50 protein-coding genes and 3 pseudogenes (1 of these 53 cut by a window edge) are annotated in these 57,250 nt (G+C 63.1%); 33 read left to right on the forward strand and 20 right to left on the reverse strand.

Features of this window, described 5'->3' with window-relative positions; translation table 11 throughout:
• The first annotated feature begins 132 nt into the window (after positions 1–132).
• The 7 genes and pseudogenes from ASD15_RS32295 (at position 133) to ASD15_RS13020 (ending at position 6,483) form a co-directional block, all read left to right on the forward strand.
• Complete coding sequence (locus ASD15_RS32295) at positions 133–609, forward strand: hypothetical protein (RefSeq protein ID WP_157200928.1); 477 nt, start codon at positions 133–135, stop codon at positions 607–609.
• Entirely contained in the window at positions 525–1,220 is a 696-nt protein-coding gene (locus ASD15_RS31710) for a DNA/RNA non-specific endonuclease (protein ID WP_162249896.1), read from the forward strand. Before ASD15_RS32295 ends, ASD15_RS31710 begins: the two co-directional genes overlap by 85 nt.
• An 11-nt stretch (positions 1,221–1,231) precedes the next feature.
• The gene (locus ASD15_RS13000; protein WP_057155416.1) at positions 1,232–1,648 is read left to right on the forward strand and encodes a hypothetical protein; all 417 of its coding nucleotides are present in this window, start codon (positions 1,232–1,234) and stop codon (positions 1,646–1,648) included.
• A gap of 310 nt (positions 1,649–1,958) precedes the next feature.
• Positions 1,959–2,219: pseudogene (locus ASD15_RS33810) on the forward strand (phage baseplate assembly protein V); the annotation flags it as partial.
• A 100-nt stretch (positions 2,220–2,319) separates the two neighbouring features.
• A pseudogene (locus ASD15_RS33815) lies at positions 2,320–2,940 on the forward strand (type VI secretion system Vgr family protein); the annotation flags it as partial.
• Positions 2,941–3,161: 221 nt separating this feature from the next.
• A pseudogene (locus tag ASD15_RS33820) lies at positions 3,162–3,329 on the forward strand (DUF2345 domain-containing protein); the annotation flags it as partial.
• A 124-nt stretch (positions 3,330–3,453) separates the two neighbouring features.
• The gene (locus tag ASD15_RS13020) at positions 3,454–6,483 is read left to right on the forward strand and encodes a sensor histidine kinase (protein WP_082551817.1); all 3,030 of its coding nucleotides are present in this window, start codon (positions 3,454–3,456) and stop codon (positions 6,481–6,483) included.
• Here the strand turns inward: ASD15_RS13020 and ASD15_RS13025 are convergent.
• On the reverse strand, positions 6,480–7,361 hold the full coding sequence (locus ASD15_RS13025; RefSeq protein ID WP_057155421.1) for a LysR family transcriptional regulator: 882 nt from the start codon (positions 7,359–7,361) through the stop codon (positions 6,480–6,482). The genes ASD15_RS13020 and ASD15_RS13025 overlap by 4 nt on opposite strands.
• 135 nt (positions 7,362–7,496) lie before the next feature.
• Between ASD15_RS13025 and ASD15_RS13030 the strand changes: the two genes are divergently transcribed.
• A complete protein-coding gene (locus ASD15_RS13030; RefSeq protein WP_057155422.1) occupies positions 7,497–8,195 on the forward strand; it encodes a dienelactone hydrolase family protein in 699 nt (232 codons plus the stop codon).
• A 50-nt stretch (positions 8,196–8,245) separates the two neighbouring features.
• Positions 8,246–9,238 carry an alpha/beta fold hydrolase gene (locus ASD15_RS13035; protein WP_057155423.1) on the forward strand — a complete coding sequence of 331 codons (993 nt, stop codon included), beginning with the start codon at positions 8,246–8,248 and terminating at the stop codon, positions 9,236–9,238.
• 10 nt (positions 9,239–9,248) lie between these two features.
• Here ASD15_RS13035 and ASD15_RS13040 read toward each other — a convergent pair whose 3' ends face one another.
• Positions 9,249–10,001, reverse strand: a complete 753-nt coding sequence (locus tag ASD15_RS13040; RefSeq protein WP_200953965.1) for an SDR family NAD(P)-dependent oxidoreductase — start codon at positions 9,999–10,001, stop codon at positions 9,249–9,251.
• 147 nt (positions 10,002–10,148) lie between these two features.
• On the opposite strand from ASD15_RS13040, the gene ASD15_RS13045 reads away from it, so the two are divergent.
• The 7 genes from ASD15_RS13045 to ASD15_RS13070 all read left to right on the forward strand — a co-directional run bounded on the left by ASD15_RS13045 (position 10,149) and on the right by ASD15_RS13070 (position 18,440).
• On the forward strand, positions 10,149–10,847 hold the full coding sequence (locus ASD15_RS13045) for a FadR/GntR family transcriptional regulator (RefSeq protein ID WP_057155424.1): 699 nt from the start codon (positions 10,149–10,151) through the stop codon (positions 10,845–10,847).
• A gap of 221 nt (positions 10,848–11,068) precedes the next feature.
• Entirely contained in the window at positions 11,069–12,475 is a 1,407-nt protein-coding gene (locus ASD15_RS13050; protein WP_057155425.1) for a glycoside hydrolase family 105 protein, read from the forward strand.
• Between the two features lie 9 nt (positions 12,476–12,484).
• Positions 12,485–13,708 (forward strand): DUF4861 family protein, encoded by a 1,224-nt coding sequence (locus tag ASD15_RS13055; protein ID WP_057155426.1) that lies wholly within the window; start codon positions 12,485–12,487, stop codon positions 13,706–13,708.
• An 81-nt stretch (positions 13,709–13,789) separates the two neighbouring features.
• Positions 13,790–16,762 carry a TonB-dependent receptor gene (locus ASD15_RS13060; RefSeq protein ID WP_057155427.1) on the forward strand — a complete coding sequence of 991 codons (2,973 nt, stop codon included), beginning with the start codon at positions 13,790–13,792 and terminating at the stop codon, positions 16,760–16,762.
• A 123-nt stretch (positions 16,763–16,885) separates the two neighbouring features.
• On the forward strand, positions 16,886–17,140 hold the full coding sequence (locus ASD15_RS13065) for a hypothetical protein (protein WP_057155428.1): 255 nt from the start codon (positions 16,886–16,888) through the stop codon (positions 17,138–17,140).
• Positions 17,140–17,514 (forward strand): type II toxin-antitoxin system PemK/MazF family toxin, encoded by a 375-nt coding sequence (locus tag ASD15_RS31720; protein ID WP_082551818.1) that lies wholly within the window; start codon positions 17,140–17,142, stop codon positions 17,512–17,514. Before ASD15_RS13065 ends, ASD15_RS31720 begins: the two co-directional genes overlap by 1 nt.
• Entirely contained in the window at positions 17,511–18,440 is a 930-nt protein-coding gene (locus ASD15_RS13070) for an N-acetylmuramoyl-L-alanine amidase-like domain-containing protein (protein ID WP_229418173.1), read from the forward strand. Before ASD15_RS31720 ends, ASD15_RS13070 begins: the two co-directional genes overlap by 4 nt.
• A gap of 21 nt (positions 18,441–18,461) precedes the next feature.
• Here the strand turns inward: ASD15_RS13070 and ASD15_RS13075 are convergent, their stop codons facing one another.
• On the reverse strand, positions 18,462–19,100 hold the full coding sequence (locus ASD15_RS13075) for an NAD(P)H-dependent oxidoreductase (RefSeq protein WP_057155429.1): 639 nt from the start codon (positions 19,098–19,100) through the stop codon (positions 18,462–18,464).
• 154 nt (positions 19,101–19,254) lie between these two features.
• Between ASD15_RS13075 and ASD15_RS13080 the strand changes: the two genes are divergently transcribed.
• From ASD15_RS13080 to ASD15_RS32315, 4 genes are all read left to right on the forward strand, one after another.
• Positions 19,255–19,446: a hypothetical protein gene (locus ASD15_RS13080; protein ID WP_057155430.1), complete on the forward strand. Its 192-nt coding sequence runs from the start codon at positions 19,255–19,257 to the stop codon at positions 19,444–19,446.
• A 169-nt stretch (positions 19,447–19,615) separates the two neighbouring features.
• Entirely contained in the window at positions 19,616–21,868 is a 2,253-nt protein-coding gene (locus tag ASD15_RS13085; protein ID WP_057155431.1) for a protein kinase, read from the forward strand.
• On the forward strand, positions 21,865–22,395 hold the full coding sequence (locus ASD15_RS13090; RefSeq protein WP_057155432.1) for a hypothetical protein: 531 nt from the start codon (positions 21,865–21,867) through the stop codon (positions 22,393–22,395). The genes ASD15_RS13085 and ASD15_RS13090 overlap by 4 nt, the downstream gene beginning before the upstream one ends.
• 94 nt (positions 22,396–22,489) lie before the next feature.
• Positions 22,490–22,756, forward strand: coding sequence for a hypothetical protein (locus ASD15_RS32315; protein ID WP_157200931.1), 267 nt, complete (start codon positions 22,490–22,492; stop codon positions 22,754–22,756).
• A 4-nt stretch (positions 22,757–22,760) separates the two neighbouring features.
• Here ASD15_RS32315 and ASD15_RS13095 read toward each other — a convergent pair whose 3' ends face one another.
• Positions 22,761–24,374: a sigma-54 dependent transcriptional regulator gene (locus ASD15_RS13095; RefSeq protein WP_057155433.1), complete on the reverse strand. Its 1,614-nt coding sequence runs from the start codon at positions 24,372–24,374 to the stop codon at positions 22,761–22,763.
• A gap of 176 nt (positions 24,375–24,550) precedes the next feature.
• Between ASD15_RS13095 and ASD15_RS13100 the strand changes: the two genes are divergently transcribed.
• Positions 24,551–26,275, forward strand: a complete 1,725-nt coding sequence (locus ASD15_RS13100; RefSeq protein WP_057155434.1) for an FAD-dependent oxidoreductase — start codon at positions 24,551–24,553, stop codon at positions 26,273–26,275.
• 9 nt (positions 26,276–26,284) lie between these two features.
• Positions 26,285–26,836, forward strand: a complete 552-nt coding sequence (locus ASD15_RS13105) for a hypothetical protein (protein WP_057155435.1) — start codon at positions 26,285–26,287, stop codon at positions 26,834–26,836.
• A 3-nt stretch (positions 26,837–26,839) separates the two neighbouring features.
• On the opposite strand, the gene ASD15_RS13110 is transcribed toward ASD15_RS13105, so the two are convergent.
• Entirely contained in the window at positions 26,840–27,088 is a 249-nt protein-coding gene (locus ASD15_RS13110) for a DUF3297 family protein (protein WP_028833860.1), read from the reverse strand.
• Positions 27,089–27,232: 144 nt separating this feature from the next.
• On the opposite strand from ASD15_RS13110, the gene ASD15_RS13115 reads away from it, so the two are divergent.
• Positions 27,233–28,666 (forward strand): MBL fold metallo-hydrolase, encoded by a 1,434-nt coding sequence (locus ASD15_RS13115; protein WP_082551820.1) that lies wholly within the window; start codon positions 27,233–27,235, stop codon positions 28,664–28,666.
• Between the two features lie 51 nt (positions 28,667–28,717).
• On the opposite strand, the gene ASD15_RS13120 is transcribed toward ASD15_RS13115, so the two are convergent.
• Together ASD15_RS13120 and ASD15_RS13125 are read right to left on the reverse strand one after the other, a co-directional pair.
• The gene (locus ASD15_RS13120; protein WP_057155436.1) at positions 28,718–29,617 is read right to left on the reverse strand and encodes a ribose-phosphate diphosphokinase; all 900 of its coding nucleotides are present in this window, start codon (positions 29,615–29,617) and stop codon (positions 28,718–28,720) included.
• Complete coding sequence (locus tag ASD15_RS13125) at positions 29,614–31,146, reverse strand: thymidine phosphorylase family protein (RefSeq protein WP_057155437.1); 1,533 nt, start codon at positions 31,144–31,146, stop codon at positions 29,614–29,616. Before ASD15_RS13125 ends, ASD15_RS13120 begins: the two co-directional genes overlap by 4 nt.
• Positions 31,147–31,409: 263 nt before the next feature.
• Here ASD15_RS13125 and ASD15_RS13130 point away from each other — a divergent pair, with 263 nt between their 5' ends.
• The 3 genes from ASD15_RS13130 (at position 31,410) to msrA (ending at position 36,677) form a co-directional block, all read left to right on the forward strand.
• Positions 31,410–32,165: a CAP domain-containing protein gene (locus tag ASD15_RS13130; RefSeq protein ID WP_229418174.1), complete on the forward strand. Its 756-nt coding sequence runs from the start codon at positions 31,410–31,412 to the stop codon at positions 32,163–32,165.
• Positions 32,166–32,418: 253 nt separating this feature from the next.
• Positions 32,419–36,075 (forward strand): TonB-dependent receptor, encoded by a 3,657-nt coding sequence (locus tag ASD15_RS13135; protein WP_229418175.1) that lies wholly within the window; start codon positions 32,419–32,421, stop codon positions 36,073–36,075.
• A 95-nt stretch (positions 36,076–36,170) separates the two neighbouring features.
• Entirely contained in the window at positions 36,171–36,677 is a 507-nt protein-coding gene (gene msrA, locus ASD15_RS13140) for a peptide-methionine (S)-S-oxide reductase MsrA (RefSeq protein ID WP_057155439.1), read from the forward strand.
• Positions 36,678–36,701: 24 nt separating this feature from the next.
• Here msrA and ASD15_RS13145 read toward each other — a convergent pair whose 3' ends face one another.
• Entirely contained in the window at positions 36,702–36,917 is a 216-nt protein-coding gene (locus ASD15_RS13145) for a hypothetical protein (RefSeq protein WP_057155440.1), read from the reverse strand.
• A gap of 171 nt (positions 36,918–37,088) precedes the next feature.
• Between ASD15_RS13145 and ASD15_RS13150 the strand changes: the two genes are divergently transcribed.
• On the forward strand, positions 37,089–37,655 hold the full coding sequence (locus tag ASD15_RS13150) for an SRPBCC family protein (RefSeq protein ID WP_057155441.1): 567 nt from the start codon (positions 37,089–37,091) through the stop codon (positions 37,653–37,655).
• 5 nt (positions 37,656–37,660) lie between these two features.
• Here the strand turns inward: ASD15_RS13150 and ASD15_RS13155 are convergent, their stop codons facing one another.
• The 4 genes from ASD15_RS13155 to oxc form a co-directional block, all read right to left on the reverse strand.
• Positions 37,661–39,145 carry a fibronectin type III domain-containing protein gene (locus ASD15_RS13155; protein WP_373888176.1) on the reverse strand — a complete coding sequence of 495 codons (1,485 nt, stop codon included), beginning with the start codon at positions 39,143–39,145 and terminating at the stop codon, positions 37,661–37,663.
• A gap of 109 nt (positions 39,146–39,254) precedes the next feature.
• Positions 39,255–39,716: a PAS domain S-box protein gene (locus tag ASD15_RS13160; RefSeq protein WP_057155442.1), complete on the reverse strand. Its 462-nt coding sequence runs from the start codon at positions 39,714–39,716 to the stop codon at positions 39,255–39,257.
• Between the two features lie 62 nt (positions 39,717–39,778).
• Positions 39,779–41,032 carry a formyl-CoA transferase gene (frc, locus tag ASD15_RS13165; RefSeq protein ID WP_057155443.1) on the reverse strand — a complete coding sequence of 418 codons (1,254 nt, stop codon included), beginning with the start codon at positions 41,030–41,032 and terminating at the stop codon, positions 39,779–39,781.
• A gap of 38 nt (positions 41,033–41,070) precedes the next feature.
• Positions 41,071–42,783, reverse strand: coding sequence for an oxalyl-CoA decarboxylase (gene oxc, locus ASD15_RS13170; RefSeq protein WP_057155444.1), 1,713 nt, complete (start codon positions 42,781–42,783; stop codon positions 41,071–41,073).
• A 146-nt stretch (positions 42,784–42,929) separates the two neighbouring features.
• Between oxc and ASD15_RS13175 the strand changes: the two genes are divergently transcribed.
• Together ASD15_RS13175 and ASD15_RS32320 are read left to right on the forward strand one after the other, a co-directional pair.
• On the forward strand, positions 42,930–43,538 hold the full coding sequence (locus ASD15_RS13175; protein WP_057155445.1) for a Crp/Fnr family transcriptional regulator: 609 nt from the start codon (positions 42,930–42,932) through the stop codon (positions 43,536–43,538).
• A 223-nt stretch (positions 43,539–43,761) separates the two neighbouring features.
• The gene (locus ASD15_RS32320; RefSeq protein ID WP_157200932.1) at positions 43,762–43,923 is read left to right on the forward strand and encodes a hypothetical protein; all 162 of its coding nucleotides are present in this window, start codon (positions 43,762–43,764) and stop codon (positions 43,921–43,923) included.
• Positions 43,924–43,979: 56 nt separating this feature from the next.
• On the opposite strand, the gene ASD15_RS13180 is transcribed toward ASD15_RS32320, so the two are convergent.
• The 4 genes from ASD15_RS13180 to ASD15_RS13195 all read right to left on the reverse strand — a co-directional run bounded on the left by ASD15_RS13180 (position 43,980) and on the right by ASD15_RS13195 (position 47,701).
• Positions 43,980–44,993, reverse strand: coding sequence for a 2-dehydropantoate 2-reductase (locus ASD15_RS13180; protein ID WP_057155446.1), 1,014 nt, complete (start codon positions 44,991–44,993; stop codon positions 43,980–43,982).
• 17 nt (positions 44,994–45,010) lie between these two features.
• Positions 45,011–45,778 (reverse strand): fumarylacetoacetate hydrolase family protein, encoded by a 768-nt coding sequence (locus ASD15_RS13185; RefSeq protein ID WP_057155447.1) that lies wholly within the window; start codon positions 45,776–45,778, stop codon positions 45,011–45,013.
• A 66-nt stretch (positions 45,779–45,844) separates the two neighbouring features.
• Entirely contained in the window at positions 45,845–47,176 is a 1,332-nt protein-coding gene (gene oxlT / locus ASD15_RS13190) for an oxalate/formate MFS antiporter (protein WP_057155448.1), read from the reverse strand.
• A gap of 159 nt (positions 47,177–47,335) precedes the next feature.
• The gene (locus ASD15_RS13195) at positions 47,336–47,701 is read right to left on the reverse strand and encodes a hypothetical protein (protein WP_157200933.1); all 366 of its coding nucleotides are present in this window, start codon (positions 47,699–47,701) and stop codon (positions 47,336–47,338) included.
• Positions 47,702–47,819: 118 nt separating this feature from the next.
• Here ASD15_RS13195 and ASD15_RS13200 point away from each other — a divergent pair, with 118 nt between their 5' ends.
• The 4 genes from ASD15_RS13200 (at position 47,820) to ASD15_RS31725 (ending at position 52,861) form a co-directional block, all read left to right on the forward strand.
• Positions 47,820–48,746, forward strand: coding sequence for a LysR family transcriptional regulator (locus ASD15_RS13200; protein WP_057155450.1), 927 nt, complete (start codon positions 47,820–47,822; stop codon positions 48,744–48,746).
• Positions 48,747–48,988: 242 nt separating this feature from the next.
• Positions 48,989–49,927: a DUF1837 domain-containing protein gene (locus ASD15_RS13205; protein WP_057155451.1), complete on the forward strand. Its 939-nt coding sequence runs from the start codon at positions 48,989–48,991 to the stop codon at positions 49,925–49,927.
• A gap of 3 nt (positions 49,928–49,930) precedes the next feature.
• Positions 49,931–52,543 (forward strand): DEAD/DEAH box helicase, encoded by a 2,613-nt coding sequence (locus tag ASD15_RS13210; RefSeq protein WP_057155452.1) that lies wholly within the window; start codon positions 49,931–49,933, stop codon positions 52,541–52,543.
• A 21-nt stretch (positions 52,544–52,564) separates the two neighbouring features.
• On the forward strand, positions 52,565–52,861 hold the full coding sequence (locus ASD15_RS31725) for a DCL family protein (RefSeq protein ID WP_082551821.1): 297 nt from the start codon (positions 52,565–52,567) through the stop codon (positions 52,859–52,861).
• Between the two features lie 783 nt (positions 52,862–53,644).
• On the opposite strand, the gene ASD15_RS32325 is transcribed toward ASD15_RS31725, so the two are convergent.
• The 4 genes from ASD15_RS32325 to frc (ASD15_RS13230) form a co-directional block, all read right to left on the reverse strand.
• Positions 53,645–54,394, reverse strand: coding sequence for a hypothetical protein (locus tag ASD15_RS32325; RefSeq protein WP_157200934.1), 750 nt, complete (start codon positions 54,392–54,394; stop codon positions 53,645–53,647).
• Between the two features lie 264 nt (positions 54,395–54,658).
• Complete coding sequence (locus ASD15_RS13220) at positions 54,659–55,603, reverse strand: histone deacetylase family protein (RefSeq protein WP_057155454.1); 945 nt, start codon at positions 55,601–55,603, stop codon at positions 54,659–54,661.
• Between the two features lie 12 nt (positions 55,604–55,615).
• A complete protein-coding gene (locus tag ASD15_RS13225) occupies positions 55,616–56,278 on the reverse strand; it encodes a TIM barrel protein (protein ID WP_057155455.1) in 663 nt (220 codons plus the stop codon).
• Between the two features lie 23 nt (positions 56,279–56,301).
• Positions 56,302–57,250: the 3' portion of a formyl-CoA transferase gene (frc, locus tag ASD15_RS13230; RefSeq protein WP_057155456.1), read on the reverse strand. The gene runs 299 nt beyond the window's last position; only the last 949 of its 1,248 coding nucleotides appear in the window; the start codon falls outside the window, past its right edge; its stop codon occupies positions 56,302–56,304.

A 57,250-nucleotide genomic window follows, 5' to 3' on the forward strand; every position in this document is an offset into this window, starting at 1 on the left:
CGCCTGAGCCGGATGATTGCGCCTGAGCCGGATGATTGCGCAACTGCCGGAACAGGCCTGGGAGCAAATCGTCAAGGCCAAGCGCTACGACGCCCTGTTTGAACTGGCGCCTGGCCAAACGGGTGCGCAGCCATGATGAACCTGCAAGACATCACCAAAAAACTCTCGGACGCGACAACGGCACTGGCCAAGGCCGACAACGACCTGAAGCTGGAAATCGCCGGCGCCGCTGCCGATGCGGCGGGGCTGGTCGATCCCACGCCGGCTTCCGACATCGTCGGCGCCGGCATCTCGATCGCGCGCGGCGACTACTGGGGCGCAGCGCTCAGCACCGTCAGCATGGTGCCCTATTTGGGCGACGCGCTGGCCAAGCCCGCCAAAGCCGTCCGCGCCACCAAGGCCATCATGGGCCTGGAGAAAAAAGTCGCCGCGCTGACGCAAACCGTATCGTCGGCGCCGGCATCTCGATCGCGCGCGGCGACTACTGGGGCGCAGCGCTCAGCACCGTCAGCATGGTGCCCTATTTGGGCGACGCGCTGGCCAAACCCGCCAAAGCCGTGCGCGCCACCAAGGCCATCATGGGCCTGGAGAAAAAAGTCGCCGCACTGACGCAAACCGTCGCCGACCTGACGAAAGCAAAAAAACAAGCCGAAGCAGCCGAAGTGGCGGCCAAGGAAGCTAAAATTGCGAAAGAGGCTGAGGCGGCGAAGGATGCCGCCGCAAAGCAAGAAAAGTCGGCAGCAAAGAAAGATCCAGACTGTGAAAATTGCAAAGAGCCATCATCAAGCAAGCCAGCAACTAAGGTTGAGATAAGAAACGGTTACGAGTATACGCTGGATGAGGCAGGACGCGTTGGTAGAATAAAGGGTAAGCTGAAGAGTAACCCGGCGCAATCTCGTAATACCCAAGCGCAATTAAAAGCGGGGGGGGGAACTGATAGGCTCAAAACCGATGAGGGCGGCCACTTTATCGGAAGACGCTTCGATGGCCCGACGGATGAACTAAATCACTTCGCTCAGGACATGAACTTGAATCGGAGTGCTTACAAGGTCATGGAAAACGAATGGGACCGAGCTTTAAAAGCTGGAAAAGAAGTAATTGTAGACATAAAACCAAAGTATGTCGGCGACTCGCTCAGACCCTCGACACTTAGAATTAACTACTCAATCGATGGCGTTCCCAGTCAAGCCAACTTCAGGAACGTACGCGGTGGAAAATAGAAAGATTGAAAATGAATCAGACAATGTCAGAAGAATTTTATCAAAAAATAGGGTCCGAAGCCCTGAGTTGGGTTGAAGACTATGGCGGAAAAATGTTGGTATACGCTGAGCTGGACGATGGATTCATTGCGGCATCAATGGTCTATGAAAGCAAAACGCCTGGAGAGGCGACGTTCAAGTTCTGTCCATCAGAGCTGCAGGATGTCATAACCTCCTTCTGGGAAAACTGGAATAAAACAGCAGGGAACAAGACGTGGAAAGTGTTAATCTATTTGATTAACTCTGACGATTTTTCGATAGATTTAATTTATCCCGATCAGATCGACCCAAATGAAACTGCGACAGATCGGCGTACTAGAATATTCAAGAGCCATTTCCCGTCGTCGCGCATAGATTACTCGGATCCCGAGCTAGATGATGACAATTAAATAGCAGCCCTCGAAATCGCCCAGTTCACGATTCAGAGAGCCATTATTCGCCGTTTTTGAATAGTTAATCGTCGTTTTAATAGGGGCCAAGGCTCAGCGTAGGCATACCGCAACGCGTACAGCACGCCGGAACTCAACGGCCACCGCGGTCGGCCTGACCGACGCCGTCTCCACCACCACGCGCGACCGCCAAGTGCGCGTGCAATTCGCCTGGCAGCGCGGCGAAGGCGCCAACGCCGGCGGCATCGCCCACAACACCGACGCCAAGGGCAGCGCCCCCGGCGACGAGCGCGCCGGCACTTGGGTGCGCGTGGCCGAAGCGCTGGCGGGCCCCAACTGGGGCACCCAGTTCACGCCGCGCATCGGCACCGAAGTGCTGGTCGACTTCATCGAAGGCGACATGGACCGCCCGGTGGTGGTGGCCCAGCTCTACACCGGCAGCGACGCCCCGCCCTTCGCGGCGGGCGTGGACGCGGGCGTGAACCACGCCGGCACCATCTCCGGCATCCACAGCCAGAACTTCGACCGCAGCGGCTACGGCCAATGGCAGCTCGACGACACCCCCGGCCAGGTGCGCACGCGCCTGGCCAGCAGCAGCGCCGCCACCCAGCTCAACCTGGTTCGACCGCAGCGGCTACGGCCAATGGCAGCTCGACGACACCCCCGGCCAGGTGCGCACGCGCCTGGCCAGCAGCAGCGCCGCCACCCAGCTCAACCTCGGCTACCTGATCCAGCAGGCGCCCGGCTCCGCCCAGCGCGGCAGCTACCGCGGCGCAGGCTTCGAACTGCGCACCGACGCCTGGGCCGTGGTGCGCGGCGCCGAAGGCGTGCTGCTCACCACCAGCGCGCGCAACGCGCAAGGCAGCGGCATCGCCTCCACCCAGATGGACAGCGCCGAATCCCTGGCGCAGCTGAAGGCCGCCGAGGAACTGGCCAAACAGCTGGGCGACGCCGCCACCGCGCAACAGGCGCTGACCAGCAAGGACGCCGCCGCCGCGCACAAGGACTTCATCACCCAGGTCGATCCCCAGCAAAGCGGCAAGCACGCCGGCGCCGTCAACGGCCAGCAGGCGGTCAAGGCGCAAGCCGGATCGCGCGAGGCCGACAGCGCCAAGCCGGTGGAAAAGTTCGGCACCCCGCTGGTGCTGATGGACGCCCCGGCCAGCATCAACTGGGCCACGCCCGCCTCCACCGTGCTGTTCGCCAAGCCGGTGGAAAAGTTCGGCACCCCGCTGGTGCTGATGGACGCCCCGGCCAGCATCAACTGGGCCACGCCCGCCTCCACCGTGCTGTTCGCCGGCAAGCAGCTGCAATGGACCACGCAGGGAGATTTGCACCTGGCGGCCGCGCACACCGTGTCCTCCGTGGCCGGCAACGCGGCCGGCTTCTTCAGCCACGCCGGCGGCATCCAGGCCTTCGCCGGCAACGGCCCCGTGTCGCTGCAGGCGCATACCGGCGAGCTGGAGATCCTGGCGCCACCGTGTCCTCCGTGGCCGGCAACGCGGCCGGCTTCTTCAGCCACGCCGGCGGCATCCAGGCCTTCGCCGGCAACGGCCCCGTGTCGCTGCAGGCGCACACCGGCGAGCTGGAGATCCTGGCGGACAAAGAGATCACTGTCATCTCCGTCAACGACAGCATCGAGATCAAGGCCAGCAAGAAGATCGTGCTGCAGGCAGGCCAGGTTAGCACCAAGGCCCGGCTCTAGCCGGGCCCGTGCGGCGCGTCACCTTTGCGGGCCTCTACCAAAAGGCATAGCCCAAAATTTTTGCTTGCCCCCGCAGCGCTGGGCTGGCTAAATTGCGGCCATGGAAATACACATTACTCGACTTGTCCTGCGCGCCGTGCTGTCGTTCATGATGCTGGCCGCAGCACCGGCGGCACTGGCGCTTGACCCCGCCGTCCCCATCGCCGCCTACCACCACGACATCTGGACCAGCCGCGAAGGCGCGCCGCGCGAGGTGGACACCATGGCGCAGACCGCCGACGGCTGGCTATGGCTGGGCACGGTCACCGGCTTGCACCGCTTCGACGGCGTGCATTTCGAGGCCTTCAAGCCCGCCGCCGGCGAGGGCCTGCTGGGCAAGCGCATCACCTCGCTCACCGCGCAGCCCAACGGCGACCTGTGGATAGGCTACACGTTCGGTGGCCTGAGCCGCCTGCGCAACGGCCGCCTTCAGCATTTCGCCTCCGGTCCCGGCAACCCCATCGGCGCCACCTACAACCTGGTGGTGGAGTCGGACGACAGCATCTGGGTCGCCTCCACCACCGGCCTGATGCGCTACAGTGGCGGCCGCTGGGAGAAGATAGGCACGGACTGGGACTATCCGGCCACGCGCGCGGAATTCGTCCACCTGGACCAGCACGGCCGGCTGTGGGCGGCCGACAACAAGGCGCTGTATCTGCTGGACCGCGCCACGCGCAAGTTCCGTCCCACCGGCCACACGGTCACGAGCCCGCTGATCACCGAGTCGCCCGACGGCCGCACATGGCTGATCGGGAAGGAAAGCATGACGCCGCTGCCGCTGCCGCCCGGCCAGCTCGTGCCGCGCTCGCCATGGTTCAACCGCTCGGCCGCCCATTCCGGCATGTTTGACCGGCATGGCAATTTCTGGACCGGCAATTGCCCCAACGGCCTGTGCCGCATGCTGCCTGCCACTTGGCAGCAACGGGCGCAACAACCGGGCGGCACCTTCGCCCGCGGCGCCATCGACGACAAGCTGGACCAGCCTTGGCAGATGGCCAGCCTGAACGTCCATTCCATGCTGGAAGACCGCGAGGGCAATATCTGGGTGGGTACGCCGGCTGGCCTGGAGCGGCTGCGCCAGAACAAGCTCTCGACAGTGCAGTTCCCGCCCGCTGCCGGGCGCCTGTCGCTTGCGCAAGAGGCGGACGGCGCCACTTGGGCCGCCTCCTCCGACGTGGCCACGCTGTGGCGCATTGACGCCAACGGCCAGGCAGTGCAGCAGGAACCCGGTCAGGCCGTGTACGCGGTAGGCAAGGGCCGCGACGGTTCCGTGCTGATCGGCGGCGCCGAGCACATCGAACGGCGCAAGAACGGTGTAGTCGAGTCCTGGCCGCTGCCGCCGCTGCGGGAGGGCGAAAATCCCAAGAACTTCGTGCTCCTGCTGGCGGACGACGCCACCGGCACCTGGGTCGGCATCGGCGGCCGGGGGCTGTACCGCCGGGAAGGCGGGCAATGGCTGCCGCCCGACCAGCACAAAGGCTTGCGCGCGCCACTCTTTGCCGCCGTGGACGGCAAGGGCAACACCTGGTTCGGCTTCCGCAACAACAAGCTGCTGTACCACGACCACGGCAAGCTCACCGAATACGGGCCGGCGCAGGGCATCGATTTGGGCGCCGTCACCTTCGTGGACGTCCAAAAGGAGCTGGTGATCGCGGGCGACAACGGTATGGCCGTCCTGCACGAAGGGAAGTTCGTGCGCCTGGCCACGGCCGACCCGGAACTGCTGTCCAATGTGTCCGGCATGGTGGTCACGCCGGATGGCGACCGCTGGATCAACACCAGCAAGGGCCTGCTGCACGCCACCGCCACCGACTGGCAACGCAGCGCCGGCGATCCGGACACGCCGCTGCGCCACGAGCTGTGGGACAGTTCAGACGGTTATCCCGGCGCGGCGGACATCATCGTGCGCCTGCCGTCGGCGCTTGCGGGCAGCGGCGGCAGGTTGTGGTTCGTGGGGACCGGCGGCATCGCCTGGTTTGACCCGTCCCGCCTGCAGCGCAACACCAGCACGCCGGCCGTGCAAATTACCGGCATGCATAGCGACGGCGTACACCACCCGCTCGCTGCCGGCGTGCGGCTGGCGCCCGGCACCGCCAAGCTGCAAATCGACTACACCGCCCTCGCCTACACCATGCCCGAACGCGTGCGCTTCCGCTATCGCCTTGACGGCGTGGACCAGGACTGGCAGGACGCCGGCACGCGCCGCACCGCCTACTACACCAATCTCGGGCCGGGACGCTACCGCTTCACTGTGGAGGCGGTGAACGAAGACGGCGCGTCCAGCGGGCCGCACAGCGGCGAGCCGTTCGAGATTGCGCCGCGCTTCACGCAGACCATCTGGTTCGCAGGCCTGTGCGTGCTGGCCGCAGCGGCACTGGCGTACGCCCTGTACCAGATGCGGCTGCGCCAGCTCACGCGCCAGTTCCGCGAGCGCCTGCACGAACGGCTGGTGGAACGCGAGCGCATCGCGCGCGCGCTGCATGACACTTTCCTGCAAAGCCTGCACGGGCTGATCCTGCATTTCCAGGCGGTGGCGAACCGCCTGCCGCCCGGCAGCGACACGCGGCTGCTGATGGATAAGACGCTTACCCAGGCCGACCAAGTCCTCATCGAAGGGCGCGACCAGGTAATGGATCTGCGCGTCACGCCCGGCGGCAGCCTGGCCCAGGCGCTCAAGGACGCGGGCGCGGCCATGGCGGCCAACGGCGGCTGCCTGGACGGCGGCGACGGCGACTTCGCGCTGGCCGTCAACGTGGAGGGCAAGGAATGCACGCTGGCGCCGGAGATGCACGACGAGGTATACGCCATCGCGCGCGAAGCCATGAGCAACGCCTGCCGCCACGCCGGCGCCAGCCTGCTGCAGGTGGAACTGGGCTATGGGCCGCGTGAATTCAGGCTGGCCGTGCGCGACAACGGCAAAGGGCTGGACGACGCCACCAAGACGAACGGCAGGCCGGGCCATTGGGGCTTGACCGGCATGCGCGAGCGCGCCGAGCGCATCGGCGCGCGCATCGACATCAGCGATTGCGCCGGCGGCGGCGTGCAGGTGCTGGTGACGGTGGCAGCGTCGCAGGCTTACGCGCGGCGCTAGCCGCACATCATGTCGCGGCTGTCGGCATACAGCTTGGCCAGCCACGCCGACACCGCCTTGAAGCGCGCGATGGAGCCGGCGTCGCGGTGGCTCAGCAGCCACAGCTCGCGCTGTACTTCCGGCTGCCCGCCCAGCCTGCGCAGGCCGGGCGGATGGCCGATCAGGCAAGGCAGCAGCGCCAGCCCCAGCCCCTCCTCGCAAGCGCGCAGCATGGTGGTCAGGCTGTTCACGCGCACCGGGCCGCGCACCTCCGGCCCCAGGCTGCGTATCCAATTCATCTCAGGCAAATGGGAGAGCTGGTCCCCGTACATAATCCAGGGCTGCTGCCCCCATTGCTCGCGCGGCACGGGCTCGGATCTGGCGCTGCCGTAGACGGTCCAGCCGATGTCGCCCAACTTGCGCATCACCAGCGCCGCGTCCTCGCCCGGCTGCGCCAGGCGCAGCGCGAAATCGGCCTCGCGGCGCGTGAAAGACAGGTTGTCGTTGTCCGCCAGCAGGTGCAGCTCCAGTTGCGGATACTGCGCGTTCAGCGACGGCAACTGCGGCAGCAGCCAGTGGTCGAACAGGAAGTCGATCGCCGTGATGCGCACCGCGCCGGTAATGGCTTCGGCCTCGCGCGAGGATGCCAGCAGCATGCTTTGCACATTGCCGTACACCGCCTCGCCATACTCCACGAAAACCCTGCCCGCCTCCGTCAGCTGGTAGCGCGTGTTATCGCGGATGAACAGCCGCAGTTGCAGCGACTTCTCGGCGGCCGCGATGCGGCGGCTGATGGTGGACGCGTCCACGCCCAGCACGCGGCCGCTCGCGCTCATGCTGCCGGTGCGCGCCAGCGACAAGATCAGCGGTATGTCATTCCAGTCGAAGTCATTAGCCATTCGTGTTTTGTTTTCCTATCCCTATAGTCAGATCCGCATTTTTACAAAGCGGCATTGCAGGTTTGTCCGTTCCCTTGCCGCGTTTTCACACCTAAGATGCATCCATCGAAACGCAAGCACAACAAGGAGTCGCATATGAAACCAGGCATCACCATCCAGGCAGAAGACGGCAGCTTCAACTGCTACGTGGCCCGTCCGGCCGGCGCTGCACCGGCGCCCGTGGTCGTCGTGCTGCAGGAAATCTTCGGCGTCAACGCCGGCATCCGCAGCATCGCCGACAACTACGCCGCACAAGGCTACATCGCCGTCGCCCCGGACCTGTTCTGGCGCGCCGAAGCGGGCCTGGACATGTCCGAGGCGAGTGAAGGCGACTGGGCCAAGGGCTTCGCCCTGTACAGCGCCTACGACTTCGACAAGGGCGTGCGCGACATCGCCGCCACCGTGACTGCGGCTCGCAGCATGCAAGGCGCCAGCGGCAAGGTCGCCGTCACCGGATACTGCCTGGGCGGCCTGCTCACCTACCTGAGCGCAGCGCGCGGCCGCGCCGACGCCTTCGTGGCCTACTACGGCGGCGGCACCGAGAAGTTCGTGTCCGAAGCGGTCAAGGTGCAGGACCCGCTGCTGTACCACCTGGCAGGCGAGGACGAGTACATCGGCAAGGAAGCGCAGGCTGCCATCAACGCGGCGCTGGGCGCCAACCGCAACATCGAACTGCACACCTACCCCGGCTGCAACCACGCTTTCGCGCGTCCGGGCGGCAACCATTACGACGCCGCCGCCGCCGAACTGGCCAACGGGCGCACGGCAGCCTTCTTCAAGCAACACCTTGCTTAATGTAGCACAGCGATTTTTACCTAACTATTTACTAAAAGGAAGAACCCATCATGTCCACCAAGACCCAAGACCAAGCCGTCAATGAAGTCAATGTCTCGCGCCGCGGCGCCCTGACCGGCGGCGCCAGCCTGGCCGCGATCGCCGCAGCCGCCATGCTGCCGTTGGCAGCTACCGGCGAAGCACAAGCCGCGCCAGCCGCCAGGCCGATGCGCAAAACCGCCAGCACCATCACCACCAAGGACGGCGTGGACATCTACTACAAGGATTGGGGTTCGGGCCAGCCCATCGTGTTCAGCCACGGCTGGCCGCTGAATTCGGACAGCTGGGAATCGCAGATGTTCCACCTGGCGAACAACGGCTTCCGCGTCATTGCGCACGACCGCCGTGGCCACGGCCGCTCCAGCCAGCCTTGGGACGGCAACGACATGGACCACTACGCGGACGACCTGGCCGCCGTGATCGAGGCGCTGGACCTGAAAAACGCCATCCTGGTGGGCTTCTCCACCGGTGGCGGCGAAGTGGCGCGCTACGTGGGCCGCCATGGCACCAAGCGCGTGGCCAAGCTGGTGCTGGTGTCGGCGGTGCCGCCGCTGATGCTGAAAACGGCCGACAATCCGGGCGGCCTGCCGATCGACGTGTTCGACGGCATCCGCGCCGGTTCGGTGAAGGACCGTTCGCAGCTGTACCTGGACATTGCCAGCGGCCCGTTCTACGGCTACAACCGTCCGGGCGCCAAGCCTTCGCAAGGCATCATCAACGCCTGGTGGATGCAGGGCATGATGGGCGGCCACAAGAACACCTATGACTCGATCAAGGCGTTCTCGGAAACCGACTTCCGCAACGACTTGAAGAAATTCGACAAGCCGACCCTGGTGATCCACGGCGACGACGACCAGATCGTGCCGATCGACGCAGCCGGCCGCGCCTCGGCGGCGCTGGTCAAAGGCGCCAAGCTGATCGTCTACCCCGGCGCCCCGCACGGCCTGACCGACACCCACAAGGACAAGGTCAACGCCGACCTGCTGGCCTTCGCCAAGGCCTGAGGCGCCGCCATCACTTGCCGCCGCCGACAGTCAGCGTGGTGGCGGTAATATACGACGCGGCCGGCGACAAGAGCCACACCGCCGGCTCCGCGATCTCCTCCGGATTGGCCGGCCGCCGCATCGGGATGCCCGGCGCGGCGCGCTCGAGCCGGTACGCGTCGCCGCCGCGCGCGTGGATCTCGGTCAGCGTCATTCCCGGCGCCACGCCGCACACGCGGATGCCCTCCGGCGCCAATTCGCGCCCCAGCCCCATCGTGAACGCTTCCACCGCCGCCTTGCTGGCCGCGTAATGCACATAGTCGCCCGGGCTGCCGCTGCTGGCCGCAGTGGACGAGATATTCACGATCACGCCCTTCACGCCGCTGCGCTGGAAGGAAGCGATGGCGGCGCGGCAGCAATCCATCAGCCCCAGTACGTTCACCTGGAACACTTTAGCAATGCCCTCCGGCCTGGCGTCCGCAAAACGTCCCAGCCCGCCGGTGATGCCGGCATTGTTCACCAGTGCCGTCACCGGCCCCAGTTGCGCCTCCACGGCGGCGAACAGGCGCGCCACGTCTTCCGGCCTGCCCACGTCGCCCTGTACCGCCACCGCGCTGCCGCCCGCCGCGGCAATCTGGTCCACCACCCTGGCGGCCGACACCGCGTCGCTCTGGTAGTTTACGCCCACCGCGTAGCCGTCCTGCGCCGCGCGCAGGGCAATGCAGGCGCCGATGCCGCGTCCGGCCCCGGTCACGATCAGTACTTTCTTCAGCTCCTTGTCCATTCATTCCTCCCTCAGCGCAACATTGTGGGCGCCCAGTGTAGCGCAGCCGCCCGCCGATTGGCTTGTCCGCCTTGCCAGATTGGCCTGTCCAAACTAAAATCTGCCCACGTTGCATCATTTAACACATTTCTCGGACCCGCCCACTCAATGAAGAAAAATCCTGCGCCGCGCGAAGCCCCTGTCGCCGAGCCGCGCCTGTACCGGGTCGTAGCCTCTCGTATCCAGCAGCTGATCAAGGATGAAGACATCCAGCCGGGCTCACGCCTGCCGGCCGAGCGCGAACTGGCAGCGAAACTGACCGTGAGCCGCGCCTCGCTGCGCGAAGCGCTGATCGCGCTGGAACTGGGCGGCGTGGTCGAAGTGCGCGGCGGCTCGGGCGTGTATGTGTCCGAACTGGTGGAACCCCCGGCCGAAATGCCGGAAGTGGGTCCCGGCCCGTTTGAAGTGCTGGCGGCGCGCCGCCTGATCGAGTCCGAAGTGGCCGCCATCGCCGCCAAGGTGGCCACCGACTCCCACGTCGACGCCATCCTGCGCGCGGTGATGGAGATGGAACTGCATCACGAAGACCGCACCAGCAACGAGCAGGCCGACCGCAATTTCCACCTGGCCATCGCGCGCGCCACTGGCAACACGGCGCTGGTGGGCGTGATCGAGTATCTGTGGAACCAGCGCGGCACGCTGTGGCACAAGCTGAAGGAGCACTTCCAGACCGAAGACCTGCGCAAGCAAACCTTGCAGGATCACCGCAAGGTGCTGGAGGCGATCGCCTCGCACGATGTGGCCGGCGCCCGCCAGGCCATGCGCGCCCACCTCGAACGCGTGACCCGCACCTTCTCGCGCGGATAAGCGCACGCAAGTTTTCCCCTCCAGCGCCTCCCGGGCGCTGGCGTGTCGCATAAGCGTCACCCGCCGCATCCGCATGCTCCCGTCCTTCCCTCTCCAGCATCCCTCCCGCTGCCACTGTTACACACAAAGCGGCTAGTCCGCCTTGCAACTTTGGTCAGACCAAACTAGAATGGCCTGACCAAATGACGCACCCATCATTAAAGCAGCGCCAACGGAGACAAATGAATACCACCAAGAAATTGCTGGCCAGTGTGGCCGCCCTCACCTTGTTGCTGGGTTCCGCCCAGGCAGAAGGCCCTTACCGCAACCCGGACAACAAGAACCTGACCGATCCCGGCGAGGGCACTTATCCTGTGCCATACAAGATGCCGGTGGTATCCGAGATCACCGAAGTGCTGAACCGCATCCGCGGCTACATGGACGTCTCCACCCCCACGCGCGTGGTGGACAAGAAAACCGGCAACCAGATCACCGACTTCAGCAAGCCCACCAGGGACGCCGTCTTCGCCCCCAGCAGCGGCGACTACGGCATCATGGTCTACGAAATGGGCGTGGTGCACGCCGGGCTGTTCAAGGCGGCCGAAGCGACCGGCGACCAGCGCTTCACCGACATGACCAAGCGCCACTTCCAGTTCTTCGCCGACACCCTGCCCTATTTCCGCGCCCAGGAACAGCAGTTCAAGCTGGAACGCGCCAACAGCTTCTCGCGCTTCCTCGACCCGCGCGCGCTGGACGATTCCGGCTCCATGTGCGCCGCGCTCATGCGCGCCCGCGCCCTGAAAATCGGCCCGGACCTGAGCACCATGATTGCCACCTGCAGCGACTGGGTGGCCAACAAGCAGTTCCGCCTGCCGGACGGCACCATGGCGCGCAAGCGCCCGCAAGCTGTCTCGCTGTGGGGCGACGACATGTATATGAGCATCCCGGCGCTGGCTGAAATGGGCCGCATGAGCGGCAAGCGCGAGTACTTCGACGACGCCGTGAAAAACACGCTGCAGATGTCGAACTACCTGTTCAACCCGCAGTTGGGCATATACACCCACGGCTGGCACGCCAACATCCCCGACGCGCCGCGCTTCTACTGGGCGCGCGCCAACGGCTGGGCCGTGCTGGCCATGTCCGACCTGCTGGACGTGCTGCCGAAAGACCACCCAGGCTACCCGAAAGTGCTGGCCCAGCTGCGCGCCAGCCTGAAAGGCATCGCCGAGCTGCAGTCCGGCAGCGGCCTGTGGCACCAGATGATCGACCGCAACGACTCCTACCTGGAAACGTCGGCCAGCGCCATGTTCGTCTACGTGATCGCGCACGCCATCAACCAGGGCTGGATCAGCCCGACCACCTACGGCTCCGTGGCGCAAGCAGGCTGGACCGGCCTGGTTTCCAAGGTGACGGCCAAGGGCGAGATCGAAGGCATCTGCGTGGGCACCACGCTGGCGGGCGACCAGACCTATTACTACCACCGCCCCACCAGCGTGAACGCGCTGCACGGCTACGGCCCCACGCTGCTGGCCGGCGCGGAAATGATCAAGCTGATCAAGAATCCGAACATCGCCGTCGAGCACCGCGTGCGCACCTACCACTACATGCCGAAGGCCGCCGGCCAGACCGACTACCGCGAACACCATTAAGGAGACCGTATGAAAACCACCATGACGCCCCTGCTGGCCGGACTGCTGGCCTCTTCCCTGGCCACCCTGGCGCCGCTGGCCCACGGCGCCGGCTTCACTGTCAAGCTCAGCCACGACCTGGACATCGCCCGCCCGTCGGAAACCGTGACCATCCCGTGGACCGAGGTCAACCGCCAGCTGCCCGGCGCGCTGATCCAGCGCCTGGCCGTGAAGGACGCCTCCGGCCGCGTGGTGCCGCACCAGGTCACCAACCTGAAGCCGCTGGCCAAGGATCCGAAGAACGAAGGCCTGGCGTACGGCGAGCTGATCTTCCAGCACAGCTTCGCCGCCGGCGAAAAGTCCGCCACCTACACGGTTGAAACCATCGACGGCGTGGCCCAGCCCTTCCCGAGCAAGGCCTCGGCCCGCTACGTGCAGGAACGCCTGGACGACTTCGCCTGGGAAAACGACAAGCTGGCGCACCGCACCTACGGCCCGGCGCTGGCCGCGCCCGCCGCAGCAGGCAGCGGCAAGGAAGTGCTGGAGACGAGCGGCCTGGACCTGTGGTTCAAGCGCGTGAACTATCCGGTGGTCGACCGCTGGTACAACAAGGGCCATGACCATTACCACTACGACCAGGGTGAAGGCATGGACATGTACAACGTCGGCAAGTCGCGCGGCGCCGGCGGCGCCGGCGTGTGGCTGAACGGCGCCCTGTACACCAGCAGCAACTACTCGACCTGGAAAGTGCTGGCCAACGGCCCGGTGCGCGCCATCTTCGAGCTGCACTACGCGGCCTGGGACGCGGCCGGCATCCCGGTCACCGAAGTCAAGCGCTTTACGGTGGACGCCGGCCACTACATGGACCGCATCGACAGCACCTTCACCTTTGCCGGCCAGAAGACGCTGCCCATCGCCATCGGCCTGAACAAGACGCCCACCGACAAGGGCGAAGCGCCCAAGATCGCCGTGGTCAAGGACAAGGACTCATCCGCCGTGCTGCAGTGGATCCAGCAAGCCACCAAGGGCGCCTTCGGCGTGGCCGTGGTGCTGCCGGGCGCCACCGACTACACCGAGGACAAGCTGAACGAGCTGATCGTGGCCAACGCCACCTCGGGCCAGCCGCTGACTTACTACGCGGGCGGCGCCTGGGAGCGTTCCGGCGACATCACGTCGCAGGCGCAGTGGGAAGCCTATGTGCGCGCCACCGCGGCGCGCGCGCGCAACCCGGTGCGGGTGACCTGGAAGCAGTGAAGGAACCAGCAGGAAAGAAGTCAAGCAATACCGTAGCACCGCAGCAGTCTTACTCAATACAAAAAATTAACAGGGACAAGTATGGACAACAGCGAACAACAACGCCGGCCGGGCCGCTTCAACGTGCGCCTGGCGGGTTCCACTTCAATCACCGCGATGGCCCTGGCCATCAGCGCAGCCTACGCCCCGGCGTATGCGCAAAGCACGCAGCCCGTCCCGGCTGCGCAGGAAACCGCCACCGTGGTGGTGACCGGCATGCGCGCGGCGCTGGAAAGCGCCCTGAACAAGAAGCGTGAAGACAACGGCATTGTCGACGTCATCAAGGCCGAAGACATGGGCAAGTTCCCCGACACCAACCTGGCCGAGTCGCTGCAGCGCGTGCCCGGCGTGGTGATCGACCGCGACGCCGGCGAAGGCCGCAGCATCACGGTGCGCGGCCTGGGACAGGACTTCACCCGCGTGCGCATCAACGGCATCGAAGGCCTGGCCACCACCGGCGGCACCGACAGCTCCGGCGGCGCCAACCGCTCGCGCGGCTTCGACTTCAACGTGTTCCCGTCCGAGCTGTTCAACTCGCTGACCGTGCGCAAGAGCTCCTCGGCGGACATCGACGAAGGCTCGCTGGGCGCCACGGTGGACCTGCAGACCATGCGCCCGTTCGACCTGAAAGGCTTCAACGCCACCGTCATGGCCAAGGGCAAGTACAACGACCTGGCCAAGAAGACCGACCCGCGCGTCGGCTTCATGGTCTCCAACACCAACGCCGACCGCACGCTGGGCTTCCTGGTGTCGGGCGCCTACTCCAAGCGCCAGGTGCTGGAAGAAGGCTTCTCCACCGTGCGCTGGGATAACGGCCCATCGTCCGGCGGCTGGTGCGCACCGCAAGGTGTGACCGCCAACCCGAGCAACTCCACCGCCACCACCTGCGGCCCGGCCGCGCAAGGCGTGCCGCGCCTGCCGGCATCGGCCGCCGCCAGCGCCGCCTACGCCGAAGCGAGCAAGGCCGAGAACTTCGTGCCGCGCCTGCCGCGCTACGGCCGCCTGACGCACGACCAGGACCGCCTCGGCCTGACCGCGTCGGTGCAATGGCGTCCGGCGCGTGGCTCGCTGGTCACGTTCGACATGCTGTACTCCAAGCTGGACGCCACGCGCCAGGAAGACTTCCTGGAAGCGATCTCCTTCAGCCGCACCGCCACCCAGGGCGGCAAGCCGCAGACCAGCGTCGTGGAAGCCCAGTTCGCGCCGAACGGCTCGCTGCTGTACGGTAAGTTCAACGGCGTCGACGTGCGCGCCGAATCGCGCTTCGACGAACTGTCCACCACCTTCACCCAGCCTACGCTGACCCTGGAGCAGGACATCGGCGACTCGCTGCGCCTGCTGGCCAAGGTCGGCAGCGCCAAGTCCAAGTTCCGCAACCCGGTACAGACCACCACCACGCTCGACGCGCTGAACGTGAACGGCTACACCATCGACTTCCGCCAGAATGACCGCATGCCGGCCATCAGCTACCCGTTCGACCCGGCCAATCCCGGCGCGGCCATGGGCATCGTCGGCGTGCCGCAGGTGGCAACCGGGACCCAGCCAGCCTCGGTACCGAACACCACCACCAGCGAAATCCGCATCCGTCCGCAAGGCGCCACCAACACCAACGACGTGGGCCAACTGGACCTGGTATGGGAAGCCAGCGACCGCCTCAGCATCAAGGGCGGCGTCAACTACAAGAAATACAAATTCGACTCCTACGAGTCGCGCCGCGTGAACCAGGGCGACACCATCTTCGCGCCGCCGGCCGGCACCAGCATGTCCAGCCTGATGACCACCATCACCGGCTTCGGCAAGGGCCAGGATCTGCCGGCCGGCACCGCCACCTCGTGGGTGATTCCGGACCTGAACGCCATCGCCAAGGCCTACGACATCTACTGCAACTGCATCAAGAGCGGTCCGGCGGGCGGTCCCGGCGACTTCACGCTGTCCTCCATCACCAACGGCAACGCGCGCGGCAACAACCGCTCCGTCACAGAAGAGGACAAGGGCTTCTACCTGATGGGCGAGTTCAACCACGAACTGGCCGGCATCCCGCTGCGCGGCAACTTCGGCGCGCGCTACGTCAAGACCGGCCTGAGCACCACCGGCTACCAGTCGGCCGGCGGCGGCTCGCAAGTGACCGTGGACCACGACTACTCCGACGTGCTGCCATCGTTTAACGTAGCCGCGAGCTTGACCAAGGACTTCATTGTGCGCCTGGCGGCAGCCAAGGTCATGACCCGTCCGCAGCTGAACAACCTGTCGCCCGGCGGCACCGTGGCCACCACCGGCACGCCGTCCATCACCAGCGGCAACCCGCTGCTCAAGCCGTTCCGCGCCAAGACCTTCGACAGCAGTTTCGAATGGTACTTCGACAAGAACGCCTTCCTCGGCCTGGGCCTGTTCCAGAAAAACATCGGCACCTACATCCAGAGCCTGCGCACCAACGTCCCGTTCAAGGACACCGGGCTGCCGATGTCGCTGCTGCCATCGAACTTCAACGGCGAGGAGATCTTCCAGGTCACCGCGCCGGTGAACACCGACGGCGGCAAGCTGAAAGGCTTCGAGCTGAACTACCAGCAGCCGTTCACCTTCCTGCCAACCTGGGGCCGCAACTTCGGCACGCTGCTGAACTACACCTTCGTCAAGTCCAAGATCGAGTACCTGGTCTCGCCGACCGGCAACGCCACCATCACCGACGACCTGCTGAACCTGTCGCCGCGCTCGTGGAACGCCACGCTGTACTATGACGACGGCAAATTCAGCGCCCGCCTGTCGGCCTCGCAGCGCGCCTCCTTCGTCACCCGCGTGCCGGGCCAGAACAACAACGACGTCGAGGGCAAGAACAAATCCACCAACGTCGACGTGTCGTTCTCGTACAAGGTCAACGACAAGCTGGACCTGACGCTGGAAGGCGTGAACCTGACCAACGAGCCGAACGACCAGTTCGTCAGCCGCGCCCGCAACAGCGTGGTGGTCAACAACGTGACCGGCCGCGAGTTCCTGGCCGGCCTGCGCTACAAGTTCTAAGCCAGCCCGCTGGTCACAGCAGCACCCAAGGCCCCTTCGGGGGCCTTTCTCATTGTATCTACCGCGTTGACACGCATCTTGGGCGCCGATACACTAGACCAACAGTAATGAGGGGAATGCGTCATGCTTACATATGCAGTCGACACCTCGGTCAACCAATGGGGGAAGGGCCTGGCCGTCCGGATCAACAAGGCGGTTGCCAAGGGCGCCGGGGTCACGGAAGGCACGCGCGTCCGCATCACTGCGCAGGAGGGAAGCATCATTGTCGAGAAAGTGGAAACGACATCCTCGCTGGGCGCCATGCTGGCCGCCCCCGACCCCGACCGCCTCAGTGGCGAAGCAATGGCGTTTGAGCCTGTCGGCAAAGAGATACTCTAATGGCAGCTGGCGCCAAAGCCAACTGGTGCCCGGATCGGGCCGACATCATCTACATCCAGCACAGCGCACACGCCGGCAAAGAAATGCCGGGAATACATCCGATGCTAGTGTCGTCCCCGCGCGCGTTCAATGAGAAAACCGGCATCGTGATCGGCTTCCCAATGACGCACGCCGAATTCAATAAAGACAATCCTTTTGCAGTCGCGGTGCAAGGGCCAAATAGTGAAATTGGCTACATGCTCGCGTTTCAACCAAAATCATTCGATTGGCGCGAGCGGAAAGCAGGACGCCATCCATGGGGTGGCGGGCACGACTCCATCCTGACCGCCGCGCTTGCCAAACTTGACGCTATCTGTGGAATAAGCCAACCTTGATCAAGACAAGCAACCTCGCCCTGGCCAGCCTGGCAGCCCTGCTCGTCGGCTGCGCCAGCGTACCGCCCCGGCAAGCCGCAGTCCCTGCCCCGGCGTCCGCCCATCCCAAGCAGCTGTACCAAATGAGCCCGCAGGAAGCGGACGCCTACATCGCCCAGATGCAGCAAGCCGAGCCGGACCTGCGCAAGCGCATCGCCGCCATCGGCCGCCGCAACATCGGCCAGCCCTACAAGCTCAACCTGCTGGGCGAATACCCCTTCGAACTGCACGACACCCTGCCCACCTTCAGCCTGGAGCAAAGCGACTGTGTAGTGTTCGCCGAACATACCTACGCCATGGCGCTGTCGCGCAACTGGAAAGAGTTCTACTGGATGCTGCAGCGGATACGCTACAAGGATGGCGTGATCGGCGTCGCCACGCGCAACCACTACACGGAACAGGACTGGAACATCAACAACGGCTGGCTGGTGACGGACATGACGCGCGAACTGGCCGGCGGCACGGCCGCCTCCTACCCATTGCGGGTGGACCGCCAGCGCTTCCTGAAAACCTACCACAAGACCGACGCCGCCCTGCCGGTACAGGACAGCACCGAATACTACCTCCCCAAGGAGCGCATCGGCGAAGTGCTTGGCCAGTTGCAGGACGGCGACTTCGTCAACATCGTCTCCACCCGCGACGGCGCGTTCTGGGTCTCGCACGTGGGCCTGGTGGTCACCGCGCCGGACGGCAAGCGCATGTTCCTCAATTCGGCCGAACCGCAGGTACGCGAAGAAAGCTTCGACCAGTTCTTCGCCCGCACCGCCGAACGCGAGGCGCGCAACGCCGCGGAAGGCAAGAACGGCCAGAAGCTGGCCGGTTTCAAGTTCCTGCGGCTGAACGACCACATCGTGGTCCCACCCGCCCTGCCCCAGCCGCGCCCTTGAGCCCAGCCGGGGCCGGCGGCTTTATTTCAGCTCGGTGATGAACTGCTCGCGCGGACGGCGAACCTTTTTCAGGTTAACCAGCCAGTCTCCCTCGTCGGCGCGGTAGCCCAGCGGCAGCATCACCACCGAACGCAGGCCGCGCTCGCGCAGCTTCAGGATCTCGTCCACTTTGGCCGGGTCGAAACCTTCCATCGGCACCGAGTCAACTTGCTCCTGCGCAGCGGCGATCAGCGCCGTGCCCACGCCAATGTAAGCCTGGCGGGCGGCGTGCTGGTAATTGGTTTCCGCGTCGCGCTGCGGATAGCTGTTCAGCAGCTGCTGGCGGTAGGCTTCCCAGCCCTCGTTCCGGATGCCGCGTTCTTCGTTCACCAGGTCGAACATCTGGTTGATGCGCTCGGCGGTGTAATTGTCCCAGGCGGCAAACACCAACAGGTGCGAGCAGTCGGTGACCTGGGCCTGGTTCCACGCGTGCGGCTTGATCTGCTCGCGCAGCTCGGGGTTGGTCACCACGAACACTTCATACGGCTGCAGGCCGCTGGAGCTGGCCGTCAGGCGCACCGCTTCCAGGATGCGGTCGACTTTCTCTTGCGGAACCGCCTTCGATGGTTCCATCTTCTTGGTGGCGTAACGCCATTTCAGCACTTCCAGCAGATCGGACATGGGGACTCACTTTCTTGTAGGTTGATCTAGCCCCTATATCTAGGCGGCCACAGCCATTTCAAGTCTATTCATTAATGAAGTTTTCGGCTCACTGGCATGCATCCTGCTGTACCACTAACGGCGCTGTTGCCAATGTCTGTAACCGGGGTTGGAAATGAACACTGAAATTGTACGAAAGACCGTCTCCACCGCACTGGTGGCCGCATCGATCCTCGCTCTGGCGCCTGCTGCCCACGCAGCCGCCACCAACGCCAACAAGGACGACCGCCCGTCCTGGCTGCTGGGTGCGCTGAGTATCGTCGTGGCCATCGCCGTACGGCGCAAGACTGTCAACACTGACATGTAAAAAAACCGCCGAAAGGCGGTTTTACATGCAAATTTGACACGTGACTTACATAATGATTCCCTAGGCACAATATTTCACTGGCGGATGCGCGTCCGCTATGCGAGACTCACCATATCTGCTATTGAAAGGCGGTTCGGCAACGCAAGCGCCGTTCCGTCCCCGGAAAGATATGGAAAACCACGCCGCCGAAGTCACCAGCCCGCCGCAAGACGTCCCGCAGTTCAAGCATTACCAAATTCTCGCGCGCCTGGGCGCCGGCGGACACGGCGAAGTGTACGAAGGCTGGGACAGCCGGCTGCGCCGCAAGGTGGCCATCAAGCGCCACCGCGCCCTCGACCCGCTGCGCGACCCCGCCAGCCTGGTGAAAGAAGCGCGCATGACCGCCTCGCTGCACCACCCGGCGTTCGCGCAGATCTACTCGATTGAGCAGGACGACGAAGGCTGGGCCATCGTCATGGAGCTGATCGCCGGCCAGACCTGGCGCCAGCTCGCGCAGGACAAGGAACATCCGCTCGACCTGACCACCCTGCTGGGCTGGATGGTCCAACTGGCCGAAGCCATGGAAGCGGCGCACGAATCCGGCCTGGTGCACGGCGACCTGAAGCCCTCCAACCTGATGCTCGACCCGGCCGGCAAAGTCCGCATCCTCGACCTCGGCCTGGCCTTCCACGACGATGCGCAAGCCACCACCTCGGTCATGCAGCTGGAGCAGCAAGGCACCATTGCCTACATGGCGCCGGAAGTGCTGCTGGGCGCCCAGCCGGGGCGGCAGTCGGACATCTACGCCATGGGCGTGATCCTGTTTGAATTGGCCACTGGTGCCCGGCCCTTCGGCACCATGAGCGGCTTGGCATTGGCTGCGGCGCAGATGCAGTCCTCGTCTGCAGACTGGACTTTTCCCGATACGCTGCCTGACGAAGTGGTCCAGTTGATTCGCGCCATGACGGCCCGCCGCATTGATCACCGCTTATCAGCTATGCGACAAGTGGGGCAACGCATCATTACGTGCATCCATCAGCTGGAACTCAACTCAACCGGCACTGCGGTAACAGGGCGCACTCAAGGCAGCGGCAATAACAGCTGGGCCAAGTTTCGAGACAAGATCAGCGTCAGGCAGCGCATGGCGCACTTGCTGCCTCGTCGCCGCAGGATTATTGCCGCTGCGGTGTTGGCGATAGGCGCAGGCGTGGGGGGATGGCAGTTGATGACCAAGACTCCGCTACTCGGGACAACCGTTCCAACCTTTTCCAAGGCCCAAGCTATCTCGCGTGCACTGACGGCCCTGCAGCAGTACGAACAGCCTGAGCAACTGGAAGCGGCTGCGCGTGACTTCAGCGCCATTTTGGAAGCAGACCCTGAAAATGCCGCTGCCGTGGCTGGCATGTCCATGGTACATAGCTTTCGCTATGCCAACGATACGCAAGATGAAACCTGGTTGCAACGTGCGGCGGCCAGCGCCCAGCAGGCACTAAAACTGGACAGTCAACTGGCGCTTAGCCATGCCGCTCAATGTTGGGTGCTGGCCAAGCAAGGTCAACAGGAGGAATCGCTGGCTGAGTGTGAGCGCGCGCTGGCATTGGAGCCCGGACATTTTTTTGGCACTTTTGGAAAATCCCAAGCTTTAACCCGACTGCGACGCTACGACGAAGCCCGCCAATGGATCGAACAGGCGATCAAACGCAATCCCGGTCAACGCATTTTTGCGGATTCCCTTGGGGCGGTCTTTTTCGAGCAAGGCAACTACGCAGAGGCAGAACGTGCATTTCGACACAGCATTCAATTGCAGCCGGATTCTGCGTTCGCTTATGCCAGCCTGAATGCCGCCCTCCTGCGCCTAAACCGCAGTGACGAAGGCCTGCGCGTGTTGCAGCAAGGCTTACAGATCCGCCCAAATGGCGTGCTTTACACGAGCTTAGGAAACGCCTTGTTCGCTCGCGGCGACTATGTTGGGGCGGCCGACGCATTCGAACGCGCAGTTACCCCTCCGACCGGCAATCCCAATAGCTACTTACGCTGGGCCAATCTCGGCGATACATTACTCTGGATACCCGGCCGCGCATCACAGGCGCGAGAAGCCTATCAAAAGGCACTTAAACTACTTGAACCTCGCCTGCAGCGCACTCCCAAAGACGCAACCTTGATGTCACGCATGGGATTGTATTCTATACGAGCTGGGGATGCCGAGCGGGGCGTGGGATTGCTAGAAAAAGCTACTTCCGCAGCTCCGACCAGCCCGGATATCCACTTCCGAGCGGGCTTGGCATACGAATTGCTTAAAAAAAGAGAACCTGCGCTTGCCGCACTAGCGCAAGCTAAAAAGAACGGCTACCCGGCCAGTGCAATCGAGTCCGAGCCAGACTTGGTAGAACTGAGACGGGACCCCCGCTACCTGTCCCAATCAACAAATGGAGCCCAACCATGAGCAACAAGAGAAAACCAGGGGACGTTGTCCTCACCGTCATCTTTGATATTGACCAAGATAGCCAGTTGCTGCAGTGGTCTTTCACGATTGACGGCGAACCTATCTCTGGCAAAGGCGTAGAAACTGGGCTGCTAGCCTTCGTCACAGGAGATACGCTCAAACTCGTAGCCATTGCAAAGAGCAAGAACGGAAAGCTGAACCGTGTCACCATTGACGACTGCTTCATTATCACAACGCCGCGCGTGATCACCCGCCGCGAGGACATGGAAAACGCAGGCCAGTTCGCTCCACCATCACCTTTTGCTCGTCAAAATGCGGTAGTCAACTTTGGCACTGGCGCATTTGAGGGGAGTAATGAGGAAGCAGTATGGGTGCCGCCCGTGCAGTTTGATTGCTCAAATCTGGGCCGATGGGAACTGTCCTTCATCATGACCACAACGATCCACCGTACTGGCGATATGCTCGGTCACGAAGAGCGCCGTGTGTTCGGATTTGATCCAGAGTGTGAAGTAGGACCGGGCGGCTAAATGTCGGCCATAGCCGGTACGAAGCAGGCCTTAGCGCCTCGGCACCTATTCTGAGCTGCGCGGCGCAGCGGTCGACAGCGCGGTGGCTTGGCCCATGCACTTTCACAGCAGCGCTCGCCGCACCACCTGCACGCAGCACCTCGGTGCCTGCTTTAAGCTGCAAAGCGCAACGCCCTTTAACTATTCCAAGGAATTAGGTATGCAACACGCACAACAAGAACCAATCTTCTCCAGCATCCGCAAAATTTTTGCTGGCGAAACGCCAGTGCAGAAGCCGGTGGCTGAAATGCGCCCATTGACCCAAGACGAACTGCGTGCAGTGGCTGGCGGCCCAGAATGTGAAGTCGGCAGCGGCCTCTAAGCCATCAACTAATGCCCAACGCCCCTAGGTAACGCCTTAGCGCCTCGGCAGGTGTTCTGAGCTGCGCGGCGCAGCGGTCGACGGCGCCGTCGCAGGCCGCGAGCGCGGTGCGCAGCTCTTCTTCGGCGATCCGCTCGGGTCGCCGGATCTGCGGATGTTCATCCAGCAGCTTGTACATGGTCGGACGGGAAATCCCCAGCGACTGCGCGGCGCTCAGTATGCGCCAGCCGTTGCCGTCCATCGCGGCCAACACCTCTTCATGATCCGGCATCGTCCGCCGCCCGCGCCGCGCTTCCGCCGGCACCGGCGCACCGCTTCCTGCCGTGCTGGCGCCTGCCTGGCCTGCCCCGCCGTAGCCAGCGCGGGCCTGTCCGGCACTGTATGCCGCACCATCCGCCCCGCCCTCGTCATGCTGCGCCGCTGAAGCAGCCAGCCTGGCCGCGCTGCCCTGCGGCGCCGGCACGCTGCGCGTGAGCGCCGTCAGCAGCGGCACTTCCCCCATCCGCACCGACAGCAGCGCGCGCCGCACCACTTGCGCCAGCTGGCGCACGTTGCCCGGCCAGTCGTAGCAGGCGCAGTCGCTCACCAGCGCGAACGGGAATTCCTCCGCCGTCGCCCCGCCCTCGGCCAGGAAGTGCTGGATCAGCACGCCGATATCCTCGCGCCGCTCGCGCAGCGGGGTCATGGGGATCACATAGCTTTCCAGGCGCCGCAACAGCGCGTGGTTGAACGAGCCGCCGTACAGGTCCTGGTCGGTGGCCGCGATCAGGCGCGCGCTGCTGTGGCGGTCTGCCGGCGCGCCCACGGGACGGTAGTCGCCGCTTTCCAGCACGCGCAGCAGCATGGGCTGCACCACGGCCGGGGTGTTGCCGATTTCGTCCAGGAACAGGGTGGCGCCGTCAGCCTCGCCGAACAGGCCGATGCGCACCGTCTGCGCGCCGGTGTAGGCGCCCTTGGCGGCGCCGAACAGTTCCACCGCCGCCAGCGATTCGTTCAGGGTGGCCATGTTCACCGCCACCAGCGGCGCGCCAGAACGCGGCCCCATGGCGTGGATGGCGCGCGCGGCCACTTCCTTGCCGCTGCCGGTTTCGCCCAGCAGCAGCACCGGCATATTGGTCTGCGCGGCGGCGCGGATCTGCTCGCGCATCATGATGGCGGCGCTGCCCACGCCCAGCAGCCCGGCCACCGGGTTGTGGCGCGGCAGCGAGGTGGCCCAGTGCAGGCACAGCAGCACGGCGCGGCCCAGGCCCAGCACGGTCCCTTCGGCCACCCGCTCCGGTCCCAGGTGCTGCACGGTGCGGACTTCCTCGCCGTCCAGCTCGAAGATCATGCGGCTGTCCGGCGGCGTCACTTCCACGCCGCCGTCCGGCGTGCGGGCGATGCGCAGCGGCTGGCGCGAGATGCCGCCGTAGCCCAGCGGCAGACGGTCCTTGCCGGGCCGGCTGAACATGGGCATGAAGCGGCCCAGCTCGATCACGCCGTCGCCGCTGCCGTCCAGGTACTGTTCGCCGATGCGCGCGGCGTCGGGATGCCACAGCACCGTGAGCGCCAGCACCGGCCCGCCGTTGACTTCGGCGTCGCGCAGCGGGGAGGTCAGCGTGTAATCGGTATCGTTCAAGCCTGCAACCAAAGTCTTCTCCTAGTGTAAATGGCAATGTAAAGCCCGCCGCTTGACATGTCAATTAATGAAACGGAATGGTTGCAATATGCAAATCACGCGGTTTCCCCACTCTTGCGCGCAGGCATGGGGATTGCTATTGACATTCAGTAACGATGAATTGCAGGAGCAACAAGATGAAAACACGCAGTGAACTGACCAGTATCCCCATGAACAGCACCTACCAGGACGGCCTGTGCACCGAGGTCGCCGTGGTCGGCGCCGGCGCGGCCGGATTGTACAGCGCCTGGCGCCTGGTGACCGACGGCGGCCTGCCCGGCTCCCAGGTGCAGCTGTTCGAAATGGACGACCGCATCGGCGGGCGGCTGGAGTCGGTCGTCTTGCCGGGCATGGACGTGGTGGGCGAACTGGGCGGCATGCGCTACATGTCCTCGCAGGCCATCGTCGCCACCCTGATCGAGCAGGTGTTCAGCCACGCGCTGGAAAGCGTGCCCTTCCCCATGGGCGACAACGCCCACCTGTTCGCCTTCCTGCGCAAGCAGTACCTGCGCGCCGACGCGTGGAAGCGCGCCCAGGCCCGCGGCGACCGCCAACTCACCCGCTACATGCTGAGCGAGGCCGACATCGGCTACAGCGCCGACCAGCTGTTCAACAAGGTGGTGTACGAAGTCCTGACCGCCGACCCGTGGTTCAACGCGCGCTACGCCGACAAGGTGAAGCACTACGGCGCCTACGACTACACTTTCGAGCTGACCGCCGAGGACTGGAGCCGCATCAAGCCGCAGCTGCGCTACTGCTTCGCCGGTCCCTACCAGGACGCGCTGGTGAACGAGCTGGGTTTCTGGAACATGCTGAAGGACCGCGTGGGCCAGGAGGGCTACAACTACCTGGCCGACGCCGGCGGCTACTACTCCAACACCATCAACTGGAACGCGGCCGAAGCCCTGCCCTACATGGTGGGCGACCTCTCCAACGCCGGCACCGAGTACAAGACCATCGCCGGCGGCTACGACGGCCTCGCCTACGCCCTGGCGGACGCCTACCTGGCCGAGCCGGGCGGCTGCATCTGGCGCGAGAACCAGCTGCTGGGCTTCACGCGTTCGAGCAAGCCGGGCTACCGCTACACGCTGCATTTCCTGAACCGCCCCGGCCGCGCGCCGTGGGCCGTGCACGCCAACAGCGTGGTGCTGGCCATGCCGCGCCGTGCGCTGGAACTGCTGGCGCAGGACAGCTTCTTCTTCCGCAACGAGGAATTGCAGCGCAACCTGGCGGCCGTGATCCCCGAACCGGCCTACAAGATCCTGATGGGCTTCGAGCAGCCGTGGTGGCAGCAGAGCTTCGGCGCGCAGTCCGGCCACTCCATCACCGATCTGCCGCTGCGCCAGTGCTATTACTTCGGCACCGATCCTTCCAACAGCCACTCGCTGCTGCTGGGCAGCTACAACGACATGCGCGCCACGCCGTTCTGGCAGGTGCTGGCGCGCCATCCCGAGCCGTTCAAGCCGCGCGCCACGGCGCTGGTGGCGCCCGCGCAGCTGGAGGGCCTGCAGAACATGCAGGCTTCGCAGCGCATGGTGAACGAGGTGATGAAGGAGCTGCGCGAACTGCACGGCAGCGGCGTGAGCATTCCCGATCCCTACGTCACCTGGTTCAAGGACTGGTCGGCCGATCCCTACGGCGGCGGCTACCACGCCTGGCAGGCCGGCTACGCGGTGGACCGCGTGATGCCCTTCATGCGCAAGCCGGACCGCGCGGAAGCCATCCACATCGTGGGCGAGGCCTATTCGGACCAGCAGGGCTGGGTCGAGGGCGCGTTCTGCGTGGCCGAGCGCATGCTGGAAGAGCACTACGGGCTGCGCCGTCCGCTCTGGCTGGACCCGCGCTATCACCTCGGTTACTAAGGAGTGGACATGCAGGTAGCTTATCAGGTTGAACTGGACCCGCAGCAACTGGAGCTGCGCGTGCAGCTGCACATCTCCGGGCTCACGCCGCGCGAAACCACGCTGCTGGCGCCCGCCCTGGCGCAGGGCGATTATGACTTTGAACAGTTCTGCCGTGCCGTGGCCGACGTGCGCGCGTTCGACCCGGGCACGGACCGGGATATCGAAATGCAGCGCCACGGCTGGTCCTGCTATACGGTGCAGCAGCGCTCGGACAAGCTGGGAATTGCCTACCGCCTGTCCGCGCTGCCGCTGGGCACGGGCGGCGCACCAGCCGTAGCCGGCCGCGAGCGCGGTTTGGGCCGCATCGCGCCGGCCGGCTGCTATCTGCGGCTGGCGCCGCACACCGGACCTTGCCGGGTGCTCTACTCGGTGCCGCGCGGCTGGGCCGTGCGCCATCCTGCCGGTGCATTGGCGCTGGGAAAAAACTACTGGGAATATGCGAACTACGAGCAGCTGCTGGCCGCCCCGGTGTCGTTCGCGGAGGAACGCCACGTGCAACTGGCGCACGCGGCCGGATAGTACTTATTTATAGAAAGCTTCGACCTTGCCGCTCAGCTTGATCAGCATGGGGCGGCCCTTGCGGTCCAGCGATTTGCCGGCGGCAACCTTGATCCAGCCTTCGCTGATGCAGTATTCCTCGACATCCAGACGCTCTTTGTCGTTGAACTTGATGCCGATGTCGTGCTGCAGCACTGGCAGGTGGTGATGCGGGCTTTTCGGGTCGACCGACAGGCGGTCCGGCAGTGGTGGTGGGGTGGTGGTATCGTTCATAGGCCCTAATTATCCACTAAAAAAAGTTTCCCGCCTAGTTGATCCAGATCAAGTTCCCCCGCTGCAATGCGCGGCGCGCTCCGCTATCGTGAAGGTCAGGTCCGGCGCGCGGCCACCGCCGCCCGGCGCCTGCGGGAGACAGCAATGAAACTGACATTTCTGGGCGCCACCGGTACCGTTACCGGCTCGCGCTACGTGCTCACCAGCGGCAGCGAGCGCATCATGGTCGACTGCGGGCTGTTCCAGGGTTACAAGGCGTTGCGCCTGCGCAACCGCGAACCGCTGCCGGTGGCCCCGGGCCAGCTGAGCGCCGTGGTGCTGACGCACGCCCACCTGGACCACAGCGGCGGCCTGCCGCTGCTGGTGCGCGACGGTTTCAAGGGCCCCATCTACTGCAGCGAGGCGACGCGCGACCTGTGCCGCATCCTGCTGCCCGACAGCGGCCGCCTGCTGGAGGAGGAAGCAGCCTTTGCCAACCGGCGCGGCTACAGCAAGCACAATCCGGCGTTGCCGCTGTACACCGAAGCGGACGCGCTGGCGGCGCTGGAGCGCCTCACCCCGGTGCCCTTTGGCCACACTTTCCGCGCCGGCAGCGCCTTCCAGGCCACCTTGCGGCACGCCGGCCACATCCTGGGTGCGGCCATGGTCCGCATCGAAGCGGACGGCGCCAGCGTGGTCTTTTCCGGCGACCTGGGACGCCAGCACGATCCGCTGATGGCCCCGCCCGAACATTTCGAGCAAAGCGACTACCTGGTCATGGAATCGACCTACGGCGACCGGGTGCACAATCCGGAGGATCCAGCCGTGCTGCTGGCGGCCACCATCAAGGCCACGGCCGCGCGCGGCGGCGTCACCGTCATTCCGTCCTTCGCCGTGGGCCGCGCGCAAACGCTGCTGTACTACATGCAGCGGCTGAAGGCGGCTGGCGAACTGCCGCCGCTGCCGGTCTACCTGAACAGCCCGATGGCGGCCGACGTGACCGCGCTGTACCGCCGCCACCGGCACGACCACCGGCTCAGCGTGCACGACTGCGAAGCCATGAGCCACGCCGCCACGATTGTGAACAGCGTGGAGCAATCCATCAATCTGAACCGCCGCCGGCTGCCGATGGTGATCATCGCCGCCAGCGGCATGGCCACCGGCGGGCGCGTGCTGCATCACCTGAAGGCGTTCGCGCCGGACCGCCGCAACACCGTCCTGTTTGCCGGCTTCCAGGCCGGCGGCACGCGCGGCGCGGCCATGGTGGACGGCACCGACGCCGTCAAGATCCATGGCGAATATGTGCCAGTGCGGGCCCAGGTGCTACAGATCGACAACCTGTCGGCGCATGCGGACCAGGGTGAACTGCTGACCTGGCTGGGCGGCTTCCGCGCAGCGCCACGCCGCATCTTCCTCACCCACGGCGAACCGCCGGCGGCCGAAGCGCTGCGCCAGCAGATCGCGCGCCACCTGCACTGGCAGGCAGAGGTGCCCGGATACGGCGACGAGGTCGAACTGCCGCCGCTGCCACGCGACAATGGGGCACCGCCAACCTCGCCGCGTACAACTGTCGGCTTGGGGCGCTCACGGCCCTCTTGAATCGCGCACCAAGGCCCGTCTGCATAGGCCAGAAGACTCGTTCGGCAAGGCTTAGCGGCTCCGCAACAGACGCTCGGCCGCCCGCGCCAGCTGCGGCGCCACGTCGATGCCGTTGCTGACGTGTGCCACGGTGTTGCAGCTGATGATGCGCGCCGGCCCTGCACGGCGCAGCGTGGCCAGCGCGTCGCTCCCGAACAGGGCGTGCACCACCACGCACACCGGTGCGGCCAGGCCGGCCTGCTTCAGCAAGCGCACCGCCGCGGCCATGGTGCGGCCGCTGGAGGCCATGTCGTCGATCAGCACCGGAGTGGCGGCGCCGATGTCGCCCAGCTTGGCGGCGGTGTCGGCCACGCTCACGTCGCGGTCGCCGTGCCGCTGCTTCTCCAGCACCGTCCAGGGGCACCCTGCCAGGCGCGCCACTTCGCCCACCCACTGCGCGCTTTCGCTGTCCGGCCCCACCAGGTAGGGCCGCGTCACATTGGCCGCCAGCCACAGTGCGATGGCCGGCGCCGACGGCACCGCCTCGGCCGCCAGCGTGTAGGCGTGCCCCAGCGTGGGGTGGCGGTGCAGGTGGGGATCGACCGTGGCCAGCCAGTCGGCGCAGCCCGACAGCAGGCGCGCCACGTGCAGCGAGGTAACGCCCTGCCCCGGCGCGAACGCGGCGTCCTGCCGCATATAGGGAAGATAGGGCAGCACCAGGCCCACACTGCGCGCGCCGAGCTCGCGCGCCACGCTGGCGCACAGGTAGAGCGCGAACAGGCCGGCGTCCGGCCCGTCCGGCGTCGCCACCAGCACCACGTCGCGCCCTACCAGCGCGGCGCCGAAGCGCGGACAGCATTCGCCGTCGGGAAAGCGGTGCAGCAGCAGCGGCGCCGTATCGCACCGCCAGTCGGCCTGCAGCCTGGCCGGCCACGCCTCGGCGCCGGGCAAGGCAAACAGCAGCGGCATCATGGCGCTTCCTCCAGCGTGATCATGTGTTCCTGGCTGCGCGCATAGGCCAGCGCGTATGCCAGTTCGCCCGGCGATTCAGCGTGCAAGGTCAGCAGCGGCTGGCCCACGTCCACCATGGCGCCCAGCGGCGCGTGGAACATCAGGCCGGCGGCGGCCGCCTTGGGCGCGCCGGCCAGCTTGGCGCAGCGCGCCAGGGCGCGGTTGTCGATGGCGGCCACGCGGCCCGCGTGCGCCGCACAGAGATCCTGCGTGTAGGCCGCACGCGGCGGCTCGCGCATGCCGCCCTGGGCCGCGCAGATGGCCTGCAGCTTGCGCCAGGCCGCGCCGCTGTCCAGCACTTCGGTGGCCTTGGCCAGGCCCCAGCCCGCCGCCGCCTGGCCGCTTGCTTCGAGCAAATGGCCTGCCAGCAGCAGGCCGCGCCGCCGCAGGTCCTGCGGCGCGCCGGGCTGGTTCTGCAGCACGGCCAGCACGTCGAAGGCCTCCAGTGCCGGGCCGATGCCGCGCCCCACCGGCTGGGAGCCATCGGTCAGCTCGATGCTCACGGCCAGCCCGAGCTGCTCGCCGACCCAGCGCAATCGCTGCGCCAGCGCGCTGGCCGCCTCCAGCGAGCGCACCTTGGCTGTGCGCCCCACCGGCATATCGACCAGCACGTGGGTGGAGCCGGCCGCCACCTTCTTCGACAGGATGGAGGCCACCAGCAAGCCGTCGCTGTCGAGGCCGAGCGGGCGCTCCACGCGGATCAGCAAGTCGTCCACCGGGCTGAGTGCCATGGCGCCGCCCCAGGCGATGCAGCCGCCCTCCCGCTCCACCACGCGGCGCATGGCGGCCGCGTCCAGCGCCACCGGCGCCAGCGTTTCCATCACGTCGGCCGTGCCGGCCGGCGAAGTAATGGCGCGCGAGGAGGTTTTCGGTATCACCAGACCGCACGCGGCGATGATGGGCACCACCAGCAAGGTGGTGCGGTTGCCCGGCAGGCCGCCCACGCAATGCTTGTCCACCACCAGCGGCGCGTCCCAGCGCAGGCGCTGGCCGGCCGCCACCATGGCGGCGGTCAGCGAGCAGGTTTCGGCAGCGTCCAGCCGGTTGCCGGAGCAGGCCGCGATCATGGCGGCCAGTTCGATATCGGAGTAGCGCCCGGCGGCGATATCCGTCACGATGGCGCCGGCCGCATCGCGCTCCAGCGGACGGCCGAAAATCTTGGCGCGGATGGCGCCGAACGAAGGCAGCGGCGGCGCGTGCGCCAGGTGCACCAGCGTGCCCTCGGCCGCCTCCAGCGCGCGCCAGGCCGCCTCGGACACGCCCGCTTCATCCAGCTCCAGCAGCGGCGCCACCGCCACATTCAGCGTCGCCACCACGCAGCGGCCGCCGTGGCGGATTTCCAGCCGCGACTGCGCCTCGAAACCTTCGGCTTTGCAGATCGGGCTATCGCTGCGCAAATACACCACCGGCTGCTGGTACGTGTCGAGGCCCAGCCGCCGCAAACGCAGCCCGGCCCCTGCCATGTCGCTTTCCGTTATTCCTGCTAGCATGCCTTTCCCCTACACAGTTGCGCATGCTTCCAAGATAACGGCCCCAGCGCCAGAAAGCAGCCGCACGACTTGACCTGGATCAAAGCGCCCTGCAATAGCACCGGCGCGGTAACATGGCAGCCATGCCAGCACGCCTTTTTCCCGTTGTTTTATCCGCCCCTGTCCCATGCAAGGCGCGGGCGGCCCTGCTCGGCGCGGCATTGGCCTGCGCTGCGCTGCATGGCGCGGCGCCAGCGAGCGCGGCCGAGCCGGGGCTAACCGGCTTGATCAATGCATACCGCGCCGTGCCGCAGCAGTGCGGCGGCCAGGCCGCCGGGCCCTTGCCGCCGCTGGCGACGCCTTCCGCTCTGTCCTCGGTCCGGCTGGGCACCGGGGCCTTCATCGAACTGGCGCTGGAGCGGGCCGGCTATCCGGTTGAGCAAGCGGCCGCCATTTTCGTGAGCGGGGCGCCGGACGCGGCGGGCGCGATGGCCGTGCTGCGCGAAAAATACTGCCGCCAGCTGCTCAGCCCGCAATTTACGGCGCTGGGCGCGTCGCGGCAAGGCGACGCATGGCAAGTGCTGCTCGCCGAGCCGCAGCGCCCGATTCCCCTGCCCGATCCGGTTGCGGCCAACGCCGCCGCGCTGGCTGCCGTGAACGCCGCGCGCGCGGCGCCCCGGCTGTGCGGCGCGCGCCTGTTCGGCGCCGCCAAACCGCTGTCCCTGAACCCAGCACTGACCCAGGCGGCGCAGGCGCACAGCCGCGACATGGCCGCGCAGCGCTACTTCAGCCACCAGGCGCGCGACGGCAGCTTTGTGGCCGAGCGCGCGGCGCGCGCCGGCTATGCCTGGCGCTCGATAGGCGAGAACATCGCCTCCGGCATCAATACCGCCGAGGAAGCCGTGGCCGGCTGGCTGGACAGTCCCGGCCATTGCGCCAATGTCATGAACCCCGCATTTACCGAAATGGGCGTCGCGTATTCGCTCAATACCGAGCGCCGGATAATGTATTGGACGCAGGTAATTGGTGCAGCGCGATAAGCGTAATGCGTTCGAATCAATCAATTGGTTGATTGATTCGAACGCCGTTATGCCCTTCCGATATAGCTTTTCCCCAATTCGATATAGCTAAACAGGGCAAAAACAACAATGCTGCTCATTGCTGTGATTATTTCCTGAGCGCTAAACACACGTCCGTTTTCCGACAATAAACTCTGTTCAAACTAATAAATCCTTACATGGGAGACGGAGAGAAATGCACATCATCGCCAACGGCCAGCTTCGGCCAAAACGTTTGAGCTACGCAATTGCCCTGGCACTGGCAAGCAATATCGCCCTTGCCCAGGACGCCCCGAAAACCGAGACCCCCGCCAAAGACACGGCCATTCAGAAGGTGGTCGTCAGCAGCACCCGCGCTTCGCAGCAAAGCGGTATCGACCGCAAGAAGAATGCCGCCACCGCGCAGGATTCCATCGTGGCCGAAGACGTCGGCGCACTGCCGGACCGGAATATCGGTGAAGCCATTTCCCGCATCGCCGGCATTGCGCTGGACCGCGGCGATTTCGGCGAAGGCGTTTCTGTGGCGGTGCGCGGCAATAGCGCCGACCTGACCCGGGTCGAGATCGACGGCCAGGGCGTGCAGTCCGGCGGCGGCACCGACATGAACGGCGGCGGCAGCGGCCGCGGCGTGGAATTCCGCGAAATGTCATCCGACCTGATCAAGAGCGTGGACGTGGTCAAGGGCTCCACCGCCGACATGACCGAAGGTTCGCTGGGCGGCGGCATCATTATCAAGACGCGCACCGGCCTGGACTTCAAGAAGCCGTTCTACTCGCTGCGCGTGGCTGCGGCGCAAAACTCGCTGAACGAGAAATGGACCCCGGACACCAACCTGATCCTGGCCAACAAGTTCTTCGACGACCGCCTGGGCGTGCTGCTGAACGTGTCCACCTCGCAGGCCAACAACGAGGGCCACTCGCAGCAGGTGGCCACCAGCGCCAACCAGGGCTACGCCCGCGCGCTGGACTTCGACAATTCGCCGAACAAGACATTCTCCTTCAATCCGAGCACCGTCAACACGTCCGATCCGCTGTCGACCACCACCTTGCTGGCCAGTCCGCTGACCGGCGGCGGCTTCTTCAACGCCGCCTCGCCGCTGGACCTGGTGACGCGCTCGGCCAACGCCAAATCCAAGGCCGACTGCTACGCCACCTTCCCGAACCTGACCACGGCGCAGCAGAACGCCATCAACGGCACCACCGCGCGCAACGCAGCCATCAACCAGCGCGGCAACGAGCTGATGACCTGCCTGAACCAGTGGAACGACTACACGCCGTCGCTGGTCCGCTACATCGAGAAAAAACAGATCGACAAGCGCCGTTCGGGCGACCTGCGCCTGGACTTCAAGGTTAACAATGAGCTGACCGTGTACGCCAAGGGCAGCATCCAGCGCCGCCGGGTGGACGATAATTATCTGGTGTATGGCCTGGGTGGCCTGTCGACCAATGCGGGCGTCACCAACTCGCCAACCTACAACGGGCCAACCTTCACCGACTCCGCCAGCGGCGTGCGCAGCGCCGTGCCTGGCTCGGGCTATTTCCTGTATGACACGCCCAGCTTCCGCAGCAACACCTTCCCCGCGACGGGCACGGTGGCCAACGTGGATCCGCGCTCGGTGGTCATGGACGCCAACCACCACGTAACCAAGTTCACCATCAGCGACGGCAGTGCCGGCGTTGACCAGATCCACAACATCATCGAAACCAGCAGCCGCTATCTGCAGGCCGGCGGTACCTACCGCAATGGCCCTCTGCTGGCGGAATTCTTCGTCGGCGACGCGAAATCGGACTTCACGCGTGGCGACAAGCGCACCAGCTGGAGCTACAACTACGGTCCGGCCACGCTGAGCGTGCTGCCAAACGGACTGTGGACTCACAGCTTCCCGCAGGGCAGCAGCTTCGACCAGTCCAATCCGGCCAACTATGCCGTCGCGCGGCCGGCGGTCGCCAACCTGGCCGCCGTACCGGCCTCGGCCACCGTACCGGTGGCCATCCCGGCCTATACCATCGCCCAGCAGCCACTGCTGACCCAGGCGCCGTCGCTGCAGTTCACGCCGCGCGGCAACGAAGGCGGCGAGCGCACCGCCAAGCTGGACCTGACCTACGCGCTGAGCGACCAGGTGCCCTTCCTGTCCCGCATCAAGACCGGTATCAACCTGCGCGACACCACCGGCGAGAGCTGGAACCCGAACGGCGGCTACGTCGTCAAGAGCGCCGTAGGCACCTTCGGCCAGGCCGGCTACGTTCCGGCGGTCAACATGCCGCAATCCATCATCCGCTCGTCGTTCATCGGTTGCGAGAACACCGCCGGCTCGCTGGGCGCTGGCGGCTCGCCGTGCAAATACGGCTATAACCCGAACACCAATACCGCTACCGCGCTGTCCGGCCAGGTTGTAGTGAACCAGAAGCAGTTCCAGGACATCATTACCGCCGCCATGAACGGGCAGCAAAGTACCCGCTTCTTCAATGGCGCCAAGGACCGGCCGGCGGACCTGGTGGAGGGCTGGACCACGATCGACGTGGAAAAGGTATTCGCCATGACTGGCGTACCCAACGTCAACTATGACTGCCTGAAGGAATGCACGGCCAGCGACGGCAAAGTCTACGCCCAGCCTTCCAACAAGTTCTCTGAAAAAGTGCGCTCGGGTTACCTGATGACGGACTTCACGGTAGACCGAGTGCCGTTCACCAGCAAGGCGCTGCCATTCAACTGGGAACTGGAAGGCAACTTCGGCTACCGCATCGTCAACACCAAAGTGAGCGGAACCGGTATCCTGGGCTTCCAGACCATCTTGAAAAACGCGGCGTTCAACCCGAGCAACCCAGACGCAACCACGGGCGTCAACTCCAGCACGCTGATCATACCGACCTCGCTGAACGCCAGCACCACCGACTACATGCCTTCCCTGAACCTGGCATTGTGGGCCGTGCCGGACCAGGTGGTGCTGCGCTACAACCGCGCCAAGACCGTGGCCCGTCCACCGGTAACCTCGCTGCTGCCCTCGGGCACCTGCACCTATGACGAGCGCAAGATCGATACCATCAGTGGCACCGAACTGGACCAGACCTGCACCGGCACCATGGGCAATCCGGCCTTGCGCCCCCAGACCAACTGGAACCAGAACTTGAGTCTTGAGTGGTACCCGAACCGCGACAGCACGTTCAACGTGTCCTACTTCAACCAGAAAGGCAAGATCGGTCCGAGCGAAGTGGTGGGCCGCAGCGACGTGAAGCTGTTCTCGGGCACCGACCTGGTTGATCCGGTTACCGGCAAGTCGCTGGGCGATCTGGACTTCAACTACCGCACCTACGACAACGGCGTGGCGACCACCCGCAAGGGTATCGAGTTCCAGAGCAAGACCGCCTTCACGTTCCTGCCGTCGGTCCTGAAGTACACCGGCCTGGACGCGAACTACACCAAGCTGCGCTCGGCTGTTTCTGCAGTCAACGTGGTGGACCTGATCACCGGCACCCCGCTGCCGCCGGCCCGCGAGTCGAAGTACTCCTACAACGCCTCGCTGTGGTATGACGATGGCGCGTTCTCGGCCCGCCTGGCGTTGCAATTCGTGGCGCAGCAGTTCACCTGCATCGCCGCCTGCGGCAACAACACGGTAAACAATTACCCGAGTTCGCCGGGCGTGACCCGCGTGACGGTCACCCCGTTCAACCCGGGCTCGCCTAACTTCAAGGACTCGACCCGCTTCATCGACGCCAAGATCGCCTACCGCTTTGCCAACGGCATCGAGATCTTCGCCGAGGGCCGCAACCTGGGCAAGGCCACCACCTCCAACAGCCAGGGTCCATACACCCCGTTCGCCGATGGCACGCCTAACCTGCTGGACTACGCTTATGCCGGCCGCCGCATCATGGTGGGTATGACAATCCGCAACTAAGTTCGTTGTTGTTCCTTTCAACCCGGCCGCGTGCCGGGTTGTTTTTTTTCAGAATGCCTATACTTACAGTCACTAAACACTGAAAGGGAACTGGCATGAGCAATACGACTGAAACCGCGCTGCTGGCAGGCGGCTGCTTCTGGGGCATGCAGGACTTGATTCGCCGCTATCCGGGCGTGCTGGCCACGCGCGTGGGCTACTCCGGCGGCGACGTAGCGAACGCCACCTACCGCAACCACGGCACCCACGCCGAGGCCATCGAAATCGTGTTCGATCCGGCCACCATCAGCTACCGCAAGATCCTGGAATTCTTCTTCCAGATCCACGACCCGAGCACGCCCAACCGCCAGGGCAACGACCGGGGCACCAGTTATCGGTCCGCCATCTTCTACACTAGCGCGGAACAGAAGCGCGTGGCCGAAGAAACCATCGCGGACGTGGACGCATCCGGCCTGTGGCCGGGCAAAGTGGTAACCGAGCTGGCGCCTGCCGGCCCATTCTGGGAAGCCGAGCCGGAGCACCAGGACTATCTGGAGCGCTTGCCCGACGGCTACACCTGCCACTTCATCCGCCCCGACTGGAAACTGCCGGCGCGGACCTAAGACCGGCGCTGGAGGCAGGCCGGGCTACTGCTCCGGCATACCGCGCAGGTGCTCGATATCGGCCACCGCGCTCTTCCAGCTGGCTTCGTCGCCCAGGGCGGCGAGCGTGTCCAGCGGCAGCTCGATTTCCTTCAGCAGCTTGCCTTCCAGCGATATTTTGTAGCGCAGGCTGCTGTATTCGATGTCATACGATTTGCGCAGCCCTTGCTGCCTGACGTAACTTTCTTGTGACATGGCCATGATGATCTCCCAAAGTAAGAACGATAGGCTGCCTTAAGCATAGCAAAATACGGGCGGGGGCGTCGCCGCGTCTTGTCGGCCTAGTCCGACATGGAATTAGGAAGTACGGCGGTATATCCAGCCGGGGAATCCGATTAGCATCAACGGATAACCTCGCAAAAGGAGAACCTCATGCTTAACCGACTCATCACCATGGCCGCAGCGGCGGCAGGCGGCTACCTGCTAGCCAAGCAACTCAAAAAAGGCAAATCCGCGCGGGGAGCATCGTCCGTGAAGGAAAGCATCACCGTCAGCGTGCCGGTGCGCACCGCCTACGGCCAATGGACCCAGTTCGAGCAGTTCCCCACCTTCATGGACAGCGTGCATGAAGTGCGCCAGCTGGACGACAAGCGCCTGCACTGGAAGGCCGACGTGCTGGGCAAGCCGGTGGAGTGGGACGCGGAGATCACCGAACAGATCCCGGACCAGCGCATCGCCTGGCGCAGCACCACCGGCAAGCTTAACAACGGCGTGGTGACGTTTGACGCCCTGTCGGACAATCGCTGCCGCATTACCCTGACCATGACATACCAGCCCGAAGGCACGCTCGAAGCCATCGGCGACGCCATGGGCGCGGTGCGCCTTGAAGCGTCCGGCAACCTGAAGCGCTTCAAGGAGATGATCGAGCAGCGCGGCCAGGAAACCGGCGCCTGGCGCGGCACCATCGAAGACCAGGGCCACGCGCCGACCGCGCATTGATACTGTCAGGGACAGTTGCCGATGACGTAGTAGCCGGCCGAGGTTTGCGCCAGCGTGGTGGTGTAGAAGATGTTGTACAGCCCCATGTTCTGGTTGGAACCCTTGGCCAGCGCGTAACCGCCGCTGTTGACGGCGCGCCCGGCCGTTACGTGGGCGTAGTTGCTGGCCGTGGTGGCGCTGCAGACGTAGCCGCCGCCCGTGGTGGTGGCGTTCACCGCAGCCGAGGCGGCGCCCGCCGCGCCCCCCGTATCCACCGCCCGCACCGTGTAGCTGTAGCCAGTGCCCGCCGCCAGGCCGGTGTCGGTGAAGGCCAGCGCGGTCAGCAGGCCGGCGTTGGCCTGCGTGCCGCCACGGTACACATGGTAGCCTGCCGCGCCGGACACGCTGTTCCACGCCAGCGCCACGCTGCTGCTGGTCACGCCGGTGACGTTCAGTCCCGCCGGCGCCGGCAGCGCGCCGCCTCCCCCACCGGACGACACGCGGTCGACCATGCCCTTGATGGCCGCCATCTGGCGCCCGCTCTTCTTGGCGTAGTTGGCGTCGTCATAACCCCACCAGTCCCAGCACCCGTTCGGATTGCCCGCGCTGCTGGGTGCGGTCTGCGGGTACAGCATGACGATGTTGTTGGTGTCCGCCCACTTGTTGTAGCCGGTGCTGCGGTAGTACTGGTCCTGGATCTTGGTGGCATCTTGCTGGCAGCCGTGCACCACCACGTGCAGCTTGCATTGCTGGCCGCTGGCGCAATTGGCCGGCACGTAGGCCCAGCCGCTGGAGGCCATGCCGTGCGAGGCGGGGCTGGCGATAAACTCGCCCTGGTTGAATTCCACGAAGCTGCCGCCCAGCGCGCCGCTGTTCTTCGCGTTCAGCGGGCCGTAGATCCACTTCAGTATCTCGCCGGCCAGGTCGAAGTTGCAGTTGTTGATGTAGGGGCTGGCCTTGGTGCTGCAGCCGCTGCCGAAGTAGTCGGTCACCATGGCGTGCTCGGAGGCCAGGTTGTTCTTGTAGAAGATACTGGCGGCAGCGATGTAGTTCTTGTAGTAGGTGTCCGCCTCATTCATCACCAGCTGCTTGACGGTGCTGTCGATGGTGCCGGAATACAGGTAGACCCTGGAATTGGCCAGGTTGCCGGTGGGGTCGATCAAGCCTTGGCTGGCCCAGCTGTTGGTGGTCGACACCAGCGTGGCCGTGGCCGGCTTGCTGAACGCGCTGGCGGCCATGCAGGGACCGGTCGCGTTGGAGAGCACGCCTTGGGCGCAGTAGAACGGACCGCCGGCCACGACGCCGGCACCCGCCTTGAAGGTGGCCGAAAACGCCACGTGCAGCTGCACCGCCATGAAGCCGCCCGAGGACAGGCCGGAGACCGAGGTCTTCTCCGGGTCGATGTTGTACGACGGCAGCGCCACGGGTGCGGCCTGTGCCGCCGCGCCCGTGACACCGAGGACAAACAGAACCATGCTGCGCATGCGGAAGCGTCCAGCGAAATTCGTCATTGCGAGTCTCCTTTATCGTTAGCCCCCGAGCGCGCTGCCCCCGAAGGGAGAGCCGATAGTAATAGGAAATATTGCGAATTCGTTAGACCTGGCAGTTCCACTAGTAGTTCTACTGTTGCGCGGCTATCGCTTCCTCTTTGCTAGCGGCCTTGCTGGCTGCTTCAAGTTGCGCCAGGCGTATCCGCATCTGCCGCTCTTCGCTCCAGCGCTGGGTTTCATCGCGCACCACGGCCACGATGGCGGCCACCTTGCGCGCCTCGTCGTACAGCATCGCCACCGTGAACGCGATCGACAGATTGCGCCCGTCGCGGTGCAAGGCGGGCACGCGCAGCACGTCGTTGCCATAGCGCGTTTCGCCGGTGGCCATGGACTTGTTGTAGCCGTCCCAGTGGCGTTGCCGCTGGCGCTCGGGAATGATGATGTCCAGCGACTTGCCCAGCGCTTCCTCGCGCGTAAAGCCGAACATGCGCACCGCCGCATCGTTCCAGACGATGATGGCCCCGGCCGCGTCGCACACCACCACGGCGTCGCCGATGCCTTCCACCAGCTGCTTGTAATCGATAGTCTGCATTACTGACCTCCAAAAAGAACGAGGGCGGAACCGGTCCGCCCTCTTGTTGGCTTAACGTGACTTTATACGGCTTTGGCTTCGTGCAGCGCGGCGATTTCGCGCGAGCTGTAGCCCAGCGTTTCCAGCACCTCATTGGTGTGCTCGCCCAGCAGCGGGGAGCCGGTGATTTCCACTTTCAGGTCGGAGAACTTGATCGGGCTGCCCACGGTCAGGTACTTGCCGCGCTCCTTGTGGTCCACTTCGGCGATGGTGCCGCTGGCGCGCAGCGACTCGTCGTTGGCCAGTTCCTTCATCGTCATCACCGGCGCACAAGGAATGTCGAACTTGCGCAGGATGTTCACCGCTTCGAACTTGGTCTTGTCCGCCAGCCAGGCTTCGATGGTGCCGAAGATGTCGAAGATCTTGTCCTGGCGCGCCGAGGCGGTCATGTAGGCGGGATCGTCGATCCACTCCGGCTTGCCGATGGCGCGGCAGATTGGGGCCCACGCATGGCCCTGGATGGTGAAGTAGATGTAGGCGTTCTTGTCGGTTTCCCAGCCCTTGCACTTGAGCACCCAGCCCGGCTGGCCGCCGCCGCCGGCGTTGCCGCCGCGCGGCACCACGTCGGTGAAGCTGCCGTGCGGGTATTGCGGATACTCTTCCAGGTAGCCCACCCGGTCCAGGCGCTGCTGGTCGCGCAGCTTCACGCGACACAGGTTCAGCACGCTGTCCTGCATCGACACGGCCACCTTCTGGCCCTTGCCGCCGTTGCGGTTGCGCGCGTGCAGCGCGGTCAGGATGCCGATGGCCAGGTGCATGCCGGTGTTGCTGTCGCCCAGCGCGGCAGCGCTCACGGTGGGCGGGCCGTCGTCGAAGCCGGTGGTGGAGGCGGCGCCGCCGGCGCACTGCGCCACGTTCTCATAGACCTTCAAGTCTTCGTAGTGGTGGCCGTCGCTGAAGCCCTTCACGGACGCGACGATCATGCCCGGGTTCAGTTCCTTGATGTGCTCCCACGTAAAGCCCATGCGGTCCAGCGCGCCGGGGCCGAAGTTCTCCACCAGCACGTCCGACTGCTTGATCAGGCGCGTCAGCACTTCCTTGCCTTCGGCGGTCTTGGTGTCCAGGGTCAGCGACTTCTTATTGCTGTTCAACATGGTGAAGTACAGCGCATCCACCCCGGGAATGTCGCGCAACTGCGAGCGGGTGACATCGCCCGCGCCGGGGCGCTCGACCTTGATCACGTCGGCGCCATACCAGGCCAGCAGCTGGGTGCATGCAGGGCCCGCTTGCACGTGGGTGAAGTCGATGATCTTGATGCCTTCTAACGGTTTGGTCATGTTAAGTCTCCTGGTGTTGTTCGATGTTTGACGCGGATTTACTTCTTGCCTGCGGTGCTGGGATTCAGGTTGGTGAGGCGGCCGCTTTCGGTGCCGGCGGTTTCGTCGATGACGGCGTTGATCAGCGCCGGCTTGCCCGCCGCGATGGCCTCCGTCAGCGCCTTGGTCATTTCCTCCGGCGTGGTGACGTGGTAGCCGATGCCGCCGAACGCCTCAATCATCTTGTCGTAGCGGGCGTTCTTCACGAACACGGTGGGCGCCACATCCTTGCCGCCGGTAGGGTTTACGTCGGTGCCGCGATACACGCCGTTGTTGTTGAAGATGATGGTGGTGACGGGAAGCTCGTAGCGGCAGATGGTTTCCAGTTCCATGCCGGAGAAGCCGAACGCGCTGTCGCCTTCAATCGCCACCACCGGCTTGCCGCTGGTGACGGCCGCGCCGATGGCGAAGCCCATGCCGATGCCCATGATGCCCCAGGTGCCCGAGTCGAAACGCTTGCGCGGTTCGTACATGTCGATGATGCTGCGCGCGAAGTCGAGCGTGTTGGCGCCCTCGTTGACCACGTTGATGTCCGGCCGGGTTTTCAGCACGTCGCGGATGGAGCGCAGCGCGCTGTGGAAGTTCATCGGCGACGGATTTTGCGCCAGCATGGCGGCCATCTTGGTCAGGTTCTTGTCCTTGCGCTCGGCGATGGAACCGGTCCAGGCGGGATCGGGCTTGCCGTGGCCGCCGCTGCGGATGCCTTCCAGCAGCGCCGTCACGCAGGAGCCAATGTCGCCGATCACCGGCGCGGCGATGGCCACGTTGCTGTCGATTTCAGTCGGCGAAATATCGATCTGAATGAACTGCTTGGGCACGCCCCAGGTCTTGCCCTTGCCGTGCGCCAGCAGCCAGTTCAGGCGCGCACCGATCAGCACCACCACGTCCGCCTCGGCCAGCACGTAGGAGCGTGCGGCGGAAGCCGACTGCGCGTGCGTGTCCGGCAGCAGGCCCTTGGCCATCGACATCGGCAGGTAGGGAATGCCCGATTCCTCAACGAAGGCGCGGATGTCGGCGTCGGCCTGCGCGTAAGCGGCGCCTTTGCCCAGCAGGATCAGCGGCTTCTTGGCGCCCTGCAGCAGCGACAGCGCGCGCTGCACCGCGTCCGGCGCGGGGATCTGGCGCGGCGCGGCGTCCACCACTTTCACCAGCGAGCGGCGGCCGTGTTCGGCGTCGATCACCTGCGCCAGCAGCTGCGCCGGCAAGTCCAGGTACACGCCGCCCGGGCGGCCCGACACGGCGGCGCGAATGGCGCGCGCCACGCCGATGCCGATGTCCTCTGCCTTGTTGATGCGGTACGACGCTTTGGCGTAAGGCTTGGCCGCGTTCAGCTGATCCATTTCCTCGTAGTCGCCCTGCTGCAGGTCGACGATTTCGCGTTCGCTGGAACCGCTGATGAGGATCATCGGGAAGCAGTTGGTGGTGGCGTTGGCCAGCGCGGTCAGGCCGTTCAGGAAGCCCGGCGCGGACACCGTCAGGCAGATGCCCGGCTTCTGCGTCATGTAGCCTGCGATGGCGGCCGCGTTGCCAGCATGCTGCTCGTGGCGGAAACCGATAAACCGCATACCTTCAGCCTGCGCAAGGCGCGCCAGGTCGGTGATAGGGATGCCCACCAGGCCGAAGATGGTGTCGATATCGTTATGCTTGAGCGCATCCACTACCAGGTGGAAGCCATCGGTCGTTTCGTCAGACTGCGTGCTGTTGGTTGTCATGAGTGTCTCTTATATTTGGTTTAACAAAGGTGTTGAAGCCATCATAGCGACGCCCTTTGTTTTCTCTCATTGACCGCGGTCAAGATTCAAAGGAAGATGTCCAACATTTCCAGATCAGTAATCAGAACTAGGATCAGAGCAAGGTCATGACGCTGCTAGCCAATCACCCCGAACGCAACATCCTGCGCGTGCAACTGCGCCAGAACATCGTGCTGAAAGAACTGCGCGAAAGCGAGATGGCGGCCCTGGAGCCTTACCTCACCGTAGTGGACTACAACAAGGGCGACCTGCTGCTGAACCAGGGCGTGCACGAGATGGAGCAGTACTTCATCCTGGACGGCATCCTGAAGCGCGTGGTCACCAACCAGGAAGCCAAGGAGATGATCCTGCGCTTCGCCGCTGAGCGCGACATCGAAACCAGCTACGCGGCCTGGCGCCTGAAGACGCCCACGCCGTACAGCATCGTGTGCGTGACGAAAGCGCGCGTGGCCAAGCTGGCCATGCCGCAGTGGGTGGCGTTCTTGGAAAGCCACTCGCAGCTCAAGCAAAGCTTCGAATATGAGGTGATGCATTTGATGAGCGAGATCATGGGCCACACCATCACCCTGCATCTGCTGGACGCGCCGGGCCGCGTGCACCGCTTCGTGCGCAAGCACAGCGAAATGTTCGAGCGCTTGCCGAAGAAGCAACTCGCGGCCTACCTGAATTTATCACCGGAAACATTGAGCCGCCTGAAAAACCAGGGCAAGATTTAGCGCCTGTTTTAGCGCCTGTTGCGCCGCAGCGCAGCAAAAACTTGACCGCGGTCAAGAATCCCGAAAACAGATTTATCGCGTTTTCGTGGGTTTTTCATAGGCAATATTCATCAGATTGATACCTGTTATGCGCTGCCTCAATTGGCGGCGCGGTATCGGGCTGCCTATACTCATTTCATACCAACGCGGCGCCAACGATTTTTAACTTCATAGGGAATCAATCATGACCACCATTACCAATAAGCAAACCCATACTGCTGAACAAGCCCAGCCTTTCAGCCTGATGTTCATCATCGAGACCATCTTCGGCGTGCATCTGCGCGAACAGCTGGACGCCAACACCGCCGGCGACAAGAGCGACGCCAAGTACACCTGGGGCATGTAATCTGTGTGCAGTGCGGAAGGCAAAACGGACGTCCTTGTGGAACGTCCGTTTTTTTATCAGGCCGCCATTTTTTGTAGCCTGAGCTGCCCTCTCTCCTCGGTCATGGTCCGTTCCAGCAATTTGACCAGCGCATAGACCGCGTCAATATGAGGTGTGGCGGTATCGGTAAACCGCCCCAGTTCAACCACCGAGCCGACCAGCGCGTCGATTTCCGGCCCGCGTCCCGCCTCGACATCCATCAGCATCGACGTCTTGTGCCGCCCCACTTTCTCGGCGCCGGCAATCCGCTTGTCCAGCGTCACGCGGAACGTCACGCCCAGCTTGTTGGCAACCGCTTCCGCTTCCTTCATCATGTCCGCCGCCAGCGAGCGCGCCACCGGATACTGGCAGATGCCCTCCAGCGTGGCATGGCACAGCGCGCTGATCGGATTGAAGGTGAGGTTCCCCCACAGCTTCAGCCAGATCTCGGAACGGATGTTGTCCAGCACCGGCGCCTTGAAACCGGCCCTGGTGAAGCACTCCGAAATGGCCTGCACGCGCGGCGTGGTGGACCCATCCAGCTCGCCCAGCGGAAAGCGCTCGCCCTCCACATGCCGCACCACGCCGGGCGCCACCAGCTCCGAGGCCGGATAGACCACGCAGCCAATCACGCGCGACGGCGGGATGCGCACCGCCAGGCTGCCGTCCGGGTCCACGCTGTGCACCGTGCGCCCTTCCAGGTGGCCGCCGTGCTGGTGGAAGTACCAGTACGGTATGCCGTTCTGCATGGTGACCACGCAGGTGTCCGGCCCGAACAGCAGCGGCAGCTGGTCCGCCACCGCCGCCACCTGGTGCGCCTTCAGCGCCAGGATTACCACGTCCTGCGGCCCTGCTTCGGCGTAATCGTCGGTGGCCGCCACATTGGTGGCCACCTGTTCGCTGCCGTCATGCTCGATCAGCTTGATGCCCTTGTTGCGGATCGCCAGCAGATTGGCGCCCCGCACCAGAAACGTCACCTGCTCGCCTGCCAGGGCCAGCCTGGCCCCCACCAATCCTCCTATTGCCCCCGCCCCTACTATGGCGATTTTCATTTTCAGCTCCTTGGTTTTTACTCAAAACGGTTGCTGAGCTTTCCAATGCCGTCGATCTCCACCTCGACTATGCTCCCCGGCCGCATCGAACCGACGCCGACCGAGGTGCCGCACAGGAGGATGTCGCCCGGATCCAGCGTCATGTCCTTCGAAATCTTGCTCACCAGCTGAGCGGCGGAGAACACCATGTCGTTGATGGGGTAGTCCTGCCGCACTTCGCTGTTGAGGATGGTCCGCACCACCAGCATGGCGGGATCGAGGCCGGTGGCGATCACCGGGCCGAAAGGGCAGAAGGTGTCGAAACCCTTGGCCCGCACCCACTGCGGAAAGGTCGGATCACGCTTGATGATGTCGTTGACGGTGACATCATTGGCGCAGGTGTAGCCGAATATGTAGTCCGTGGCGTCGGCCTCGGACACGTTGAAACAGGTCTTGCCGATGACGATGGCCAGTTCGCCCTCGAAGGCCACCTTGTCCTCGCACAGCGGCTTGCGGATAGTGGCGCCGGGCGCCAGGTAAGAGTTCGGCGTTTTCAGCAGGTACAGCGGCTCCGGCGGCGGCTCGATGCCGAGCTTGCGGCCGAGCGCGTGGAAGTTGTTCCACATCGCCAGCACCTTGCCCGGTACCACAGGCGTGAGCAGTTTTACTTCGGACAGGTGCAGCGTGAAATCGGTGGGCGAAGGCGCGTCGAACATATCGCCCTGGTAGATGCGGATTTTGTCGCCTTCAACGGTACCGAAGCGCACCGTGTCGAAATGTTGAAAGCGCAGCCAGCGTTTGATCATGTTGTTCTCGCTTGTTCTTGCTTGCTCGATGGCGCCGGCCACATCGCCGGCGCCATCGATTGCTCGCTAGTTGGCCAACCGCGCAGCAGCGGCCAGGGACTTGTCATCCGCCTCGGCAACCGGCGTGACGGCGGTATCCATGAAGCGCTTGCGCATCGGACGCAGCACCCACCAGGCCATGAAGGCAGCCACCGCATTCAGGCCGCAGCCCACGAAGAACACCGCTTCCCAGCTGCCGGTGGCAGCCGTCAGGACGCTCGACAGCGGCACGAAGATCGAAGCCGTGCCCTTGGCCGTGTACAGCAGGCCGGCATTGCCCGCCGCGTTCTTGGTGCCGAAAGTATCGGCCGCAGTGGCAGGGAACAAGCTGTAGATCTCACCCCAGGCGAAGAACACCAGGCCGGTAAGGATGACGAACATGATAGGATCGCGGCCCCAGTAGTACAGCGCCAGGATGCCCACGGACTCCAACGCAAAGGCGATGAACATGGTCTTCTCGCGGCCAATCTGGTCCGACACCCAGCCGAAGAAGGGACGCGTCAGGCCATTCAGCACCCGGTCGATGGCCAGGGCGAACGTCAGCGCCGGCAGTATCATGCCCATGATGTTAAAGGTTACGCCGTCGATCTTGAAGTCCTTGGCGATCGGGCCCATTTGCGCGGTGGCCATCAGGCCGCCGGCAGCCACCAGTACGAACATGGTGTACATCACCCAGAACACCGGCTTGCGGATGATCTGCGACGGGCCGAAGTCCGCCTTGGACTGCTGCACCTTGGTCTGCTTCTGGATCTTGTTCGGCACGTGTGCCGGTGGACGCACCATCAGCAGCGCCAGCAGCATCACGATGGCGCCCTGGCCGATACCGAAGGTCAGGAAGGTCGCTTCGTAACCGCTTTTGGCGATCATCATCGAGATCGGGATGATGGTGGCCGCTGATCCGGCCCCGAATCCCGCCGCCGTCAAGCCGGCCGCCAGGCCCCTCCGATCCGGGAACCATTTCAGAGCCGAGCCCACGCAAGTGCCGTACACGGCGCCGGCGCCAACGCCGCTAATGGCCGCCGCGATGTAGAGCATGGTCAGCGAGTCGGCATAGGAGTTCATGATCCAGCCCAGCGCGCACAGCAAGCCGCCGAACAGCACCACGGGACGTGGTCCCCACTTGTCGACCGCCCAGCCTTCCACTGGCACCAGCCAGGTCTCGGTCAGGATGAAGATGGTAAAGGCAACCTGGATGGCGGCCTTGCTCCAGCCGTGTTTGTCGGCGATAGGATTTACAAACAGGGTCCAACCGTACTGCAGGTTGGCGATCATGGCCATACAGATAATGCCCATGATAAGTTGCAGCCAGCGGTACGAAGGAGGCCTGATCACCGGCGCAGTGTCATCGTCATGCTTCATTTCGTTATCTCCATATAATTATTTAGTTTGGACCGTGTCTGGTTGACCGTTGTCACGAGACGATTGTGGAAGAAGCAAAAACCGATATCCTTGACCGCGGTTAAGATTCGACATTCTTTCATTTTTTTCAAGCAAAAAATAGCAACGTTACACAGCCGCTCAAAAGCCCACTTCGCCGTGCCGAAGGTTGTGTTGAACGTTGTGTTGGACAGCGTGCTGCACGCTTTGCAGCTCCCCCTGCCGCACCTGCGCGCCAGCCCCGCCGCACCCCGCGCCGGCGGTCTCCAGGCAGCGCGCCATCACCTTCTGGATCGCGTTCACCAGGAACTCCGCGTCGTACACCTTCAGCATATGCGGATGGTGGTTCTCCACGTAGCGGCGCAGGTGCGAGCGCTGGCTCTCCACACCCATCTGGCCGGCGTAATCGCCGCTGCCCCAGAACCAGCGCAAACCCAGTTCGGCAAAGGCGGCGTTGTAAGCCTGGCGCTGCGCATCGGCCAGGTTGGCGGTATCGATCTGCATCATGGTCTGCTCCCCTTCTGTTGGAATAATGTCGGTTGACTAAGTCCATCGTAGGGCCTGACAATGATTAGTAATAGTTAAAGGTTTTTGGCATATCCATTCACGATACTGAATACATGGGATAACGATGAAACACGCCACCCTGCGCCAGCTCAAAGTGTTCGAAGCGGTGGCGCGCCACCTGAGCTTTTCGCGCGCCGCCGCCGAACTGCACCTGACGCAGCCGGCCGTATCAACCCAGATCAAGACGCTGGAAGGCCACGCGGGCCTGGAGTTGTTTGAGCAGATGGGTAAGAAGGTCTACCTCACGCCGGGCGGCGCCGAGCTGCTGTACCACAGCCGCGCCATCATCCAGCAGTTCCAGGAAGCCGAAGACGCGCTCACCCAGTTTCGCGGCATCGCCGGCGGCAAGCTGAATGTGGCGGTGATCAGCGCGGGCGACTACTTCTTCCCGCGCCTGATGGTGGAATTCGCCCGCCGCCATCCCGGCGTGAAGCTCAACCTCACGGTGCACAACCGCGCCGAGCTGCTGGAACGGCTCTCCAGCAACCAGACCGACCTGGCCGTGATGGTGCGCCCACCCCAGCAGGCCGACGCCGCGCACGCGGCCTTTGCGCCCCACCCTTACGTGATCGTGGCGCCGCCGCAGCATCCGCTGGCGGGCAAACGCCGCATTCCCGTCGAGCGCATCGTGCAGGAGCCGTTCGTGGTCCGCGAGCGCGGATCGGATACCTGGAATTCAATGGAGGACGGCTTCGGCGCCCACCTGGAGCGGCTGAACGTGGCGATGGAGATCCGCAGCACCGAGACCATCAAGCAGGCCGTTATCGCCGGCATGGGCGTGGCGTTCCTGTCGGCGCACACCATCAGCCAGGAGCTGAAGGCGGGCAGCCTGGTGGTGCTGGATGTGGCGGGATTTCCGGTGATGCTGAACTGGTACGTGGTGCATCGGAAGAACAAGCGCCTGCCGCCGGTTGCTCAGGCATTTAAGGACTTTCTGCTGAGCGATGGGGCGGTGCTAATTGAGAATTATCTTAACCCGGAATGATTTAGACCGTCATCGCCTAACGGGCGCGTTCTCCAAAAGGTACAGAGGGAGGTCCTGTCAAGAAGAGGATGCCGGCGTTTTCGAACTTGGACCATCTGCATCCTATTCTGCTGAGTTCCCGTCGATCATCAGCCAAGCCAAATGATAGGACGCCTTTGATATTATTAAGAAATACATTATAGTTGCTAAAATCTAGCAAAATCTGCGCAAATGCGCAGTCGACTTAGACCGGAGGCCATGCATTGACTATCACCGCAACTGATCTCGAGTCCGCGCTCACAGGAGATCCAGAAACGCTGGATGTCCATCTCACCCTAGTGCAGCGGAACATATCAATCGATGGCCATCTGGTCAAAATTCATTGCCACTGTCTTTCAGTAGATGGAAATGGCCGTGTCCAGCCCCATCGTCTGGCGGAATACATGCGCAACGCTGTCGCTAACTACGCTATTCCTCGATCAAAGCTTGATGCGGCGAAGGCTCGCGATATCAAGTTCAACAGTACAGAGGCCCTAGCCGAGCTAGTGGAACGAGCCAAACGGTCGTTTACCGATTTGGCCAAGACTGGCGAAGGCGGAGAAATGCTATTGTACCTTCTGGCAGAGCGATTTTTGAAATTGCCGCAAATTCTCTGCAAAATGGATTTGAAGACGGATTCTCGCATGCACTACCATGGTGCGGACGGCGTATATGCTGGCGTTACTGAAGAAGGAATTCTAAAACTATACTGGGGTGAGTCAAAAATATACGAGAACGCCGCTGATGCGATTCGGGAGTGCCTTAGGTCCCTCGCACCGTTCCTGATAGAATTAGATCACGAAGGTGCGGAAAGGGAGCGAGATCTTTTTCTGTTGAGCGACAAAGCAGATTTGAGCAATCCAGAGCTTACAGAAGCCCTTAGGAAGTACTTTGACAGGTCGTCCAGAATGTCGAAGCGCGTGAAATACTGTGGTGTTGCTCTAGTGGGCTTCGACGCTCCGTTTTACCCCAAACAAAGCGACCAAGCGGTAGCGGAGGAAATTGTTAAAGCATCCAACGTCGCCCTATCTGGCTGGAGTGCCAAGATCGGTGAACGACTCAAACTGGAGAAGCTGAATCAAATGGAGATTGAGTTCTTATGCATGCCCTTGCCGTCAGCCGAAGGGTTCCGCGAGGCATTCTTGGCAGCAATGGGAAACTAGGCAATGGATCTTGAAAATCTTCAGACTTGGCTTCTTAACGAAGGCATAAAAGATGACCTAAATGATATTACCTTACTAACCGTCCGCACTGAGATAGATAATTTATTACCCGACGAATCAACTCCACTTATCAGCTCGTTGGATTGGCCTCGACTAATATTCGCGGGCAGCATTCTTGCACGATCTAATCGACGTAACGATCAAGAAGCAGCGCTTCGAATTGCGACTGCGGCAATTTCGCTGGCCGACGATCTTTCACTGAGAGATGCTGGTGCAGTACTTCTCGGAAAGCTATCCAATTTCCGTGCAGTCGCCTTAGCTACCAATCGGCATATGCTGGCAGCTAATTTAGACAGCCGCTTGGGTATCGCCCTTGGTCTTGAAGCTCAACGCAGAGAAATAGAGCGATCTATCTTAGTCCAGTCAAGTGGGATCTGGCTACAGGTGAATGACTTTCAACAGCAGTTTTGGAATAATGCTACTGGCGAACAGTGGCTTTCCGCATCAGCGCCAACAGCTTCTGGCAAAACTTACCTAGTGCTTCAGTGGCTTATCGACCAAATGGTGACCGCAAGGGCGCAGGTAGCAGTCTATATAGCACCGACTCGCGCGCTTGTATCTGAAATAGAAGATAACCTCAAAGAGCTTGTTAATAAATTACCGCCTGGAACAGATCAAGTTGATGTGTCATCGCTGCCTTTTCCCGATATATATCGTACGGCAAAGTCAGGAAAAACTAGGGCAATTCTCGTCTTCACACAAGAGCGATTGCACTTGCTAGCAAATGTACTTGGGCCTGCATTCTCTATTGACTTACTAATTGTAGACGAGGCACACAAGATCGGTGATAACCAGCGTGGGGTAATTCTACAGGACGCAATAGAACGCGTAACTCGTGCGAATCCTAAGCTCAAAGCTGTTTTCATAAGTCCTGCGACCCAAAACCCGGAGGAACTACTTGCTGATGCACCGCTGGGCGTTCAAACTGTTGCTGTCAACAGTGACTCATCTACAGTTCTTCAGAACTTGATTACTGCAACTCAAGTTCCTCGAAAATCCAAACTGTGGGCGCTGAACCTAAAGCAGCAAGCATTAGATATTCCGCTCGGCACTCTACAACTTGCAAGTACGCCAGCAGGAATCAAGAAACGACTCGCATTCATTGCTGCGGCAGCAGGCGAAAGAGGGGGAACGCTGGTTTATGCAAACGGAGCAGGAGAAGCCGAAGAGGTAGCTGATTTAATCAGTCAACTGCTCCCAGCACCTGAATCCATTGACATCGAGAATGCTCAACTAGCAGAGCTCGCGCGAAAAGGTGTTCATCAAGGGTTCCGACTCGCCCCGCTGGTGGAACGTGGTGTCGCCTTTCACTATGGCAATATGCCTTCCTTGCTACGTCTTGAGATCGAACGGCTATTCCGTTCGGGGAAAATTCTTTTCCTCGTCTGTACCTCGACTCTAATTGAAGGTGTGAATTTATCTTGCCGCACCATCATTGTACGTGGGCCTCGTAAGGGTAAGGGTCATCCGATGGAGCCCCACGATTTCTGGAACTTGGCTGGCCGAGCTGGCCGATGGGGACACGAATTTCAAGGAAATATTATTTGTATAGACGCTGATAATAAGGATGCTTGGCCAAACGGAATTCCTAGTCGCGCACGTTACCCGATAAGACGGGAAAGCGATGTAGTTCTCGACCTGGGAGACGCGATAGTAGACTATCTTTCAAAGCGTAGCCAACCGGGCCTCTCCAGCAATGAGGAAAAAGAGCAATTTGAGCAGGTCGGCGCCTACTTACTTACAACCTTTATGCGACTCGGCTCCATAGCAAGCGCCAACATCGCAAAGCGGCACGATAAGACTTTAATCGCCAGACTCGATGAAGGCTTAGCAGTTTTGGCGCAGCAGATAGAAATCGATGTAGACCTCGCATCTCGGCACCCTGGAGTAAGCGCCGTCGGCCTTCAGCAGCTCCTCGACGCATTTCGAAATTATATTGGTGATGTGGAAAATTTACTGCCCGCAGAGGTTGCAAGTAATGACAGTTACGACCGGTTTGTAACGATTATGCGTCGAGTTAATGAACATTTGTTTGTCGCCTTCACCCCTGACTCCCGGATCAGACTATATGCTCTAGTTGTGGTCAAGTGGCTAAAGGGATTTAGCCTCGCTAGAATTATCGGCGATAGTATTGATTGGCACCAAGAAGTGGGCCGGGCATTTACTCTCCCGGAATTAATCCGCGACACGATGCAGCTTGTTGAGCAGATCGCACGGTTCAAAGCTCCGAAATACCTATCGGCCTATATGGATGTGCTGCACCTGCACTTACGAGAAGTCGGACGTGAAGATTTAATCGATGAGGGATTGGACATCGGAACACAGCTTGAATTTGGCGTTTCGTCTCGAACGCTGATTTCCCTTATGGAACTTGGGCTTTCACGCTTGAGCGCCGTAGCTCTCTATGAGAAGATTGCACGCGATGATATGAACAAAGATGAGTGCATCCAATGGATCTCTGACCGCGTGGATCACTTTACCTCAATGGGCATTCCCGCACTCATCATCCGTGAAGTGCGGGAACGCCTCACCCTGTCTAGCAACATCTCCACTTAACGCCACTTCGATCGGATAAATATGCCTGCGAAACCAATAACTCTCGGCCCAATGAAGTTTGCAAAACGCGGTGACGCTGTTGCTTTTTTAACAGCGATGCTACACCGGTACGATGAAGGAGATAAAGTTAGCGCCGATGACGCGGTAATCTTGCAGGCCACCGTAGAAAACCATCCCGACTCCGCCAAGAAAATTGGATGCGGAATCTCTTCCTTCAGCGTTCGTAGCGCTGACTATGGCACAAAATGTTTCTGGGTCAATCGCAGCGATGGGACGACAGAAAAATTTTCGATTAAAGCCTCCATCCATAGCGGATAGTTGCGCGACTGTAATTTTTCATCGCCCCATCGGAATATGAGAAGCGAAACCGTCAGGCAGTCCGCCATGCGGCAGCCGCCTTCGAAGATGGAACCAATGCTCCCCTGCGCGATGTCTGTAGCCACCTTCGCCAGCGTCTACAGGTTCCGAAAAAGTATAGCCAGATCCAGGACGGAATTCAGCTAACCGGCCATCGTTATACGCGCCGATCAACTTCGAGCGCACAATTGCGCGGTGCCGGCATAGCAGGTGATGGATAACGTCAAGGAATTTAGGCAGGTTGCTACTGAGTATGACAGGCCTCAAAGATGTTGTTGGGGCTGCAGCGCCCCCACGCCAGCCGATATGGAGAGACCTCGTGCTACGAAGACAGAACAGCGTGTGGGCCCGAGTTGCCGCTGACGTTGGGGCAATGGTTGGGGGCTGAAGATGCCGAAGTTATGCCACAGTTCCCTTGGCGTGATCGCACCGGGTGGTTACCCGAAAAAGTGATATGCCTCGCCGACCAGCATATGTCTTGCCCTCCAGTCGCCACAGATCGTCGATCGAGAGCCGAAGGCAGCAGCTTGGCGGTGCTGGATGTGGCCGGGCTCAGGTGATGTTGATTAGTGCGTTCTGCGCCGCAATAACAATTGCGGCAACCAGTAGCGCACGCGCTGAGGGTTTCCTTCTGGATGATGACTCGCAATAACTGCAATTCGGCACTTGCTCAGTCATTAGAGTCTGCGATAACTCTTCAGCTACTTCTACAACTATTCGCCCAACTCAGCACTCAAACCCCAATCAGGAAGCCATCTGATTATTTTGTACTTCATTGGTTACTGCCCCCTTAGCTCGGGGCGACCTCGAGTATTTAGCCTTAATTAGGGCTATCTTATCTTCAATACGGAACGCTTGAGTACGATCCAAATCCTCAACAATCCTCCTGCTAACGGCAGCAAAATGTTTCATACCATTTTTCTCGGGAGACTCGATAATCATCTCAATCATATCTGCCAGCCCCTGCGCGCCGCTGCGAAGTCTGTCCAGCTTGACAATGTCTAAGCTCAAAATATCAGCCGTCAAGCCCGCGTTAATATCATCATTTTTTGAATTGAGCGCCTGAACAAGCTGGCCGTGCGCAATCTTGTTCCTGAGCTGACTTGGCTCCTCAATGTACGTCTTGACTAGCTCATCGAGTTTTTCCTTAGCATTCAAGACATCCCCGGGATCAGCAGAAGCGATACGCGCCAAACCCAGCTCAACGCATTTTTTCCAACCGTTGACAACATTCCTAGAACCAACCGCTTTTATTGAGTCGATCTCCGCACAACTAAAACCATACGGAGTATGAATCAGCTTTGAAAATAGTGCTTCAGCCCATGCAGAATAACTAAGCGCCACAAGCCGAGTCAGTGCTTTTGCGGACGAGGTGTTGCCGCTGATGAAATCACGGTGAATGAGCCGTTTCAGATTCGCCAAAGTTGCCTGGAGCTCCCGAACATTCTGAGTTTGGGCCTGAAAGACGATGAGTTTTTTTTGATCAGTTAACATTGATTCTTTGCGTATAAAAAGCACTCCGGGAATACTCTTTATACGCCCGGAATCGAACCGGGACCTCCCAAAGACTAAGTCTCTGGCGCTCTAACCATACTTAAGCTACGTATCCGATTTGATTATAGCATTTTAATTTCACCAATGCAACATGTTGATTTGGTTGGCGCAATCAGGCTTTTCGACATTTTAAGGCGTTCTACAACTTAAGCATGGGGAACGCCCAAGAATAGAGAAGCGCCCTATCTTCTTTAAGGGGGTGCGCTAAACATTGCAAGCCAGCAACGCGCGCACATGGGCGGCAGCGCCGCCAGTCAGGCCGGCCATACTATAGCCGCCTTCCAGAATAGAGACGATGCGGCCCTGCGCAGTATCTGCAGCCACTTCCATCAACTCCCGCGTAATCCAGTGAAAGTCCGCATCCACCAGCTGCAGGCCAGCCAGCGGATCATCGCGGTGGGCATCGAAGCCAGCGGAGATGACGATCAACTCCGGCGCCCAATTGCGCAGCGCGGGCAGCAGGTCGTGGCGAATGCGGTCGCGGAACATGGGCGAATCGCAGCCGGGCGGCAGCGGCACGTTGAGGATGTTGTTGCGGCTGCCCGTTTCGCTGCGCAGGCCGGTGCCGGGGTATAGCGGCGACTGATGGCAGGAGGCGTAGAACAGCCCGGGCAGCGGCGCGAACGCGGCTTGCGTGCCGTTGCCATGGTGGACGTCGAAATCGACCACGGCCACCCTCTCCAGCTCATACGCACGGCTGGCATGCGCGGCGGCGATGGCGGCGTGGTTGAAGATGCAGAAGCCCATGGCGCGGTCCGGCTCGGCGTGGTGGCCACAGGGGCGCGTGGCGCAGAACACGTTGGCCGCTTTGCCCAGCATCACGTCGTCCACGGCGGCGCAGGCGGCGCCGATGCAGCGCATGACGGCGCGCCAGGAGCCGGCCGAGAGCATGGTGTCGCCGCCGTCCAGCGGCACGGCGCCGCGCGCGGGCAACGCTTCCAGGATGGCGTCGTAGTAGTCGGCGTCGTGTATCAGTTCTGTCTGGGCGCGCGTGCCCATCGGGGCTACCTGCCAGTCCAGCGCGGCGAACTCGGGGGCCTTCAGCGCTTCCAGCACCAGCGCCAGCCGCTGCGGCGATTCGGGGTGGCCCTCTCCCGGCTGGTGGTCGTAGCAGTCGACGTGGGTGTAGACGCGGGTGCGCTGTTTCATGAAGGGCCCAGGTTAGTCCAGCAGGAACAGGTTGTCCGAGCCGGTGTCGCGGATGACGGCGAGCGCCTGCGCGCTGCCGGTGAGGAAATGGTCGGCCGTCTCCGGCGCGCTGCCCGGGCCGGCCATGCTGGCGGCGCAGGCAGCGTCGGCCACGCTGTGCGGGGCGATCTGCAGGGCGATGCCGTGCGGCTTGAGCGCGGCTGCGGCGTAGCGCAGGTTGTGCACCAGGGTCTGGCGCGCCAGGTCAGGCAGCAGCTCGGGCGGCAGCAGTCCGGCCAGGCAGCGCAGCTGGCGCGTGCCCAGGGGCCGCGCGTAGCGGATGGCTTCTTCCACGCCGTAGCGGAATTCGCTCACGCGCGCGGGGTGGCAGGCGATGCCGCGCTCGCCGCCTTTCCAGTCGCCGGCCGGCAGGCAGAAGCGCATCAGCTGCAGGCCGTGGCTGCATAGCCGGTGCGCTATCTGCTCCACCGGATACGAGTACGGGAACATGAATTCCACGCGGCCGTAGCCGGCTTGCGCGGCCGCGTCAAAGCGGTCGAGAAACGGCAGGTCGCTGAACAGGCGGTTCAGGTGGGCCGCCGGTTTAAGCGCGGTGCCCGCCGCTGCGCCGAAGCCGGCGCAGGGTGCGGGAATGGCGCCGGCGCTGGCCTCAGCGCTGGAGGTGGCGTGCTGCATGATGCTCTGCCTTGGCCAGCGGCTCAGATCACGCGCTCGTCGCGCAGCGCGTTGATCTGCAGGTCGTTGTAGCCCAGCTCGCGCAGCACCTCGTCGGTGTGCTCGCCCAGCAGCGGCGAGCGGATGATGTCGGTGGGGCTGTCGGAAAGCTTGATGGGGTTGCCCACCGTGAGGTATTTGCCGCGCTCGGGGTGGTCCACTTCCACGATGGTGCCGCTGGCGCGCAGCGACGGTTCTTCGGCGATTTCCTTCATCGACAAGATTGGCCCGCAGGGGATGTCGAACTTGTTCAGGATGTCCATGGCCTCGAACTTGGTGTGCTCGCGGGTCCACTCTTCCACCGTGGCGAAGATGGACATCAGGCGCGGCAGGCGCGCGCGCGGGGTGGCATAGTCGGGGTCCGTGATCCAGCCTTCGCGGCCGATCACGCGGCAGATGGCGGGCCATACCGGTGCCTGGGCGATGAAGTAGATGTAGGCGTTGGGGTCGGTCTCCCAGCCTTTGCATTTGAGGATCCAGCCGGGCTGGCCGCCGCCGGAGGCGTTGCCGGCGCGCGGCACGGAGTCGCCGAAGGTGCCTTCGGCGAACTGGGGGTATTCCTCCATGGTGCCGGTGCGCTCCAGGCGCTGCTGGTCGCGCAGTTTTACGCGGCACAGGTTGAGCACCGCGTCCTGCATGGCGGTGTCCACCTTCTGGCCCCGGCCGGTGGCATTGCGCTGGTACAGGGCGGTGACGATGCCGAGCGCCAGGTGCAGGCCGCTGCCGCTGTCGCCGATCTGGGCGCCGCTGACCACGGGTGGGCCGTCGTCGAAGCCGGTGGTGGCGGCGGCGCCGCCGGCGCATTGGGCCACGTTTTCGTACACCTTGCAGTTCTGGTAGGGGCCGGGGCCGAAGCCTTTCACGGACGCGACGATCATGCGCGGGTTGAGCTCCTGGATGCGCTCCCAGCTGAAGCCCATGCGGTCCAGGGCG

Origin of the sequence: Massilia sp. Root351, from assembly GCF_001425045.1 — a bacterium.
Classification (GTDB): domain Bacteria; phylum Pseudomonadota; class Gammaproteobacteria; order Burkholderiales; family Burkholderiaceae_D; genus Rugamonas.

What these genes read in the sequence shown, in the direction of transcription:
- ASD15_RS32295 (WP_157200928.1), top strand. Translation starts at nt 133, where the DNA reads ATGATGAACCTGCAAGACATCACCAAAAAACTCTCGGACGCGACAACG.
- ASD15_RS13000 (WP_057155416.1), top strand. Translation starts at nt 1,232, where the DNA reads ATGAATCAGACAATGTCAGAAGAATTTTATCAAAAAATAGGGTCCGAA.
- ASD15_RS13020 (WP_082551817.1), top strand. Translation starts at nt 3,454, where the DNA reads ATGGAAATACACATTACTCGACTTGTCCTGCGCGCCGTGCTGTCGTTC.
- ASD15_RS13025 (WP_057155421.1), bottom strand. Translation starts at nt 7,361, where the DNA reads ATGGCTAATGACTTCGACTGGAATGACATACCGCTGATCTTGTCGCTG.
- ASD15_RS13030 (WP_057155422.1), top strand. Translation starts at nt 7,497, where the DNA reads ATGAAACCAGGCATCACCATCCAGGCAGAAGACGGCAGCTTCAACTGC.
- ASD15_RS13035 (WP_057155423.1), top strand. Translation starts at nt 8,246, where the DNA reads ATGTCCACCAAGACCCAAGACCAAGCCGTCAATGAAGTCAATGTCTCG.
- ASD15_RS13040 (WP_200953965.1), bottom strand. Translation starts at nt 10,001, where the DNA reads ATGGACAAGGAGCTGAAGAAAGTACTGATCGTGACCGGGGCCGGACGC.
- ASD15_RS13045 (WP_057155424.1), top strand. Translation starts at nt 10,149, where the DNA reads ATGAAGAAAAATCCTGCGCCGCGCGAAGCCCCTGTCGCCGAGCCGCGC.
- ASD15_RS13050 (WP_057155425.1), top strand. Translation starts at nt 11,069, where the DNA reads ATGAATACCACCAAGAAATTGCTGGCCAGTGTGGCCGCCCTCACCTTG.
- ASD15_RS13055 (WP_057155426.1), top strand. Translation starts at nt 12,485, where the DNA reads ATGAAAACCACCATGACGCCCCTGCTGGCCGGACTGCTGGCCTCTTCC.
- ASD15_RS13060 (WP_057155427.1), top strand. Translation starts at nt 13,790, where the DNA reads ATGGACAACAGCGAACAACAACGCCGGCCGGGCCGCTTCAACGTGCGC.
- ASD15_RS13065 (WP_057155428.1), top strand. Translation starts at nt 16,886, where the DNA reads ATGCTTACATATGCAGTCGACACCTCGGTCAACCAATGGGGGAAGGGC.
- ASD15_RS31720 (WP_082551818.1), top strand. Translation starts at nt 17,140, where the DNA reads ATGGCAGCTGGCGCCAAAGCCAACTGGTGCCCGGATCGGGCCGACATC.
- ASD15_RS13075 (WP_057155429.1), bottom strand. Translation starts at nt 19,100, where the DNA reads ATGTCCGATCTGCTGGAAGTGCTGAAATGGCGTTACGCCACCAAGAAG.
- ASD15_RS13080 (WP_057155430.1), top strand. Translation starts at nt 19,255, where the DNA reads ATGAACACTGAAATTGTACGAAAGACCGTCTCCACCGCACTGGTGGCC.
- ASD15_RS13085 (WP_057155431.1), top strand. Translation starts at nt 19,616, where the DNA reads ATGGAAAACCACGCCGCCGAAGTCACCAGCCCGCCGCAAGACGTCCCG.
- ASD15_RS13090 (WP_057155432.1), top strand. Translation starts at nt 21,865, where the DNA reads ATGAGCAACAAGAGAAAACCAGGGGACGTTGTCCTCACCGTCATCTTT.
- ASD15_RS32315 (WP_157200931.1), top strand. Translation starts at nt 22,490, where the DNA reads ATGCACTTTCACAGCAGCGCTCGCCGCACCACCTGCACGCAGCACCTC.
- ASD15_RS13100 (WP_057155434.1), top strand. Translation starts at nt 24,551, where the DNA reads ATGAAAACACGCAGTGAACTGACCAGTATCCCCATGAACAGCACCTAC.
- ASD15_RS13105 (WP_057155435.1), top strand. Translation starts at nt 26,285, where the DNA reads ATGCAGGTAGCTTATCAGGTTGAACTGGACCCGCAGCAACTGGAGCTG.
- ASD15_RS13110 (WP_028833860.1), bottom strand. Translation starts at nt 27,088, where the DNA reads ATGAACGATACCACCACCCCACCACCACTGCCGGACCGCCTGTCGGTC.
- ASD15_RS13115 (WP_082551820.1), top strand. Translation starts at nt 27,233, where the DNA reads ATGAAACTGACATTTCTGGGCGCCACCGGTACCGTTACCGGCTCGCGC.
- ASD15_RS13120 (WP_057155436.1), bottom strand. Translation starts at nt 29,617, where the DNA reads ATGATGCCGCTGCTGTTTGCCTTGCCCGGCGCCGAGGCGTGGCCGGCC.
- ASD15_RS13125 (WP_057155437.1), bottom strand. Translation starts at nt 31,146, where the DNA reads ATGCTAGCAGGAATAACGGAAAGCGACATGGCAGGGGCCGGGCTGCGT.
- msrA (WP_057155439.1), top strand. Translation starts at nt 36,171, where the DNA reads ATGAGCAATACGACTGAAACCGCGCTGCTGGCAGGCGGCTGCTTCTGG.
- ASD15_RS13145 (WP_057155440.1), bottom strand. Translation starts at nt 36,917, where the DNA reads ATGGCCATGTCACAAGAAAGTTACGTCAGGCAGCAAGGGCTGCGCAAA.
- ASD15_RS13150 (WP_057155441.1), top strand. Translation starts at nt 37,089, where the DNA reads ATGCTTAACCGACTCATCACCATGGCCGCAGCGGCGGCAGGCGGCTAC.
- ASD15_RS13155 (WP_373888176.1), bottom strand. Translation starts at nt 39,145, where the DNA reads ATGACGAATTTCGCTGGACGCTTCCGCATGCGCAGCATGGTTCTGTTT.
- ASD15_RS13160 (WP_057155442.1), bottom strand. Translation starts at nt 39,716, where the DNA reads ATGCAGACTATCGATTACAAGCAGCTGGTGGAAGGCATCGGCGACGCC.
- frc (WP_057155443.1), bottom strand. Translation starts at nt 41,032, where the DNA reads ATGACCAAACCGTTAGAAGGCATCAAGATCATCGACTTCACCCACGTG.
- oxc (WP_057155444.1), bottom strand. Translation starts at nt 42,783, where the DNA reads ATGACAACCAACAGCACGCAGTCTGACGAAACGACCGATGGCTTCCAC.
- ASD15_RS13175 (WP_057155445.1), top strand. Translation starts at nt 42,930, where the DNA reads ATGACGCTGCTAGCCAATCACCCCGAACGCAACATCCTGCGCGTGCAA.
- ASD15_RS32320 (WP_157200932.1), top strand. Translation starts at nt 43,762, where the DNA reads ATGACCACCATTACCAATAAGCAAACCCATACTGCTGAACAAGCCCAG.
- ASD15_RS13180 (WP_057155446.1), bottom strand. Translation starts at nt 44,993, where the DNA reads ATGAAAATCGCCATAGTAGGGGCGGGGGCAATAGGAGGATTGGTGGGG.
- ASD15_RS13185 (WP_057155447.1), bottom strand. Translation starts at nt 45,778, where the DNA reads ATGATCAAACGCTGGCTGCGCTTTCAACATTTCGACACGGTGCGCTTC.
- oxlT (WP_057155448.1), bottom strand. Translation starts at nt 47,176, where the DNA reads ATGAAGCATGACGATGACACTGCGCCGGTGATCAGGCCTCCTTCGTAC.
- ASD15_RS13195 (WP_157200933.1), bottom strand. Translation starts at nt 47,701, where the DNA reads ATGATGCAGATCGATACCGCCAACCTGGCCGATGCGCAGCGCCAGGCT.
- ASD15_RS13210 (WP_057155452.1), top strand. Translation starts at nt 49,931, where the DNA reads ATGGATCTTGAAAATCTTCAGACTTGGCTTCTTAACGAAGGCATAAAA.
- ASD15_RS31725 (WP_082551821.1), top strand. Translation starts at nt 52,565, where the DNA reads ATGCCTGCGAAACCAATAACTCTCGGCCCAATGAAGTTTGCAAAACGC.
- ASD15_RS32325 (WP_157200934.1), bottom strand. Translation starts at nt 54,394, where the DNA reads ATGTTAACTGATCAAAAAAAACTCATCGTCTTTCAGGCCCAAACTCAG.
- ASD15_RS13220 (WP_057155454.1), bottom strand. Translation starts at nt 55,603, where the DNA reads ATGAAACAGCGCACCCGCGTCTACACCCACGTCGACTGCTACGACCAC.
- ASD15_RS13225 (WP_057155455.1), bottom strand. Translation starts at nt 56,278, where the DNA reads ATGCAGCACGCCACCTCCAGCGCTGAGGCCAGCGCCGGCGCCATTCCC.